A 57671-nucleotide genomic window follows, 5' to 3' on the forward strand; every position below is an offset into this window, starting at 1 on the left:
GGAAGCTAAGACCCACAGCGCCGATGGTACTGCACCCGGGAGGGTGTGGGAGAGTAGGTCACCGCCGGAACATCATTACATGGTCGAGGCCCCAACCACAGGTTGGGGCCTCCCACATTTAACACACAACGCCAACGAGTACACCACCAGCCACGGGCACCACCACCCCCGGCATCGCCCGAGCCGCTTCGCCCGGGCCCGGGGACCCTTGGCTGCTCCATCAGATATCGCCACCACCCACACCGGAAAAAGCGGCAGGAACTGATCCCGCATCCCCTGGAAACCGGCAGGAGGTGATGGGGCGTGGTTGTGAAGATGGCCACGATCCCGCTGCCAGGGCTTTCACTGTCCGGGAGATTTTGGTGGCTCCACTAGAATTGATGAAGATGTACGGACTTCGAAGCGCTTGATTTCGGGTTGCGTAGGAAACGAAACGAGCGGCTGCAGTTGCGCCAGTGGTCGGCTCACAACAGGAGGATTCCATATGGCCGAGCACAACGGTGGCAATCGCGGCAACGACCGCGGCGCGTTCCGCGGCAACAACAACTCCGGCGGTGAGCCCCGCGGCTTCCGGTCCCGTAACGACCGCGACGGCAACAACTTCTCCCGTGGCGGCGGTCCCGCCGGCGGCGGTGAACGGAAGCCTTACGGCGACCGTGACCGTAAGCCGTTTGGGGATCGTCCGCGCCGTGATGGTGAGGGTGACCGTCGCGGGTTTGGTGGCGGCGGTGATCGTGACCGGAAGCCGTTTGGTGATCGTCCGCGCCGTGATGGTGAGGGTGATCGCCGCGGGTTTGGTGGCGGCGGTGACCGTGACCGGAAGCCGTTTGGTGATCGTGACCGGAAGCCGTTTGGTGATCGTGACCGGAAGCCGTTTGGGGATCGTCCGCGCCGTGATGGTGAGGGTGACCGTCGCGGGTTTGGTGGCGGCGGCGACCGTGACCGTAAGCCGTTTGGGGATCGTCCGCGCCGTGATGGTGAGGGTGACCGTCGCGGGTTTGGTGGCGGCGGCGACCGTGACCGTAAGCCGTTTGGGGATCGTCCGCGCCGTGAGGGTGAGGGTGACCGTCGCGGGTTTGGTGGCGGCGGCGACCGTGATCGCAAGCCGTTTGGTGATCGTCCGCGCCGTGAGGGTGAGGGTGACCGCCGCGGGTTTGGTGGCGGCGGCGAGAACCGCCGGCCATTCGGGGACCGTCAGGACCGGGCACCCCGAACCTTCGACCGCAGCGAGTCCCGCAGTGACGCCGGCCGTGGCGGATCCGGCCCCAGGAGCTTCGGCCGCGACCGCCAGGAGGAACGACCGGCCAGGGTGCCCAACGCCGCGGACCTTCGCAGCGCCAACCGGCCTGACCGGGAACGCTCGCCCGAAATCGACGAGGACGTCACCGGCAAGGAACTGGACCGCGCCACGCAGCACCAGATCAAGACCCTCGAGCCCAAGAGCTCGGAGTGGGTGGCCCGCCACCTGGTGATGGCCGGCCGCCTGATTGACGACGAGCCGGAGCTGGCATTCCAGCACGCACTGGCAGCCAGCCGCCGCGGCGGACGGCTCGCCGCCGTCCGCGAGGCCGTGGGCCTGACTGCCTACGCCGCCGGCCACTACGGCGAGGCCCTGCGCGAATTCCGTACTTTCCGGCGCATCAGCGGCTCCAACGTGCACCTTCCCGTGATGGCCGACTGCGAGCGTGGCCTTGGGCGTCCCGACCGTGCCCTTGATGTGGCGCGCTCGGAGGAAGCCCAGGACCTGGATGCCCCGGGCAAGGTTGAGCTGGCGATCGTTGCTGCCGGTGCCCGTACCGACCTCGGGCAACTGGACGCGGCCGTAGCCGAGCTGGAAATCCCGCAGCTGGACATCAACCGCGCGTTCTCCTACAGCCCGCGCCTCTTCCGCGCGTACGCCGATGCGCTGGCAGCGGTGGGACGCGAAGACGAATCGCAGAAGTGGAGCCGGCAGGCCGTCGTGGCGGAAAATGCCCTGGGCCTGGGTGCCGACGAGGAACCCGACATCATCGACCTCGGCTGGGATGAAGAAGAGGAAGCCCGGGAAGAGGCAGAACGCCGCCGGATGCTGGAGCGGGCCTCCAAGGGCGCTGAGGCCGAAACGCCCGCAGCAGGTCCCTCGGAAGCGGCGGCCGGGAGCGCCCGCGCAGCCGGGGCGAAGTCGTCGCAGGACAGCAGCATCGACGACCAGGATGCCGACTACTTCGTTTCCGACGACGAAGAATCGGACCAGGACTCGGTGGAACACGACGAGCTCGATTCCGTGCCTGCCGACGACGCCGGTGCCGACGATGCCGGCGCTGACGACGCCGCTGCCCAGGACCATGCAGCCATCCAGCACGACGAAGACCGCCGGGAAGATTAAACGCCCATGACTGACGTCTCCCTGATTTCCCGCTTCGACGCGCTCCTGGCCGACCTGGACGGCGTGGTCTATGCAGGGCCCAACGCCATTCCCGGTGCCATCGACGCGTTGAAGCAGCTCTCAGGCCTTGGCATCGGCCTCGGCTACGTGACCAACAACGCGTCCCGTTCTCCGGGCGAGGTGGCTGCCCACCTCCGTGAACTTGGCGCGCCCGCCGACGACGACCAGGTAGTGAGTTCTTCCCAGGCCGCGGCCGACCTGCTGGCCTCCCTGCTGGCACCCGGATCCAAAATCCTGATCACCGGAAGCCCAGCACTCGCCCGTGAAATCGAGCTGGCAGGCCTGGTGCCCGTCGACAGCCAGGACGGGGAGCCGGTGGCCGTAGTGCAGGGATTCAACCCTGCCATCGGCTGGAAGGAGCTGGCCGAGGCCACGTACGTGGTCAACGGCGGTGCCCTCTGGGTGGCCACCAACACGGACATGACCATTCCCCAGGCACGCGGGATCGCCCCGGGCAACGGCACCTTGGTTGCGGCCGTCGCCGCTGCCACCGGCCAGCAGCCCAGGGTGGCCGGCAAACCCGAGGCGCCGCTGTTCCACTCGGCCGCCAAACGCCTCGGCGCCGAGCGGCCCCTGGTGGTCGGCGACCGGCTGGACACCGACATCCTGGGCGGCAACAACGCCGGCTTTGCCACCGTGGCTGTCCTGACCGGCGTCGACACCCGCGAAACCATCCTCGCCGCGCGCGCCGCAGAACGGCCCACCTACATCATCGAGAACCTCGGCGACCTGCACCGCCCCTACCCTGAGGTGACGCACGACGACGGCACCTACGCGTGCGGCAACGCAAGCGCCCGCGTGGCCAACGGCGCGGTGGGCATCATTGGCAACCAGGCGGACATCAACGCCTGGCGCGCCGCTTGTGCTGCCTGGTGGGCCCAGACACCGGAGGCGGCGGCCCCGCAGGCGCCCAAGCTGGTGTGGCTGGATCACTAGACTGGTCCAATGACTGAGCTGACCGAACCGGACCATCCCGCAGCCCGGCCAGCCCCGGAGTGGCCGCACGGCGACACGCATGACCCCGGGCAGGGCATCAAGGATCCGCAGGTGGCCCAAGCCATCGCCGGGCTCCGGGACCTGCCCGGACTCCCGGCAGCGGATCACGAGGCCGTCTACAACAGGCTGCACGATGACCTGCTGGCCGCGCTCAACAGCGATCCTGCCAACAGCGATCCCACCAACGGCCCGCCAACCAACAGCGCAGGAGGGGCGTCCTGATGCCGGTGCGCCTCGACCAGGCACTGGTGGCCCGCGGGCTGGCGAGGTCCCGTACCCATGCCGCCTCGCTCATCGCCGAAGGCAAGGTCAGCTCGGGCGGCCAAGTCCTCGCCAAGGCGTCCCTGCAGGTTGACGACAGCCGGGACCTGGCCGTCGAACACGATGACCAGGACACCTACGCCAGCCGTGCAGGCCACAAATTGGCCGGTGCGCTGGACGCCTTCCCCGAGGTGTCGGTGAACGGCAAAAGGTGCCTTGACGCCGGCGCCTCCACCGGCGGCTTCACCGACGTCCTGCTTCGCCGCGGCGCCGCGCACGTAGTGGCGGTCGACGTCGGGCACGGCCAGCTGGTGCCGCACCTGCGCGACGATCCCCGCGTGGATGTCCACGAGGGCATGAACGTGCGCTACATGGCGCCCGAAGACATCGGCGGCCCGGCCGCACTGACCGTCGCCGACCTGTCCTTCATCTCCCTGACCCTCGTGGTGCAGCCGCTGGCGGACTGCACGGAGCCCGGCGGCGACCTGGTCCTCATGGTCAAGCCGCAGTTCGAGATCGGCAAGGACCGGCTGGGCCGCACGGGCGTGGTGACGTCGGAACGCGAGCGGCGGCTGGCGGTGGAGAAAGTCGCCAGGGCTGCGCTCGACGCCGGACTGGACCTGTGCGGCCTGGCCGCCAGTCCGCTGCCCGGACAGGACGGAAACGTCGAATACTTCCTGTGGATAAAACGCAGGATCAGCAAAGACTTGCCTAAGATCGAAGAGCGAGAGGCAGCAGCCGCTGCGTTGCTCGGACAAATCTGGCCGAACCACTAGAGAGCGGAACCTGATGAGCAGGCGTGTACTGGTCCTTGCCCACACCGGCCGCGAGGAGTCATTGAAAGCCGCCTGGGAAGCCTGCGCCCTCCTGCACGCTTCCGGGATGGTTCCGGTGATGCAGGAGTCCGAGCTGGGGGACATGGAACGGTTCTTCGGCCACCTTGCCCAACCGGTGGAAGTGCTCCACGACCACGTTCAGCTGCCCGACGTCGAACTCGTCATGGTCCTCGGCGGTGACGGCACCATCCTGCGGGCAGCGGAACTGGTCCGCGAAGTGGACGTGCCGCTGCTGGGGGTCAACCTGGGTCACGTAGGCTTCCTGGCCGAAAGTGAGCGGGCGGACCTGGCGCAGACGGTGGAATGGATTGCCAGCCGCGAATACACGGTTGAAGAGCGCATGACCATCGACGTCCAGGTGTGGGTCCGCGGGCAAAAGATTTGGCACACCTGGGCTTTAAACGAGGCTGCCATCGAAAAGGCCAACCGCGAACGGATGCTCGAGGTCGTCACCGAAGTGGACGAGCGGCCACTGACGTCGTTCGGTTCCGACGGCATCGTGCTGGCCACCCCCACCGGATCCACGGCCTACGCGTTCTCCGCCGGCGGTCCGGTGGTCTGGCCCGAGGTGGAGGCCCTGGTGATCGTGCCCATCAGCGCCCACGCGCTCTTCGCCAAACCCCTCGTGGTGTCACCGCGGTCACGGCTCGCGGTGGAGGTGCTCGGCCGGACCGACGCCCAGGGCGTGCTGTGGTGCGACGGCAGGCGTTCGGTGGACCTGCCGCCCGGTGCCCGGGTGGAAGTCACCAAGTCCGCCACCCCGGTCCGCCTGGCCCGCACCCACCAGACGCCGTTCTCCGCCCGGCTGGTCCGCAAATTCGAACTGCCCATCCACGGCTGGCGCGGTCCGGTGCCAAAGTCGGATGCCGTGCACACCGGACCCATCCCGATAGTGCGGACGCCGCGGCCCATGCCGCCGCTGCCGGCACCGCAGGCAGAAAATCCGGGCAGCGATCCCGATCCGTCGACTGCAAAGTGAATCCATGCTTGAAGAACTGAGAATCCGCGATCTCGGCGTCATCACTGACGCAACCCTTCCTCTCGGCCCGGGACTGAGCGTGGTGACCGGCGAAACCGGTGCCGGCAAAACCATGGTGGTGACCGCCGTCGGGCTCCTGCTGGGCGCCCGCTCCGATGCTGGAGCCGTCCGCAGCGGCGCCAAGAGCGCCACCGCCGAGGCCGTGCTGAAGCTTGACGCCGGACACCCCGCAGTGGCCCGCGCCCTCGAGGCCGGTGCCGAGGCGGAAGAGTTCGACGGCGGCAGCGAGCTGATCCTGGCGCGCCGCCTGGGTGCGGACGGACGCAGCCGGGCGTTCCTTGGCGGCCGCGCTGCACCTGTGGGCGTCCTGGCCGAAATCGGCGAATCCCTGGTGGTAGTCCACGGCCAGTCGGACCAGATCCGGCTCAAGGGCGCCACGGCCCAGCGCGAAGCGCTGGACAAGTTCGCCGGGGACAGCCTGGCCGGCACGCTCGCCGCATACCAGGAGCTGTACGGCCGGTGGAAGGCCAACCAGGCGGAACTGGAAGGACTGCGCAGCGCCGCACGGGACCGGCTCCGCGAAGCCGAGTCCCTGGAGGCAGCCCTCGCCGAGATCGACGACGTCGATCCGCAGCCGGGGGAGGACGAACTGCTGAAGGCTGAGGCCGTCAAGCTGGCCAACGTTGAGGAACTGCGGATCGCGGCGAGTACGGCGCACCAGGCTCTCATCGCCGAGGACTTCGGGGAAGCGGGCGACGCCACCACGCTGGTCGATTCGGCGAAGCGGACACTGGAGCACGTGGCCGAACACGATGCCGAACTGGGATCAGCTGCCGCGCGGCTGGCCGAGGTGGGTTTCCTGCTCAACGACATCGCCACGGAGCTGGCCAGCTACCAGGCCGGCCTGGACTCCGAAGGCCCGGAACGGCTCGCCGAAATTGAGGACCGGCGTGCCGCTTTGGCCAAACTGGTCCGCAAGTACGCGCCCACCATCGACGAGGTGCTCGAGTGGGCTGACAAAGCACGCATCCGGTTCGACGAGCTGCAGGACGATTCCTCCCGCATCGAGGCGCTGGACGCTGAGGTGGTCCGCGCCGAGGCAGAGCTGAAGAAACAGTCGGCGGCCATCAGCAAGATCCGCGCCAAGGCCGCCAAGGACCTGTCCGCCCGGGTCAGCGCCGAGCTCAAGGCGCTGGCCATGGCCGACGCCACGCTCCTGATCAACCTCGAAACAGCCGGGCAGCTGGGCCCGCATGGCGCGGACGAGATCAGTTTCCTGCTGCAGCCGCACTCGGGTGCCCCGGCCCGGCCGCTGGGCAAGGGTGCCTCCGGCGGTGAACTTTCCCGCGTCATGCTGGCCATCGAAGTGGTGCTGGCCGCCGTCGATCCCGTCCCCACGTTCGTCTTCGACGAGGTGGACGCCGGGGTCGGAGGCCGAGCCGCCGTCGAAATCGGCCGCCGGCTTGCCATGCTGGCACGCCATGTCCAGGTGCTGGTGGTTACCCACCTTCCGCAGGTGGCGGCGTTCGCCGACCAGCACATCACCGTCACCAAAACTTCCGTGAGGGGGGCCGACGGCGGCACCGCCACCGGGTTCACGTCCAGTGATGTCCGCCTCCTTGACGGGCCGGAGCGGGTGCGTGAACTCGCCCGCATGCTGGCCGGCCAGGAGGACTCCGAGTCCGCGCAGGCACACGCCCAGGAGCTGCTGGACGACGCCAAGCTGCTGCCGCAGCAGGCCTGACGATCGCCGCATGGGCCCGGCCCGGTCAGCCACGGGAACGCGCAATTGATGATAGGCTCGAATTCCGTGGTGCAGCGATCAAATTCCCGTGTAAATTCCCGGTTCCCGGGTTCCTCCAAGACGACCAAGCACATCTTTGTCACCGGCGGTGTGGCGTCCTCGCTCGGCAAGGGACTGACGGCGTCCAGCCTGGGTCACCTGTTGCGGGCACGCGGCCTGTCCGTCACGATGCAGAAGCTCGATCCCTACCTGAACGTGGATCCGGGCACAATGAACCCCTTCCAGCACGGCGAGGTCTTCGTGACCGATGACGGCGCCGAGACGGACCTGGACATCGGGCACTACGAGCGCTTCCTTGACGAAAACCTCGAAGGTTCCGCCAACGTGACCACCGGCCAGGTGTACTCCACCGTGATCGCCAAGGAACGCCGCGGCGAGTACCTCGGGGACACCGTGCAGGTCATCCCGCACATCACGGACGAAATCAAGCGCCGCATGCGCCTGCCGGCCGAGGGCAAGAACGCCCCGGACGTGATCATCACCGAGATCGGCGGCACCGTTGGCGACATCGAGTCCCAGCCGTTCCTCGAATCCGCCCGCCAGGTCCGCCAGGACATCGGGCGGACCAATGTCTTCTTCCTCCACGTTTCGCTGGTGCCCTACATCGGCCCGTCCCAGGAGCTGAAGACCAAGCCCACCCAGCACTCCGTGGCGGCGCTGCGCTCCATCGGCATCCAGCCCGAGGCGATCGTGATCCGCTCGGACCGCGAAGTGCCCGAAGCCATGCGGGAAAAGATCGGCCGCATGTGCGACGTCGACATCGACGCCGTCGTGAACGCCGCGGACGCCCCCAGCATCTACGACATCCCCAAGACCCTGCACGGGCAGGGCCTGGACTCCTACATCGTCCGTGCCCTGGACCTGCCGTTCAAGGACGTTGACTGGACCAGCTGGGACCGTCTCCTCGAAGCCGTCCACAACCCCAAGCACCACGTCGAAATTGCCCTGGTGGGCAAATACATCGACCTCCCGGACGCCTACCTCTCCGTCACCGAGGCGCTGCGCGCCGGCGGCTTCGCCAATGACGCCAAGGTCAAGATCCGCTGGGTCCCGTCCGACGAGTGCGAGACCCGCGAAGGCGCCATCAAGGCGCTCGACGGCGTGGACGCCATCTGCGTCCCGGGCGGCTTCGGCATCCGCGGACTCGAAGGCAAGCTCGGCGCCCTGAAGTTCGCCCGCGAAACCAAGCTCCCCGTCCTGGGCCTGTGCCTCGGCCTGCAGTGCATGGTCATCGAGTACGCCCGCAACGTCGTGGGGCTGGAGGGTGCGTCCTCGAGCGAATTCGAACCCGACTCCAAGTACCCGGTCATCGCAACGATGGAGGAGCAGTTGGAGTTCGTCGAAGGCCGTGGGGACCTGGGCGGCACCATGCGCCTGGGCCTCTACGAAGCCAAGCTGGATGAAGGCTCGGTCATTGCCGGAACCTACGGCAAGACCACCGTCAGCGAACGCCACCGGCACCGCTACGAGGTCAACAACAAATACCGCCAGCAGATCGCGGATAAGGGCCTCGTCTTCTCCGGCACGTCCCCGGACGGCAAGCTGGTGGAATTCGTTGAGCTTCCTGCCGACGTCCACCCGTACTACGTGGCCACCCAGGCCCACCCGGAACTGAGCTCGCGTCCCACCCGCCCGCACCCGCTGTTCGCCGGGCTGGTCAAGGCCGCCCTGAACCACCAAAGCGGCAACCACCACGGCGCTGCCGGCGAGGGCGCCGCCGACACGGCCGTTCCGGCGGCCGGCGGGGCTGCAGCATCCGGTAGCGTTACGGCTAAGTAGTCAAGAGAACACCAAAGGACGGCGCGATGCCTGGTACACCTGAAGCCACCCCTGCCAAACAGGTTTCGGATGCACCAAGCCCGCGCCGTCTTTTGTCCACCGAGAAGGTCTATGAGGGCCGGATCTGGGACGTGGTCAGCGACACCTTCCAGCTGTCCGAGTCCGGGGACGCCCTGACCCGGGACTACATTGACCATCCCGGTGCCGTCGCCGTCCTGCCCATGAACGACCAAGGCCAGGTCCTGCTGCTGAAGCAGTACCGCCATCCCGTGGGCATGGACCTGTGGGAGGTGCCGGCAGGCCTGCTGGACGTCGAAGGTGAAGGCTTCCTGGCGGGGGCTGCGCGGGAACTGGCAGAGGAAGCCGACCTCGCTGCCGCCACCTGGAACGTCCTGGCCGATGTCTTCAATTCCCCGGGATCCTCCAGCGAGGCCATCCGCATCTACCTGGCCCGGGACCTTCGCGAAGTGCCGCACCACGAACGCCACGAGCGGACGGATGAGGAAGCCGAGATCGAGTTCCACTGGATCGGCCTGGATGATGCCGTGGCATCGGTCCTGGCCGGGCACCTGCACAATCCGTCCGCCGTCGTGGGTATCCTTGCCGCCGCCGCGGCCCGTGCCTCCAACTATGAAGGGCTTCGTCCCGCCGACGCCCCCTGGCCCGCGCATCCCAGCCAGCGCTGATGGGTCCCGGTCCTTCGGTTGACGCGGCACCTGAAGCGGCGCCGCCCGCGCAGCCGGCTGTGAGCGCGAAACCCGCACCGGTGGAGGTCCCGGCGGCCATCAACCGGGGAATCACCGACTACCTCCAGCACATGGGGGTGGAACGTGGCCTGGCCGCGAACACGCTGGCCGCCTACCGGCGCGACCTGGCACGCTACGCCCGTTACCTGGCCGGTGCCGGCTGCGAACGCCCGCAGGACATCACCCGCCAGCACGTCACCGGCTACGTCCGGGCATTGTCGGACGGGTCCGACGGCGGTTCCACCCTTGGCGTGCGCTCCGCCGCCAGGACGGTGGTGGCCGTCCGGGGACTGCACAAGTTCTGGGCCTTGGAAGGCTACACGCCCTCCGATCCTGCCAGCGACGTCCACCCGCCGATGGCCGGCAAACGGCTCCCCAAAGCAATCAGCGTGGATGAGGTGACCCGCATCCTCGAGGCCGCGGGAACCGATACTGCAGCGGGACTGCGGGACCGTGCCCTGCTGGAATTCCTTTACTCCACCGGTGCCCGGATCAGCGAGGCCGTGGGACTGGACGTTGACGATATCTCCCTCGCGGAGCCGGAGGCAGGGCCGGCCATCGTCCGGCTGTTCGGCAAGGGATCGAAGGAACGGCTGGTGCCGCTGGGATCCTATGGGGCCCGCGCGCTGGACGCCTACCTGGTCCGCGGCCGGCCGCTGCTCGCCGCCAAAGGCAAGGGCACGCCGGCGTTGTTCCTCAATGCCCGGGGCGGCAGGATCAGCCGGCAAAGCGCCTGGACCATCCTGAAGGCGGCCGCGGAGAAGGCCAACATTACCCGCGATGTATCGCCCCACACGCTCCGGCATTCGTTCGCCACGCACCTGCTCGAGGGCGGCGCGGACGTCCGCGTGGTGCAGGAACTGCTGGGCCACGCCTCCGTCACCACCACCCAGGTCTACACGCTGGTCACTGCCGACACCCTGCGGGAAATCTACGCCGCGGCGCACCCGCGGGCGCTCGGCTAAAACCCACGCCGGCCAGTGGTCATTCCAGCACGTTGAGCGTCAGCTCCAAGCCGCTGAGCAGCAGGGCCAGGAGGGTGGTTCCGAGGCCGGCCACCAGGAGCAGGCCCGGGTGGGCGAGGCCGACGACGAGCCGCCGAAGCTGCGGCGACCGGTGCAGGAACCCCGCCGGCACCCGGGAGGTCCCGGGCACCTGGCGCCAGCCGCGGAGACGGCGGAGGAACCAGGCACAGCGCACGATCAGTGCCATCCACAGCACGGCCACAACCACCGGTACGGCGGCCACGAGGAGATGGAGGCCCAGCGACGTGACCTCCCGCTCGGAATCCCCGGCCAGCGCCTGGACCGTTGTCGAAATCGAGGCGCTGGCCACCACGGAAATGCCCCACACCAGGAAAGCGGCCGTCAGCGCGAGGAACCGGACAACGAAGTGCGAGAGCACGGACTCCTTTGCCGGCCGAAGGTACTCGCGTGGTGTGGCGTTGAGTACTGCCACCGTGCAGGCCAAGGTGGGCAGCGCGGCCATCCCCACACAGGCGTACCAGGTCCAGCCGGCAAGGTCCAGGAGTTCGTCGGCGACAATCAGCAAAGCCCACGAGGCCGTCCACAGCCAGCCGGCATACAAGGGATTCCGCACCAGCCAGCCACGCAACCGGACGGTGCCGCGCCGGGGCGGCCAAACCTTCGGAGTGCGGGCCGGCTCTTCCCCGGCGGCCGTGTTCATGGGCCTCACTGTAGCAACGGGCCCGCCGCCGTGGGCTTCGGCCGGCCAAAGCGTGTCAACGCGGCGCACCTCGGCATCGCATCAAAGCAAGGCGGTCCGGGCGGCGGAGGCGACGGTTAGGCTGGAGCCATGACCGCAGCTGCCGTGACCCTCTGCTTCCTGCTCCGTGACGCGAAGGATGGGGCCGAAGTCCTCCTGGGGCTGAAGCAATCGGGCTTCGGCAAGGGCAAGATCGTGGGGATCGGCGGCCACGTGGAGCCGGGGGAGACCGACGCCCAGGCCGTGATCCGGGAGGTCCTGGAGGAAACCGGGGTGGTGCTCCGTCCAGAGGACCTGGCAGACGCCGGTGCCGTGCACTTCGTGTTCCCGGCACGGCCGGAATGGGACATGAAGACCAGCCTGTTCACCGCCCGCACCTGGGAGGGCGAGCCCGGGCCCAGCGACGAGATCCTGCCCGAGTGGTTCCGGGTGGACACGCTGCCGGTGGACCGCATGTGGCAGGACGCCGACCACTGGCTGCCGGTGGTTCTGGAGGGCCGCAGGGTCAACGTGGTGGTCACCATGCACACCGACAACGAGACGGTCGCGTCGTCCCAAAGCCTCCTGGCGTGATCCTCCAAGGCCCTTAACGGACGACGGCGGCCCGGGCACCGAGGTGCCGGACCGCCGTCGTCCGTTCCCGCCAAAGGCTAGGGAAGGTGCCGTTCCTCGGGACCGATGTATTCGCTCAGCGGCCGGATCAGCGAGTTGGAGTCCAGCTGCTCCATGATGTGCGCGGTCCAGCCGGTGATCCGGCTGGCCACGAACAGGGGAGTGAAGGTGGGGGTGTCGAAGCCCATCAGGTGGTAGGTGGGCCCGGCGGGGTAGTCAAGGTTTGGCTTGATCGCCTTTGCCTCGTCCATCGCCTGTTCCAGGCCGTTGTACAGGCCGAGCAGCTCGGGGCGGCCGTAGTGCGCGATCATCTTGTCCAGGGCGGCCTTCATGGTGGGGACACGCGAGTCACCGTGCTTGTAGACGCGGTGGCCAAAGCCCATGACTTTCTTCTTCTGCGCCAGGGCATTTTCCATCCAGGCCTTCGCCCGGGCCGCAGCCTCCTCGAGGGACTCCTCCTGCCGGATGCCGATCTCGTCGAAGGTGTGCATCACGGCTTCGTTCGCACCGCCATGCAGCGGGCCCTTGAGCGCCCCGATGGCGCCGGTCACGGCGGAGTGCAGGTCCGACAGCGTGGACGTGATCACCCGCGCGGTGAAGGTTGAGGCATTGAACGAGTGCTCGGCGTACAGGATCATCGACACGTTGAAGGCGTCCACCACCTCCGGGACCTGTTCCTCCCCGAAGGTCATCCACAGGAAATTCGCGGAATAGCCCAGGTCGTCCCGGGGCTCCACGGCGTCCTGCCCGTGCCGCCGGCGCTGGTCGTAGGCCACCACGCCTGGCATCGCGGCGAACAGGTCCACGGCCTTGGCCATGTTGGCCTCGCGGGAGGAATCCCCTGCCAGCGGGTGCCGCGCGCCCATCACGGACGCTGCGGTCCGGCAGACATCCATGGGGTGCGAGGTTGTGGGCAAGGCATCGATCACCTGCTTGACGACAGGATCCAGGGCACGGCCGGCGCGTTCCCGGGCCGTGAATTCGGCCAGCTGGTCCTTGGTGGGAAGTTCGCCGTTCCAGAGCAGGTAGGCCACTTCCTCGAAACTGCACCGGGCCGCCAGTTCCTGCACGGGGTATCCGCGGTAGAGCAGGGAGTTCGTGTCCGGGTTGACCTTCGAGACCGCGGTGTAGTCCACCACGACGCCGGCGAGGCCCTTTTTGATCTCATTTTCAGCCATGCTGAAACTCCTTTGTTCCTGAAGCCTGTTCCGGCCGCGGCCGGCTTTCCGTGGGTTGGTGCCGGGTGTTATGTTCCGGGGATCCGGAAGTTGAAGACTCCGGTGTCGAAGTGGTTGTAGGCCTCGTAGTCAACGAGGTCGTAGAGCCGGGCACGGGTCAACATGCCGGCAACCTGCGCCTCCTGGGTACCGTCGGATTTGATCGATTCCAGAGTACGCTCAGCAGCGCCCATGGCACTACGGAGCAGCGTGACCGGGTAGATGACCATATTGACGCCAACGCCTGCCAGCTCATCCACGGTGAACAGGTCGCTCTTCCCGAATTCGGTCATGTTGGCCAGGATCGGCACGTCCACGGCGTCGCGGATGGCCTGGAATTCGCTGAGGTCACGCATGGCTTCGGGGAAGATCGCGTCCGCGCCTGCGTCCACCAGGGCTTTCGCCCGGTCCTTCGCCGCGTCCAGGCCGTCCACGGCACGGATATCGGTCCGGGCCATGATGAGGAAGTTCGGGTCGCGGCGGGCGTCGGCGGCGGCGCGGATCCGTTTGGTGGCGGTGTCCAGGTCCACCACGTTCTTGCCGTCCAGGTGGCCGCAGCGTTTGGGGTTGAACTGGTCCTCGATGTGGAGTCCGGCCAGGCCGGCGTTTTCGAGCTCCTGCACGGTGCGGGCAACATTCATCGGTTCGCCGAAGCCGGTGTCGGCGTCCACGATGGAGGGCAGGTCCGTCATGCGGGCGATCTGCCCTGCGCGGGTGGCCACTTCGGTGAGCGTGGTCAGGCCGATGTCCGGCAGGCCCAGGTCGTTGGCCAGGACGGCGCCGGAGATGTAGACCCCGGCGAAGCCCTTTTCCTCGATCAGTCGTGCGGAGAGCGGATTGAACGCGCCGGGGAACTGCTGGATGGTCCCGGAGGCCAGCAGTTCCCGGAACCGGATCCGCTTCTGTTCCGGTGTGGTTTTCGAGTACAGCATCTAGAACAGTCCCTTCGGTGCCGCAGCGGGGTCGATAACGCCGGGGGCTGCGGTGATGTTCAGCTGGTCCAGTTCGCCCGCGGCGAGGTGGGGGAGGCGTTCGACGGCGGCCAGGAACCGTTCGATCTCGGCCTCCTCCACGAGCCCGGCGGCGAGGGTGCGGAACTTGTTGATGTACTGTTCCCGGGCGAACGGGCGGGCGCCGAGCGGGTGGGCGTCGGCGACGGCGATCTGGTCCGTAATAACGGTGCCGTCGGCGAGCGTGATCTCCACGGAGCCGCCGAAGGCTTTCTCTGCGATGTCCAGGGAGTGGTAACGGCGGGTCCACTCGGGGTCCTCCACGGTGGTGACCTTGTGCCACAGCTCTACCGTGTCCGGACGGGCAGCGCGTTCCGGGGCGTAGGAGTCCACGTGGTGCCAGGCGCCGTCCTGCAGGGCCACGGTGAAGATGTAGGGGATGGAGTGGTCCAGCGTTTCCCGGCTCGCGGTGGGGGAGTATTTCTGGGGGTCGTTGGCGCCGGAGCCGATCACGTAGTGGGTGTGGTGGCTGGTCTTGATCAGCACGGATTCGACGTTGGCCGGGTCGGTGACCTCGGGGTGTTCGCGGTGCAGCTTGCGGGCCAGGTCGATCCAGGCCTGGGCCTGGTACTCGGCGGAGTGTTCCTTGGTGTAGGTGTCCAGGATGGCGCGCTTGGCCTCGCCGGGCGTGGGGAGCGGGACCATGTAGGACGCGTCCGGGCCGTCCAGCATCCACGCGATCACTCCGTCTTCGCCCTCGTAGATCGGCACGGGGGAGGTTTGTCCGCGCATGGCCCGGTCGGCGGATTCGATGGCCATCTTGCCGGCGAAGGCCGGGGCGTGGGCCTTCCAGGTGGAGATTTCGCCCTTGCGGGACTGGCGGGTGGCGGTGGTGGTGTGCAGGGCCTGCCCGATGGACTGGAAGATGGTTTCGACGTCGAGGCCCAGCAGGGTGCCGATGCCGGCCGCGGCGGACGGGCCCAGGTGTGCCACGTGGTCGATCTTGTGCTTGTGCAGGCAGATGGCCTTGACCAGGTTGACCTGGATCTCGTAGCCGGTGGCGATGCCGCGGACCAGGTCGTGTCCGCTGGAGCCCACGTGCTGGGCGACGGCGAGGATCGGCGGGATGTTGTCTCCGGGGTGGGAGTAGTCCGCGGCGAGGAACGTGTCGTGGTAGTCCAGTTCCCGGACCGCCACCCCGTTGGCCCAGGCAGCCCATTCCGGAGCCACCCGGTCCTCAATGCCGAAGACCCTGGACCCCTTGCCGCCCGTGCTGGGACCGTGGGTCAGTGCCTGGGCGCGGGCGGCGACGATGGGGGCCCGGTTCAGCGAGGCGATGGCCACGGACGCGTTGTCGATGATCCGGTTGATCACCATCTCCGTGACCTCGTCGGTGACCTCCACCGGATCGGCAGCGACCTGGGCGATCTTGTAGGCGAGCTGGTCCTCCCGGGCCAGGTTCTCCTCGCTTTTGTAGACGCGGACGTGGTGTTCCTTAACCATGGTGCTCCTTCGGGTGGGATGAGTGGGTTGCTTTAACGTGGGAGAGGCTTCGGTGCAGGTGGATGACCGTGGCTGCCTCGGCGAGCTTCGGGTTCCCTGCCGCGATCGCTTCGGCGATTGCTGCATGCTCGGCGGCCGCAGCGGTGAGGCGGCCGGCATCGTCCGCCGCCAGCCGGCGGATGCGCACCAGGTGCACGCGAAGGCTCCGCATGGCCTGGGCCAGGTATGAGTTGGAGATGGCGGCGTCGATGGCCGCATCGAGGCGACCCACCAGTTCGTAGTAGTCATGCAGTGCCGGTGTGTCACCGCTGATCAATTCCGGAGCCCGGAGCAGTTCGCGCCGCAGCTGATCGAACAAAGCGGCGTCACCACGGCTGGCGGCCAGGGCCGCAGCCCTGGCCTCGAGGGTTTCACGCAGTTCGAACAGTTCGTCGATATCGTCGAGGGAGATGTCCGTGACCACCACGCCCCGGCCGCCCGCCGTCGTCAGCCCTTCAGCCGTGAGGCGGCCCAGAGCCTCCCTCAGCGGGGTCCGCGACACTCCAAGGCGTTCGGACTGCTCCACCTCAGCCAGGACCGTCCCGGGTGCCAGTCGCCATTCGATGATGTCGTCCCGCAGGGCGGCATAGGCTCTTTCGCTGGCGCGCATCGGTCTCCTTCCCTTGGCTGACTCCGACCAGTGTATACACAGACGAGGCTAGAGAACAGGATAGAAATAGAAAGGCGGGATTCGGGGGTTTTTTGTATACAAAGCTCTTGTGATCACCACTCGCCCGCAGCTACCATGAGCTGCATCACAACGTCGTGGACGGGAACACCTCATGGGCATCAGCGGCTACCGGGACAGCTACCAGCGCAGCATTGAACAGCCCGAAGACTTTTGGCTGGAGGCGGCGGAGAAGATCTCCTGGAGCTCTCCGCCTGCCCGGGCCCTTGATGCCTCCCGGGCACCGCTGTACGGCTGGTTTCCCGACGGCGTGCTCAATACCTGCTACAACGCCCTGGACCGCCATGTGGCCGAGGGCCGCGGCGGCCAGGACGCCCTCATCCACGACTCCGCCATGCTGGGAACCCGGCAGCGGTACACGTACGCCGAGCTCACCGACCTGGTAGCGCGTTTTGCCGGCGTACTGCGGACCCACGGCGTGGGCAAGGGGGACCGGGTGGTGATCTACATGCCCATGATTCCGGAGGCCGCCATCGCCATGCTGGCAGCTGCCCGGCTCGGAGCGGTCCACTCGGTAGTCTTCGGCGGTTTTGCCCCCAAAGAACTTGCTGCCAGGATCCGCGACGCCGCCCCGGCTGCAGTGGTCACTGCCTCAGGCGGAATCGAACCTTCGCGCCGCATCGAGTACCTTCCCGCCGTCGCAGCGGCGCTGGAACTGTCCGGTTCGCCCGGGCTGCCCGTCCTGGTCAAGGCACGTGAGGGCTTTGCGTCCACGGTCGCGGACCACCCCGGGTGGCTCGACTGGGACACGGCCATGGCGTCCGCCGCCCCCGTGGATCCTGTCGACGTGCGGGCCAGGGACCCGCTCTACATCCTCTACACGTCGGGAACCACAGGAACGCCTAAGGGCGTGGTGCGGGACAACGGGGGCCACGCTGTCGCGCTCCGCTGGACGCTGGAGAACATCTACGGCGTCGGCCCCGGTGACGTCATGTGGACCGCGTCGGACGTCGGCTGGGTGGTGGGGCACTCGTATATCGTCTACGGCCCGCTGCTGGCCGGGGCCACCACGGTGATGTACGAAGGCAAGCCGGTGGGCACCCCGGATGCCGGCGCCTTCTGGCGCGTCGTGCAGGACCACAAGGTAAATGTCCTGTTCACCGCGCCGACCGCGCTGCGGGCCATCCGCAAGGCGGACCCGGAGGCGTTGCTGCTGCAGCGGTATGGTGTCTCCAGCCTCCGGACGCTGTTCACTGCCGGCGAGCGGCTGGATACCGACACGTTCCATTGGGCCTCCCGGATCCTTGGCGTGCCCGTGGTGGACCACTGGTGGCAGACCGAAACCGGCTGGGCCATCTGCGCCAATCCGCGCGGCCTGGAGCCGCTGCCCATCAAGGCCGGCTCACCCAGCGTTCCGATGCCCGGATTCCGGCTGGCAATCCTGGACGGCGCGGGCGGGGAGGTGGCATCGGGCACCGAGGGCAACATTGTGCTCGGACTGCCGCTGCCGCCGGGCACCCTGACCACGCTGTGGGGGAACGATGAGCGCTACGTATCCTCCTATCTGCAGGCCTTCGAGGGCTTCTACGCCACGGGTGACTCGGGGTACCGGGACGAGGACGGCTACCTGTTCGTCATGGGACGCACGGACGACATCATCAACGTCGCCGGCCACCGGCTCTCCACCGGTGCCATGGAACAGGTCATCGGCCAGCACCCCGCCGTCGCCGAGTGCGCCGTCGTCGGACTCGCAGACCCGCTGAAAGGCCAGCGGCCCAGTGGCTACGTGGTGCTGAAATCAGGGGTCGACATTCCCCGGGACATCCTGGCCAGGGACTTGGTGGCGCTGGTCCGGCGGGATATCGGTGCAGTGGCGGACTTCAAGGAGGTGACCGTGGTGGACACCCTGCCCAAGACGCGGTCCGGCAAGATCCTCCGCAAGACGATGCGCCAGATAGCCGACGGCGGGGAATACACCGTTCCCTCCACAATCGAAGACCCGGCGGTCATCGACCAGTTGCTGGGAGTCCTCCGGGCAGGCGAAGCAGACGCCCGCTGAAGGCCGCCTCAGCGAGGGTTCCAGCGGTATTCGTTTTCCGGCCGCCCGGGCGTGCCGTAGCGGGCCGTCCTGGACACTGTTCCCGCGTCGGCAAGGTACTCAAGGTAGCGCCGCGCCGTGACGCGGGACATGCCCAGGGCGTCCATGACCTCCGTGGCGGACACGGCGTCGGCGCGGCCCCGGAGGAATTCCTGGACCGAACCCAGGGTGGAGGCGGAGAGGCCCTTGGGAAGCGGAAGTTCCGAAGGTGTCCGGAGGCTGGCGAACGCGCGGTCAACCTCACTCTGGGACGCGCCCGCCTTGCCGGACCCACCGCTCGCTCCGGCAAGCTGTTGCCGGAACTGCCGGTAGTTCTCCAACTTGTCGGAAAAGGTGGCGAACGTGAACGGCTTGATCAGGTACTGGACAACGCCAATGGCCACGGCGCTCCGGACGATGGCCAGCTCGCGGACTGCCGTAATGGCAATGATGTCGGCCAGGATCCCGGCCGAACGCATCCGGCGGGCAATATCCAGGCCGTGCAGATCGGGCAGGTTCATATCCAGCAGGACAAGCTCCACCGGTTCTCCCGCCGCAACGAACTCATTCAGCAGCCGCAGGGCGGACTGGCCATCGGGGGCGGTGCCCGCCAGTTCGAATCCCTCCAGGCGCCCTATGTAGGCGGCATGGGCAGCCGATGCTATGGCCTCGTCCTCAACAACGAGGACCCGGATGCTGCTCACTGTCTGTGCTCCTTTTCCGGCGGCAACGCTGCGGGCAGGAAAACTTCGAACTTGGCGCCGCGCCGGCCGTTGATGGCCAGCGTACCGCCCAGCCGCTGCACGGCCTGCCGGACCAGGGCCAGGCCAATGCCGCGGCCCCCGGTCCCGGCAGGCTTGGTGCTGAATCCATGCCGGAATATTTTCTCCGCATCGGCGGCCTCGATGGGTGTCCCGGAATCGTCGACGGCGATGTCCAGGCCTTCCTCGTCGGCCTCCAGTGTCAGGACTACCCGCCGGGGCGGCGGTGCTTCCGCGGCTGCGTCGATGGCATTGTCCAGGAGGTTGCCCAGGATCGTCACCAGGTCCTGGACGGCAACGCCGGGGGCGGCGCCGGAGCCAAGGGTGGAGACATCCAGCTGTACACCGCGTTCGTGGGCCTCGGCCACCTTGCCCATGACCAGCGCACCCACCACGGGTTCATCGATCGAGCCCACCATGTCATCTGTCAGCTGCTGGCTCAGGGCCAGGTCCTTGGTCGCAAAGTCGAGGGCTTCCCCGGTCCGGCCCAGTTCCAGGAGCGACACCATCGTATGCAGCCGGTTGGCGTGTTCGTGGGTCTGGGCCCGGAGGGCGTCGGACAGGGTCCGCATGGTCTGCAGCTCGCTGCCGAGCGCTTCGATCTCCGTCCGGTCCCGGAGGGTGGCGACGGTTCCGTACACGGGCACCTTCCCGCGCATGCCGGGGGACTCGGGCGCCCTGGCCGGTCCTTGGTTGACCACCAGGACCCGGGAGCCCGTCAGGACAATCTCGTCCTTGGTGGTCCGTCCGGACTCAAACAGGTTGCGAAGGTCCTCGTCGAGGGGAAGCTCTGCCAGTGAAGGAGGCCTTGTGGGGTCGGTGCTGCCGGTCTCAGCCAGGCCGAGCAGTTCCGCAGCCTGGTCGTTGTACATCACCACCCGCTTCCGGGAGTCGACGAGGATCAGCCCTTCACGGACCGAGTGCAGGACGGACTCGTAGTAGGCGAACAGCTGCGCGAGCTGCTCGGGACCCCAGCCGCGGGTGACGCGCCGCAGGTACCTGCCGAGCAGCCATGAGGCCAGGGAACCACCCACCAGCAGGGCGGCGCCGACGGCCAGCAGGACCGGCAGGCGCCCGGCGAACGCAATATCAACGCTGCGGACGGTGACTCCCACCGCCACCAGCGCCTTGACCGTGCCCGCCGGATCCTTGACGGGAACAATGGTGCGCACCGACGGTCCCAGCGTCCCTGCCGTGACTTCGGTGAAGGCATGTCCACGCAGTGCCTCGTCGATGGAGCCGATGTAGGGGCGGCCCAGTTCCTCGTCCCGCGGATGCGTCCAGCGGGTCCGGTCCGGGGCCATGATGGTGATGAAGTCCACGTGCGCGGCCGACGTGACATCCTTGGCATAAGGCTGCAGGACGGCGGACGGATCGGGCGTGGCGGCAGCCTGCAGCACCAGGGGATTGGCGGCGATGGAGGCCGCCACCCCCTCCATCCGGCGGCCGGCCTCGTCGTACGTCCGGTCCCGGGCGTCCACGTAGGCGGCGGTGCCGACGATGGCGATAAACGACACGACGATCAGCAGGTTTGCCAGGAAGAGCCGGCGGGCGATACTCCAGCGGTGGATCATGCCTGCCTTCCTTCGACCCTGCGGGTGCCGCGACCAATATGAACGCAACGGTGAGCTGGATCACGGGGTGCCCAATGATGGATATCACATCCCACGGACGTGGTGGGCCCAGAGATTGCGCCGCAGCGTCTATCAGAATATCCACAAGGAGACACATCATGGCTTCTCAACGAGGAGAGTCGCTCGAGACCGCCGCACCGCGGCGCAAGGGGCTGGACAAGTCCCACTACCTCTACATCGCCGTCATCGTCGCCGTGGTCCTTGGCGCGGTGGTGGGCCTGCTGTTCCCGGAAGTGGGCAAGTCCCTCAAGCCCCTGGGTGACGGCTTCATCAAGCTCATCAAGATGATGATCGCACCGGTCATCTTCTGCACCATCGTCCTGGGCATCGGCTCCATCGCCAAGGCAGCCACCGTGGGCAAGGTGGGCGGCCTGGCACTGGGCTACTTCGTCATCATGTCCACCTTCGCCCTGGCCATCGGCCTGGTGGTAGGCAACCTCATCCACCCGGGCGAGGGCCTGAAGCTGGCGCCCTACGACCCCAACAAGAAGGCGGCAACCGACAGCACGGTGGACTTCCTGTTGGGCATCATCCCGGGTGACATCCCCGTCCTGCCCACCCTCCTGGCCGCCATCCTGGTCGGCTTCGCGCTGCAGAAGATGGGAGCCCAGGGTGCCCCGATCCTCAAGGCCATCGGACACGGCCAGGCGCTGGTGTTCCGCATCCTCATCATGATCATGTGGCTCGCCCCGGTGGGTGCCTTCGGTGCCATCGCCGCCGTCGTCGGTGCCACCGGCGTCCAGGCGATCGTGAGCATGTTCACCCTGATGATCGCCTTCTACATCACCTGCGCACTGTTCATCGTGGTTATCCTGGGCGGTCTCCTGCAGGTGGTTGCCGGCGTCAACATCTTCAAGCTGATGAAGTACCTGGCCCGCGAGTACCTCCTCATCTTCTCCACCTCTTCCTCCGAAGCCGCGCTGCCGAGGCTGATCGCCAAGATGGAACACCTGGGTGTCTCCAAGCCCGTCGTCGGCGTCACCGTTCCCACCGGCTACTCCTTCAACCTGGACGGAACGGCCATCTACCTGACCATGGCCTCGCTGTTCGTGGCCAACGCGATGGGAACCCCGCTGGACCTTGGCGCCCAGATCTCCCTGCTGGTCTTCATGATCATCGCTTCCAAGGGCGCCGCCGGTGTAACCGGCGCCGGCCTGGCAACCCTGGCGGCAGGCCTGCAGGCACACCGTCCCGAGCTGCTCGGCGGCGTGGGCATGATCGTCGGCATCGACCGCTTCATGTCAGAGGCCCGCGCCCTGACCAACTTCACCGGCAACGCCGTCGCCACCGTCCTGGTGGGCACCTGGGTCAAGGAGATCGACGGCGGCCAGGTCACCCGCGTCCTCTCCGGCGAACTGCCCTTCGATGAGCAGACCATGATGGCCGGACACGGTGAAATGGCGCCAAAGGAAGAAGGCGCACGCGAGGCTGCGAAGGCCTAGCCACTGCCGCCGGAACCGCCGGAAACCGCCCCCGCAGCAACGCTGTGGGGGCGGTTTTACGTCCATCGGCAGCTCAACCTTCGACCTCAGCTAGAGGGTAAAGGCTCAACATCCGCGGAAAGTCAAGTTCCGTCGAATACCGTGTCGGGCGCTGTAACCTAGGGAGCAGAACGAACGGCGCTGGCGAGCCAGCGGCAGGAAATCACCGTCATCGAAAGTGTGGACAGATACGTGAGCAGCGAACAGGGTTCAGCAACTCTGGAGGGCACGGAATTCGACCTGGAAAACGCGGTGATGGGCCCCACCGGGCGCCCATACCGGGAGTTCCCGGAACCCGCGCCGCTGTCCTCCCACGGTCCGGCGCGCGTCATCGCCATGGTCAACCAGAAAGGCGGGGTGGGAAAGACCACCTCCACCATCAACCTCGCGGCAGCCCTGGCCGAATACGGCCGCCGGGTCCTGCTGGTGGACTTCGACCCCCAGGGTGCGCTGTCCGCCGGCCTGGGAGTCAACCCGCACGAGCTGGACCTCACCGTGTATAACGTGCTGATGGACCGGAAGGTGGATATCCGCGAGGCCATCCACCAGACGGGCGTCGAGAACGTCCACCTCCTGCCGGCAAACATCGACCTCTCGGCAGCGGAGGTGCAGCTCGTCAACGAGGTCGCACGTGAGCAGGTCCTGGACCGTGCGCTGAAGAAGGTCGAGGACGACTACGACGTCGTCCTCATCGACTGCCAGCCTTCCCTGGGCCTCCTGACGGTCAACGCCCTCACCGCGGCGCACGGCGTCATCATCCCGCTCATTTGCGAGTTCTTCGCCCTCCGCGCTGTGGCGCTCCTGGTCGAAACCATCGACAAGGTCCAGGACCGGTTGAATCCCCGGCTGCAGGTGGACGGCGTGCTGGCCACCATGTACGACGCCCGGACACTGCACAGCCGCGAGGTGATCACCCGGCTGGTGGAGGCCTTCGGGGACAAAGTCTTCGAAACCGTCATCAAGCGCTCCATCAAGTTCGCGGATGCCACCGTCGCTGCGGAACCCATCACCAGCTACGCCGGAAACCACGTGGGTGCCGACGCCTACCGCCGGCTGGCCAAGGAGCTGATCTCCCGCGGCGGCGCACCCTAGCCACGCCGTGGCCGACTCCAAACCCGGCTTCGAGGTTCGGCTGGCCAACTTCACGGGTCCGTTCGACCTCCTCCTGGGCCTGATTGCCAAGCACCAGCTGGACATCACCGAGGTCGCGCTTGCCACGGTCACGGATGAGTTCATCAAGTACATCCGCAAACTGCAGCAGCTCGGTGAGGAATGGGCCCTGGACGAGGCCAGTGAATTCCTGGTGGTTGCCGCCACCCTGCTGGACCTCAAGGCTGCCCGGCTCCTTCCGGCCGGGGAAGTCGAGGACGACGAGGATATCGCGCTGCTGGAGGCCCGGGACCTTCTCTTTGCCCGCCTGCTCCAGTACAAGGCCTTCAAACACGTGGCAGGCATCCTCGGGGAAACCCTGCACCAGGAAGCGCGGCGGTTTCCACGCCAGGTCGCGCTTGAGGAGCACTTTGCGGCCATGCTTCCGGAACTGGTGTGGAGGCACACGCCCGAACAGTTCGCCGCCCTCGCCGAAGCAGCGCTCCGGCCGAAGATCCAGGCACAGCCGCCCCAGGTGGCCCTTGGCCATCTGCATGGCAGTAACGTCAGCGTCAAGGAACAGGCCGAGGTCCTTGGCCGCCGGCTCCAACAGGAGTCTCCGTTGACGTTCCGCACCCTGACAGCCGACGCCGGGTCAACCCTGGTGGTGGTGGCCCGGTTCCTGGCCCTGCTGGAGCTGTTCCGGGACAGGGCGGTCGCGTTCGACCAGCTGTCCCCGCTGGCAGAACTCGCCATCCACTGGACGGCCGACGGCCGCGACTGGTCGGCCGACAACCTGAGCGAAGAGTACGAGGAGCAACCGTGAACCCCCAGCAGCAGGACACGCAGCCGCAGGAGGACCAGGACGGGGGCCAGGAATTCGCGGATCTTCCCGGCGGTGCAAAGGCCGCCCTGGAGGCAGTGCTCATGGTCCTGGACCAGCCCGCCACCGAGGAGGAGCTGGCCTCGGGAATCGGCCTCACGGTGGACACCGTCCGCTCCCTGCTCGCAGAACTGCAGCGCGAGTATAACGGCTATACTGTTAAAGCCCCGGAGATGGAAAGTGCCAGCCACGCTGGCCTCGGTTCCAGCCCCCGGGGTTTTGAATTGCGGAACATCGCCGGTGGCTGGCGGATCTACTCGCGGGCGGATTTTGCCGACGTCGTTGGCAAATACGTGCTGGAGGGCCAGACGGCCAGGCTCACGCAGGCGGCTCTGGAGACACTGGCGGTCATCGCGTACCGCCAGCCCGTGTCCCGGGCCCGGGTGTCCGCAATTCGTGGGGTCAACGTCGATTCCGTCGTCCGGACACTGGCCCAGCGCGGCCTGATCGAGGACGCCGGAACGGATCCCGAATCCGGTGCACTCCTTTACCGGACCACCTCGTACTTCCTGGAACGGATGGGTATCACATCGGTGGGCGACCTGCCCCGGCTGTCGCCCCACCTTCCGGGGCTCGAGGGGATCGCGGAGTTCTACGACGCCGACACCATGTAGGCGCCAGCACCCTGCCGGCGCCGGTTTGTTTACAGGTTTATTCATCAGGGCAGACGAAGTCTGCACGGCTGGATAGGGTTGTCCTTGGACATCTCTGCCGGCCAACACATCTCGAAGGACGGGTCATGACACAGGCGGGACGCCAGGGTTCACCACGTAACGGATCAGGACGCAGCGGCAACGAACGCGGCGGCCAGCGGGGCAATGCCCAGCAGCGCAACGCGCAGGGCGGAAGCTTCGGCGGCGGCTCGCGCGGAGGAACCGGCAAGCGCGCCGCCGGATTCGGCGCCGATAGGCCGCACCGCGCGCCGAAGCCGCGCGAAGAACGCTTCATCGACCCCGACCTCGCAGGGGACCAGCAGAGCCGTGGGCCCGAAGGCACCAAGGGTGCCAAGCCGTCGTCGCGCAAGCCTGCCGCCCGCAAGCCCGGCGCCAAAAAGGCCCCGGGAACTCCCGGTGCGCCCAAGCCCAAGCCGCGCACCGGTGCTCCCGGGGCGGCAGCTTCGCGCGCCTTCGGCAGCGAACGCTTCGGCCAGAACCTGGGCCCGGTCCGCAAACCCGCGCGGAAGAAGGGGCCGCGCGGCAGCGTTCCCCAGTCGGACCTCCACGATGCCGACGGCGTGCGCCTGCAAAAAGTGATGGCGTCCGCAGGAGTTGCCTCCCGCCGCGTCTGCGAGGAGATGATCGCGGAAGGCCGCGTCGAGGTGGACGGCAAGGTAGTCACCGAACTCGGCGTCCGTGTCGACCCCAAGACGGCCGTAATCCACGTGGACGGCCTGCGGATCCAGCTGGACGAGAACCTGGTCTACATGGTGTTCAACAAGCCCAAGGGCGTGGTGTCGACCATGGAGGACCCCGAAGGCCGGCCGTGCATCAGCGACTTCCTGAAGAGCAACAAGAACACCACCGAACGCCTCTTCCACGTCGGCCGGCTCGACGTCGCCACCGAAGGCCTGCTCCTGCTGACCAACGACGGCGAACTTGCCAACCGGTTGACCCACCCGTCCTACGAGGTCCCCAAGACCTACCTCGTGCAGGTGCGCGGGCCGTTCCCGCAGGGCGTCGGAGCGCAACTGAAGTCCGGCGTCGAACTGGAGGACGGCTTCGCGAACGTTGACTCCTTCCGGCTGGTGGACTCCACCCCGGGCCACGTCCTGATCGAAGTTGTGCTGCACTCCGGCAAGAACCGGATTGTCCGCCGCCTCTTCGACGCCGTCGGCTTCCCGGTCCAGCGCCTGGTCCGCGTCAAGGTGGGCCCCATTGGCTTGGGCGACCAGCGCCAGGGCAGCATCCGCAACCTGGGCAAGCAGGAAGTCGGCCACCTGCTGGCATCCGTAGGGCTCTAGGGCATGTCCGCGTTCAAAAGCCAGGGCCGCGGCCATCTGGACGGCCCGGTGGTGGTCATCGGCACCGGGCTGCTTGGCGCCAGCATCGGGCTCGGGCTGCGGGGGCGGGGCGTGCCGGTGTTCCTTTCCGACCCCTCGCCCACCAATCAGGCCGTGGCGGTGGACATCGGCGCCGGACGTCCTTTGGCGGACCTTGGCGGGGCCGGCCCGCAGCTCGTGGTGGTCGCCGCACCGCCGGACGTTACTGCGGATGTGGTGTCCAAGGCGCTCGCTGACTATCCCGACGCCGTCGTGGTGGACATTGCCAGCGTCAAGGCCGACATCCTGTCGCGGCTCCGCAGCCTCGGCGCCGACCTGTCACGCTACGTGGGAACCCACCCCATGGCGGGCCGGGAAAAGTCCGGCCCGGTAGCTGCGCGCGGCGAACTGTTCACCTCCATGCCGTGGGTGCTCTGCCCCTCGGAGGAGACGTCCGGTGCTGCCCTGCAGGTGGCCCGTTCGCTCGCTTCGGACCTCGGAGCGGTGGTGTCGCAGTTCAGCGCCGATGAGCATGATGAAGCCGTGGCCCTGGTGTCGCACCTGCCGCAGGTCATGTCGTCGCTGCTGGCCAGCCGCCTGCAGGGTACTCCGCTGCATGCGCTGTCCCTGGCCGGCAACGGCCTGCGCGATGTCACCAGGATCGCTGCCAGCGATCCCACCCTGTGGGTGCAGATCCTGGGCGGCAATGCAGCCAAGGTGGTGGAGATCCTGTACGGCGTCCGTGAGGACCTGAACCGCCTCATCGGGACGCTCGAACAGCCCACCGCCCCGGGTGCACGGCTGGACCTCGCCCAGCTCATCAGCGAAGGCAACGCCGGCCAGGCCCGGATTCCCGGGAAGCACGGCGGGCCGCCGCAGGCCTACTCCTGGCTCACCGTCCTGGTGGACGACAAACCCGGCCAGATCGCGCAGCTGCTCACCGAAATCGGTGAAATCGGCGTGAACGTCGAAGACCTGCGCCTGGACCATTCCTCCGGTCAGAACGTTGGCATGGTGGAATTGTCTGTGTTGCCGAACAAGCACGACCACCTGATCGAAGCTCTCAACGACCGCGGATGGCGGGTACTTCAGTAATGACACAGGAACTCCTCGAAACCATGCGCGCGCTGCGCATCGGCCGGCCGCTGGTGGTTGCCATCGACGGGCCGTCAGGCTCAGGTAAATCGAGCGTGAGCAAGGAAGTCGCCCGCAGGCTCCGGCTGGCCTACCTGGACACCGGGGCGATGTACCGTGCCTTGACCTGGTACTGCCTGGCCGAAGGCATCGACCTTGCCGATACTCCTGCCGTGGAGCAGGCATCCCGGGACTTCGCCCTGGAATTGAGCACCAGCCCGCTGGAGGAATACGTGCGGGTGGGCGGGGTGGACGTTACCGACGCCATCCGCGAGCCGGCCATCTCCTCCGCCGTCAGCGCAGTGGCCACTACCCTCGGTGCCCGGACCGAACTGATCCGGCGGCAGCGGGACCTGATTGAAAAGCACCACCGCCGCATGGTGGTGGAAGGCAGGGACATCACCACCGTCGTCGCTCCCGGCGCCGAGGTGCGCATGCTCCTCACCGCCAGTGAAGAAGCCAGGCTGCGGCGGCGCGGGATCCAGCTGGGCGGCACGCAGAACGCCGAGCAGCTGGCTGCCCAGGTGACGCACCGGGATGCCAAGGACTCCACCGTGGTCAACTTCACCCAGGCGGCAGACGGTGTGGTCACGCTGGACTCCTCGGACCTGGACTTCGAACAGACTGTGGACGCAGCCCTCGTGATCGTCACCAAGGTCCTCAACCGTGACTGACGCCGGGGCAAGCCTGCCTTCCACGCTCACCACGGCGTGGAGCAGGCCGGTTGGCTGGATCCTGGACCACCTGGTCTACCGGACCACCGTGACCGGCAGGAGCAACGTTCCCACGGGCGGGCCGGTGATTTTCGCCGCGAACCACATCAGTTTCCTGGACGGGCCGGTGATGTTCGGCGCTGCTCCGCGGCCAATGCACATCCTGGTGAAACAGGAAATGTTCAAGGGCTTCCTGGGCCGGGTGCTCACAGCATCCGGACAGCTGCCGCTGGACCGGCGGGGGGACCGGGCTGCGCTGCAGCGCTGCAAGGACGTGCTCGACGCCGGCCGCTGCGTTGGGATCCTTCCAGAAGGAACACGGGGGAGCGGGGCAGCCGCTGACATCAATGGCGGCGTGGCCTGGCTGGCGCTGAACTCAGGGGCACCGGTGGTTCCGGTTGCCGTCCTGGGCACCCGGCAGGGCGATGAGCACCTGGACTTCGTGCCACGGCCCGGCCGGCGCTTCCACGTCAGCTTCGGATCAGCCCTCACGCTGGCCCGCCGGGCCGGCGAAACCGGGCGTGCTTCAATGGACAGGGCGGCGCAGGACATCCGTGCCGCGCTGGCAGGGCACGTCCAGGACACCATAGAACTCAGCGGGCAGCCCTTGCCCCACGCTGACCACAAAGACTTTTCAGCAGTAGCCGGGGACGCCGGCAGATGACCACTAAGGACAGTGCAATGAGCGACACCACCCAGACTTCCGGGCCTTCCGGCGCCGAGGACGAATACACGCCCACCGGCACCGACCAGGTTGCCGAACGGCTGGCAGCAATCGACGACGACGAAGCGGAACTGCGTGCCGCGTCCCTTCGGGCCGGCCTTGAGGACTACGACCTTGACGAGGATGACGCTGCCCTCCTGAGCGGGGAATACGGCGACGAGGAATTTGACGGTCCGGTCAAGCTCGATCCCGTCCTGGCGATCATCGGCCGGCCCAATGTGGGGAAATCCACGCTGGTAAACCGCATCCTGGGCCGGCGTGAAGCAGTGGTGGAGGACACCCCGGGCGTCACCCGTGACCGCGTCATGTATTCAGCCAACTGGAATGGCCGCAACTTCACCCTGGTGGACACCGGCGGGTGGGAACACGACGCCCGCGGCATCCATGCCCGGGTTGCCGAACAGGCCGAGATGGCCGTTGAACTCGCCGACGCCGTGCTCTTCGTGGTGGACTCGGCCGTCGGCGCCACCGCCACGGATGAAGGCGTCATGAAGATGCTGCGCCGCAGCAAGAAACCGGTCATCATGGTCGCCAACAAAGTGGACGACTTCGCCCAGGAAGCGGACAGCGCCGCACTGTGGGGCCTCGGCTTCGGTGAACCGTACCCGGTCTCGGCCCTGCACGGCCGCGGTGTGGCCGACCTCCTCGATCACGTCATGGACGTACTGCCGGAGTTCTCCACCATTGAGGGAACGGACCGCTCCGGCGGCCCGCGCCGCATTGCCCTCATCGGCCGGCCCAACGTGGGCAAGTCCTCGCTGCTGAACAAGCTGGCCGGATCAGAACGCGTGGTGGTGGACAACACCGCCGGCACCACCCGTGACCCGGTGGATGAATTCATCGAACTCGGCGGCCGCACCTGGCGGTTCGTCGACACCGCGGGAATCCGGCGCCGCCAGCACATGGCCCAGGGCGCGGACTACTATGCCTCGCTCCGGACGCAGGCCGCGCTGGAGAAGGCGGAGGTCGCCGTCGTCCTCCTTGCGGTGGACGAGGTCCTCAGCGAGCAGGACGTGCGCATCCTGCAGCTGGCCATCGAATCGGGCCGCGCGCTGGTGCTGGCCTTCAACAAGTGGGACCTGCTCGACGACGAACGCCGCCGCTACCTGGAACGCGAAATCGAGCAGGACCTGGCCCACGTCGACTGGGCGCCGCGCGTCAACATCTCCGCCAAGACGGGATGGCACAAGGACCGCCTGGTCCCGGCCCTTGACCTGGCGCTGGAGAACTGGGACAAGCGCATCCCCACCGGGCGGCTCAACGCCTTCCTGGGCGAGCTCGTTGCCGCGCACCCGCACCCGGTCCGCGGCGGCAAGCAGCCCCGCATCCTCTTCGGCACCCAGGCCTCCAGCCGGCCGCCGAAGTTCGTGCTGTTCACCACCGGATTCCTGGACCCGGGATACCGCCGCTTCATCACCCGCCGCCTGCGCGAGACGTTTGGATTCCAGGGGACCCCCATCGAGGTCAGCATGCGCGTGCGCGAGAAGCGCGGCCGGAAGCGTTAATTGCGACACACCTTTGGGCTGAACACCGGAAAGTGTCACTGGCACCCCTTCGGATCGTGTAAGCTCTTCTAGGTGGTTCGGCCGGACTGCTGATGAGAATCCTTGGATTCGAATGCAGCGGAGAACGGCGGGACCAGCGGGCTGTAGCGCAGCTTGGTAGCGCACTTGACTGGGGGTCAAGGGGTCGCAGGTTCAAATCCTGTCAGCCCGACCAAAAAGCGGAAAGCGCCGGAGAATTTCTCCGGCGCTTTCCGCTTTTTTGGGTTCGTAGTGGTTCGGTGTCCCGGGCGGTACCGGGCACAGCGGCCAGTCAGCCGAGGGCGGCGTCGAGGGTAACGAAGCCGTAGCCTGCCGCACGGAGTTGGGATATCACCTGGGGGAGGGCCGCGGCGTCGAGCGTTGAGCCGTCGTCGGGGTTCGAGCCGAGGTGCATCAGGACGATCTCCCCGGGCTGTGCGGAGGCCATGACGCGTTGGACGACGAAGCCCGGTCCGCGGGTTCCGTTCATGGTGCCTTGCCAGCCCAGGGTGTCAACGGTCCACCGGACGGCCGCGTAGCCGGCACCGTTGACGTCAGCGATCGTGCGCGAATCACGGGCGCCGAACGGGAAGCGGAAGAACGGGAGGGGGTCTCCTCCCGCTGCCTCGATGGTCCTCTGTGCGCCGCTGATCTCGGCCGCGATCTGGGCGTCCGTCAGGGTGGTGAAGTCCGGATGGGTCATCGAGTGGTTGCCGATCCGATACCCCGCGTTGTAGATCAGCGCCGGGTCGGACGGGAACTGGTTCACCCAGTCTCCGGTAAGGAAGAACGTGCCCGGGACCCCGTTGGCTGCGAGGGTGCCGAGGATCGAACGGAGGGCGGCGTCGTTGGCGCCTGCGTCGAACGTCAGCGCTACGACCTTCTGCGTGGTCGGTATGCGTTCAAGGTCCACCCCCAGGAGCGACGACGGGACACTGGTGTAGATAACCTCCGTCCTGCCGCTGGCCGCGTGCCACAGGATCGAACCATGCTGGAAGTCGCTGCGGCGCCCACCGGTGATGCCGTATTCGCCGCTGATCGGGTAGCCGAGCCGGCTGCGCTCCCAGCCGAGGGCCACCCACTGGGCCCGGATGCCTCCATATACCTCGTGGGCTCCCGTGGCGGGCGACCAGTAGATCGAGGAGCCACCGTTGGTTCCGCTGAAGTGGTTGTACCGGCCGATACCGTCGGGGGTGCCGGTTTCGTCCGTCAAGGGGAAACCGAGTACCCCGGCCGGTCCGCCGAGTGTGAGATATTGTCCGCGGATGGCGCCGTGGACTTCGTGGGCTCCGGTGCCGGGGCTCCAGTAGATCGATCCTCCGGCGAAGTCGTTGTACCGGCCGCCGGCGCCTGGGGTGGTGGCCTCGTCGGTGAGCGGGAAGCCAAACAGGCCTGCGGGTCCACCGAATGCGAGGTAGTGCCCGCGGATGGCGCCGTGGACTTCGTGGGCTCCGGTGCCGGGGCTCCAGTAGATCGATCCTCCGGCGAAGTCGTTGTACCGGCCGCCGGCGCCTGGGGTGGCGGTTTCGTCGGTGAGCGGGAAGCCAAACAGGCCTGCGGGTCCACCGAATGCGAGGTAGTGCCCGCGGATGGCGCCGTGGACTTCGTGGGCTCCGGTGCCGGGGCTCCAGTAGATCGATCCTCCGGCGAAGTCGTTGTACCGGCCGCCGGCGCCTGGGGTGGCCGTTTCGTCGGTGAGCGGGAAGCCAAACAGGCCTGCGGGTCCACCGAATGCGAGGTAGTGCCCGCGGATGGCGCCGTGGACCTCGTGCGCTCCCGTGCCCGGGCTCCAGTAGATCGTTCCGCCCGTGTAGTCCTGGGCACGGCCCCCGGCGATGTCGTACGCGCTGCCGACAGGCGTGCCGAGGAACGATGCGCCGCCGAGCTGCTCATAGTGCTGGACGATTGCATCGTCGCCGGTTTGCCCGGCCATCGCCGCGGGGACGCCCCGCTGCCCAGCCACCGCTGATGCGGCAGCCACGGATGGTGCCGGCGGTGTTCCCCCAAGGCCACCGCCAAGCGCGAGGGCCAAGGCTATTCCGAGGACGGCGGGTCGGTAGCGGCGCATTGTGACCCCTTCGTGCTGATCGAGACATGCGAGCCTTGCTCACGACGCTACGCCCGGGCCGCATGCCCGGATAGGACCGGAAGTCCCGAACCGCAACCCCATCCGGCGTGGGGCCTGCCTGCGGCGCTGCTCCACTGCCGGGCCCGATCTTCCTACTTCAGGAACCTGGACGTCCTGCGGTCCGCCAGGATCTTGCCCTTCGTCTGGCAGGTGGGGCAGTACTGCAGGGCCGTATCCGCGAACGAAACTTCCCGCACCGTGTCACCACAAACAGGGCAGGGCTGGCCCGTGCGGGCATGCACCCGCATGTGGCTGCGTTTGACGTCCTTAAGGTCCTTGGGCGGCTTGCCCCGCGCCTCCGCCAGCGCTTCGCCGAGCACGCTGTGGATGGAGTCGTACAGCACCTGCACGGTCTGCCGGTCCAGGGACTTCGCAATGGCGAAGGGCGAAATCCGCGCGGCGTGCAGGATCTCGTCACTGTAGGCGTTGCCGATGCCGGCAATGACGCTCTGGCTGCGCAGGAGTCCCTTGATCTGCTGCGGGCTGCCGGCAAGGATCTCCGCCAGCATGTCGGCGTCGAACGCTTCGGTAAAGGGATCCGGGCCGAGGGCGGCGATGCCGGGCACCTCCTGTGGATCCCGCACCACGTAGACCGCCAGGCTCTTCTTGGTACCCGCTTCCGTCAGGTCCAGGCCACGGGGACCGTTCGGGCCCGAGAAGGTACAGCGGACTGCGATGAGGCCCTTGCCCATCCGCAACTGGCTGTCTGCGGGGGAGTCCGTGAAGCGGACCCAGCCGGCGCGCGCCAAGTGGAACACCAGGGAGATGCCGTCCGTGTCGATGCTGATGAACTTTCCAAACCGGCGGACGCCGGACACAGTGCGCCCCTCGATGGCGTTGAAGGGCGGATCCGCCGTCTTGAGCACCGCGAAGGAGACAACCTGCAGTTTGGAGACCACGCAGCCGCGCAGCTGTTCATCAAGGAAGGTGGCCAGGCCAGCCACCTCAGGCAGTTCCGGCATGGCTAACGGTCCTCTCCCAACAATGTTGCACCGGTGCTTGCACTCATGCATCCCATCCTGTCAGAAAGGCCGGTGCCGGCCCCGGCAGATATGCCTATACTTTCAGCGGCGGCCCGATTGACGGGCCCCTTTTGACCTTGGCGTGCACCCCGATGAAAGGCCTCCCATGAGCAACATTCCCGAAGACCTGTCCTACACCGCCGAACATGAGTGGGTCAGCGCCCCGAATGCCGACGGCGTGGTCCGCGTGGGAATCACCGACTTTGCCCAGGACGCCCTCGGGGATGTCGTTTACGCCCAGATGCCCGAGGTCGGCACAAAGATTACGGCAAACGAAGTGGTGGGTGAGGTGGAGTCCACCAAGAGCGTGAGCGACATCTACGCGCCCGTTTCCGGCGAAGTGGTGGCCCGGAACGAGTCCCTGGACAGCGATTCGGCCCTCATCAACTCCGACCCGTACGGCGACGGCTGGCTCATCGAGGTCAAACTGGCCGAGCCCGACGCGGTTGAGTCCCTGCTCAGTGCATCCGAGTACGAACAACAGGTAGGCTAAAGCTAACCGGTAATTCCGGTCCGGCCCCGCGTCGCAGGCACCGCGTCTTCGCACGTCAGGGCCGGATCGCGGGAGCCGGTGCCGGACCTGCCGGGCAGGGTCGGAGAGTACACGTTGGTTGTGGGCCTGATGCCCGCAACGTCTAAGAGGAGGAATCCATGGCTGGCCACAGACACAACCCTGCCGAGGGGGAGTACGGCACGGGTGCGGCTAAGGCGTCGGAGACCACCTCGATCCACCTCACCCCCGTCACCGACGAACCCACCATCGCCCCCCGATTGTCCTCGGATGAGCGCAACTCCGTGGAGGCCCTGCCCGCCGGTTCGGCGCTGCTGGTGGCCCACAGCGGCCCGAATGCCGGCGCCCGGTTCCTGCTGGATTCCGACGTCACCACTGCCGGCCGCCACCCGGACGCGGACATTTTCCTCGACGATGTCACGGTGTCCCGCCGGCACGTCGAATTCCGGCGCACCGCACGCAGCTTCGAAGTCGTGGACAAGAACAGCCTGAACGGCACCTACGTTAACCATGACCGCGTGGACCGCGTGGAGCTGAAGTCGGGCAGCGAGGTCCAGATCGGCAAGTTCCGCCTCACCTTCTACCTGAGCCCTGCCACGGCCGCAGGCCGCAGCTGACCCGGGGACCGCTGCCTGTGGCAATGGCACAACCGGAACGCCGGGGTCCCCAGGTCCTGAACATCGGCGAGGTCCTCGCCCAGCTGAGCGCCGACTTCCCGGGTATGACCGCGTCGAAGATCCGGTTCCTTGAGGAAAAAGGGCTGATCAACCCCCGGCGGACCCCTGCCGGCTACCGGCAGTATTCCGACGGCGACGTTGAGCGGCTGCGCTTCGTGCTGGCCCTGCAGCGGGACCAGTACCTGCCGCTGAAAGTCATCAAGGACTACCTTGACGCCATCGACAGGGGCGAGCGCCCGGAGAACCTGCCGCCCGGCGTCGTGGTTTCGCCGCGCATCGTCTCTGACGAGCTGGCGGCGGAACTGCAGAGCCGCGGCCGCAAGCTGAGTGAGGAACAGCTCCGCACCGAATCAGGTGCCAGTGTTCCCCTGCTGCAGTCACTCCTGGACTTCGGCCTCATCAGCCACAGCAACGGCCAGTTCGACGAGCATGCCCTCCAGGTTGCCCGAGCCTGCGTCCAGCTGGAAAGCCACGGCCTGGAACCCCGGCACCTTCGGCCGTTCCAGGCAGCAGCCGAACGGGAATTCGGCCTGGTGGAACGCGCGGTCGCACCCCTTGCCTCGCGCAGGGACCCGGCATCGCAGGCGCGTGCAGCCGAGGCCGCCCGCGAGATCAGCGACCTCTGCCTCACCCTGCACCGGGCCCTGGTGCAGGACCACATCTCACGCATGGACATCTGATGATCGAAGTCGAGATTGTAGGCGTTCGGATCGAACTGCCTTCCAACCAGCCGCTGGTCCTGCTTAAGGAGATGCACGGCGAACGCCATGTTCCCATCTGGATCGGCACCCCGGAGGCCAGCGCCATCGCCCTGGCCCAGCAGGGGGTGGTTCCGCCCCGGCCTATGACCCACGACCTCCTGGTGGACGTGGTGGAGTCCCTGGGCCACTCGGTGGTCAGCGTGAACATTGTCGCCGTGGAGGACAACATCTTCTACGGGCAGCTGCAGTTCGAGAACGGCACCACGGTGAGCTCAAGGGCCTCGGATGCCCTGGCGATCGCCCTGCGGGCGAAGTGCCGGATCTGGTGCGCCGACTCCGTCATGGATGAAGCCGGAGTCCGCATTACGGAGCACGACGAGGGGGAGGACGCCGAGCCCGGCCCCACGGTGGATGAGGAACGCGAACTGCGCCGTTTCCGCGAATTCCTGGACGACGTGGAACCAGAGGATTTCGACGGCTAAGGTCACGTTAAGGTTAAAGTTAAGCCTGAAACTTTCGACACGCCTCTTCCAAGCCCCCAGGGTCTTTGACCTCGGGACCCGCCGGGCCTAACGTCGAAGTATCAAGTTCCCTTGCTTACGGCACCCGCGCAAGTCACACTGGAAAGTGCGCCCCGCGGAAAAATTACACGCATGGTCTTCATGCCAAGGCAGCCGTGTCAGTTCCGGGGGAGCGTACGACAAGGAGGATCCAGGTGAGTCCCAAAGGCGAAGCAGGCGGGCTGAAACAGCCCACGGCTGGTGTTGCTGTGCCCGTGAGCGGTGCCCAAGGCCTCCTGTTCACCGAGGATCTCCCCGTCCTGGACGAAGACGCGGGCTACCGCGGACCCACCGCCTGCAAGGCTGCAGGCATCACCTACCGCCAGCTGGATTACTGGGCCCGCACCGGCCTGGTTGAGCCCGCCGTCCGCGGTGCTGCCGGATCCGGCTCGCAGCGGTTGTACGGCTTCCGCGACATCCTGGTGCTCAAGGTGGTTAAGCGCCTCCTCGATACGGGAGTTTCCCTCCAGCAGATCCGGACCGCCGTCGAGCACCTGCGGGAGCGGGGTGTCGAGGACCTGGCCCAGATCACGCTGATGAGCGACGGCGCCAGCGTCTACGAGTGCACCTCCGCCGACGAAGTCATCGACCTGGTCCAGGGCGGCCAGGGCGTCTTCGGCATCGCGGTGGGTCGCGTCTGGCGCGAAGTTGAAGGCAGCCTTGCCTCGCTGCCCAGCGAGCACGCCGCCGAGCAGTCCTTTCCCGACGACGAGCTGAGCAAGCGCCGCGCCGCACGGAAGATCAGCTGACGTCCAAAACCTCACGACAGACCAAGGGCCGCCCTCCAGCTGGAGGGCGGCCCTTGCTTTTCAATCAGTGTCTGTGGGGTTGGTCAGCGCGCGCGGCTGCGCAGGCCGCTGCCGGCCGCCATCAGGTTGGACAGGAGGTCATCAAACAGACCTGCCGCCGACTTGGCGGAGTCTCCCGGCCAATGGTGCACCGGGTGGGCGGCGCCTTGGATTTGCTGCCAGTTTGCCTGCTCCGGGATGCGCGGGCTCAGCAGCAGCTCGCCGAACATGGACTCCATCTCCGCGAGCCGGTACGTGTGCTCGGAGGAGCCGCTCCGCACCCTGTTGGCTACGATGCCAGCCGGTGTCAGGCCGGGCGCAAACTCCTGCTTGAACAGCTGGATGGCGCGCATGGTCCGTTCCGTTCCGGCCACCGAAAACAGTCCCGGCTCGGCAACCAGGGCAACCTTGTCGCTGGCCGCCCAGGCCATGCGGGTCAGGCCGTTCAGCGACGGAGGGCAGTCGACCAGGACCAGCTGGTAGCCATCGGCGCCGGCCAGGACCGCTGAAAGCCGGCGAAGGTCGCGGCGGCCCAGGTCCGGCCGGTCGTAGATGCCGGTGTAGGCGGAGCCGACGGCGACATCCAGGACAGCGGGCCCGGAACCATTGGAGGGGGTGCGGTCCGCCCAAGTACTGCGCACCACATTCTCAGCCAGCTTTGCCCGGCGGGGACTCTTCAGCATCCTGCCGATATCCAGCTGGTCACCGGGGTGGACTCCGAGGGCGGTGGTGGCGTCGGCATGCGGATCGAGGTCCACCACGAGCGTGCTGACTCCCGCGGCCAGCGCCGCAGACGCCAATCCTGTGGTGACGGAAGTCTTGCCGACTCCACCCTTGAGGCTGCTGATGCTGACTACTTGCACTTGAGAGACCAAAACCTAACGCCGGATGCCGTGTTGGGGGTAATGTTTGCCACGGCAGAGCCGAAGCCGGACGGTCCTGCCGCCCTACTCATCATATGTTGATGCGTCGGCGAATCCTGCTTTATCGGGCGTCGGCATGGCACCGACTGTGCTGCCGGGGTGGTTTCCGCCAGCAAGGCTGAAAGCGTTCGGGACATGACGGGGAATTCTGTGACCGTGGCCACAAAGATTTGTGTTTGTCCTTGTAGGTCCTAGACACTGTGACCACTCATTCGATCCACCCCGCAATGATGCAGGAGAAGCATGTTTTCCAAAATTCTGGTGGCCAACCGCGGCGAAATCGCGATCAGGGCCTTCCGCGCCGGCTACGAGCTGGGCGCCAAGACCGTTGCCGTTTTTCCCCAAGAGGACCGAAACTCCATCCACCGCCAGAAAGCGGATGAGGCGTACCTGATTGGTGAGGAAGGCCATCCCGTCCGGGCGTACCTGGACGTGGCGGAGGTGGTCCGGGTGGCCAAGGAGTCGGGCGCGGACGCCATTTACCCCGGTTACGGCTTCCTGTCCGAAAACCCGGACCTTGCCCGCGCTGCAACGGAGGCCGGCATCACCTTTGTCGGCCCGCCCGCCGAGGTGCTGGAGCTTGCCGGTAACAAGGTGGCTGCCCTTAAGGCTGCCCGTGAAGCAGGCGTCCCGGTCCTGAAGTCCAGCGAGCCGTCAAAGGACCTGGATGAGCTTTTGGCCGCGGCCGACGAGATCGGCTTCCCGATCTTCGCGAAGGCCGTGGCAGGCGGTGGTGGCCGTGGCATGCGCCGGGTGGACACCCGCGAGGCCCTGCCCGAAGCCCTGAAGTCGGCCATGCGTGAAGCGGATGCCGCGTTCGGCGATCCCACCATGTTCCTGGAGCAGGCGGTCCTGCGCCCCCGGCACATCGAGGTGCAGATCCTCGCGGACGCCGAGGGCAACGTGATGCACCTCTTCGAACGCGACTGCTCGATCCAGCGGCGGCACCAGAAGGTCATCGAGATTGCGCCGGCCCCGAACCTGGACGACAGCATCCGCCAGGCCCTCTACCGGGATGCGGTGAAGTTCGCCAAGGCACTCAAATACGTCAACGCCGGCACCGTGGAATTCCTGGTGGACACCGAAGGCGAGCGGGCCGGCCAGCACGTCTTCATTGAAATGAACCCCCGCATCCAGGTGGAGCACACCGTCACCGAGGAAGTCACGGACGTGGACCTGGTGCAGGCCCAGATGCGGATCGCCTCCGGTGAGACGCTCGCCGACCTTGGACTCTCCCAGGACACGGTCAGGCTTCGCGGCGCCGCCCTGCAGAGCCGCATCACCACCGAGGACCCCGCCAATGGCTTCCGGCCCGACGTCGGAAAAATCACCGGGTACCGCTCGGCAGGCGGCGCAGGCGTACGGCTGGACGGCGGCACGGTGTACTCCGGCGCCGAGATCAGCCCGCACTTCGACTCCATGCTGGTCAAGCTCACCTGCCGCGGCCGGGACTACCCCGCCGCCGTGGCACGTGCCCGCCGCGCCCTCGCCGAGTTCCGCATCCGCGGCGTCTCCACGAACATCCCCTTCCTGCAGGCAGTGCTGGATGACCCGGACTTCATCGCCGGTGACGTCGCCACCAACTTCATCGACCAGCGCCCGGAACTGCTCAAGGCCCGCGTCTCCGCCGACCGCGGCACCAAGCTCCTGACCTGGCTGGCCGATGTCACCGTCAACAAGCCCAACGGCGAACTCACGGTCCACTCGAACCCGGCCCACAAGCTGCCGGACGTCAAGGGCCGGCAGGCGGCACCCGGTTCCCGCCAGAAACTCCTGGAACTGGGGCCGGAAGGCTTCGCCAGGGCACTGCGTGAACAGACCGCCGTTGCTGTCACGGACACCACCTTCCGCGATGCGCACCAGTCCCTGCTGGCCACCCGCGTGCGCACCCGCGACCTCGTGGCCGCCGGACCTGCGGTCACCCACCTGCTGCCGGAACTGCTCTCCGTGGAAGCCTGGGGGGGTGCCACGTACGACGTCGCCCTGCGGTTCCTTGGCGAGGACCCCTGGGACCGCCTGGCCGCCCTCCGCGAGGCTATGCCGAACGTCTGCCTCCAGATGCTGCTCCGAGGCCGCAACACCGTGGGATACACCCCGTACCCGGAGGAAGTCACCGAGGCCTTCGTCAACGAGGCAGCCGCCACCGGCATCGATATCTTCCGGATCTTCGACGCCCTGAACGATGTCAGCCAGATGGCCCCCGCCATCCGCGCGGTCCGGGCCACCGGAACCGCCGTCGCCGAGGTGGCGCTGTGCTACACCGGCGACCTGCTGGACCCGGCCGAGAAGCTCTACACGCTGGACTACTACCTCGAGCTGGCGCAGAAGATCGTCGACGCCGGCGCCCACATCCTGGCCATCAAGGACATGGCCGGCCTGCTGCGGCCGGCCGCTGCCGCGAAGCTGGTCGCTGCCCTCCGGGAGCGCTTCGACCTGCCGGTGCACCTGCACACGCACGACACTGCGGGCGGCCAGCTGGCCACGCTGCTGGCTGCCGTTGACGCCGGTGTGGACGCCGTCGATGTTGCCTCCGCGTCGCTGGCCGGCACCACCAGCCAGCCCTCGGCGTCTGCCCTTGTCGCAGCCCTGGCCCACACCCCCCGGGACACCGGCCTGAGCCTGGACGCCGTCAGTTCCCTCGAGCCGTACTGGGAAGCCGTGCGCCGTGTCTACGCCCCGTTCGAGTCCGGCCTTCCGGGCCCCACCGGCCGGGTCTACAAGCACGAGATTCCCGGCGGCCAGCTCTCCAACCTCCGGCAGCAGGCCATGGCTCTCGGCCTGGGCGAGCGGTTTGAAGCCATCGAGGACATGTACACCGCTGCCGACCGCATCCTTGGCCACCTGGTGAAGGTCACGCCATCCTCCAAGGTGGTGGGTGACCTCGCCCTGCACCTGGTGGGCCTCAACGCCGACCCCGCGGACTTCGAAGCGAACCCGCAGAACTACGACATCCCGGATTCGGTGATCGGCTTCCTGTCCGGCGAGCTCGGCGATCCTCCCGGAGGCTGGCCGGAGCCGTTCCGCACCAAGGCCCTGCAGGGCCGCAGCGTGAAGGTCCGTGACGCTGAACTCAGCGCCGAGGACAGCGCGGCGCTGAAGTCCGACTCGAAGACCCGCCAGCACACGCTCAACCGGCTGCTCTTCGATGGTCCCACCAAGGACTACCTGAAGAGTGTGGAGACGTACGGCAACATCTCGGTCCTCGACACCCGCGACTACCTGTACGGCCTCCAGCGCGGCACCGAGCATGAGATCCAGCTGGAGCGCGGCGTCCGCCTCATCGCTTCCCTGGAAGCCGTCTCGGAGCCGGACGAAAAGGGCATGCGCACGGTCATGTGCACCCTCAACGGCCAGTCCCGGCCGGTGGTGGTGCGTGACCGCTCCGTGGTCAGCAATGTCAAGGCTGCCGAAAAGGCCGATCCCGCCCAGCCCGGCCAGGTGGCGGCACCGTTTGCCGGCGCTGTTACCGTCACGGTCAAACCGGGCGACACCGTCAAGGCAGGCGACACGGTGGCAACGATCGAGGCCATGAAGATGGAAGCATCGATTACGACGCCGGTCGGCGGCAAGGTGTCCCGCCTCGCCATCTCCGCGGTGGAGCAGGTCCAGGGCGGAGACCTGCTGCTGGTCATCGAGCAGTAACAACCCCCACACCAACGAAAAGGCCGCTCCCACGGGGGAGCGGCCTTTTCGTTGTTCCTGGTGGGGGTGGCGGCCGGCTAGGAACGCGGCGCCGCGTACATTTCCTCGATGACGGTTTCGAAGTCCTTCATCACCTGGGCCCGCTTCACTTTCATGGAGGGGGTCAGGTGCCCGGAGGCTTCGGTGAAGTCGGCCGGGACAATGCGGAAGGACTTGATGGCCTCGGCCTGGGAGACCGAGGTGTTGGCGGCGGTAATCAGGTCCTGTACGGCTGCCTTCACCACGGGATTCGCGGCGGCCTGCTCCAGGGTGGTGTCTGCGGGGAGGCCGTGGCGCTGGAGCCAGCCCGGCAGGGCCTCCTGGTCGAGGGTGACCAGGGCGCCAATGAACGGCCGGTTGTCGCCCACCACCAGCACCTGGGACACCAGGGCGTCGGCGCGGATCTGGTCCTCGAGCAGGGCGGGGATAACGTTCTTGCCGCCGGCGGTGACGATGATTTCCTTCTTGCGGCCGGTGATCCAGACGAAGCCTTCATCGTCCAGCCGCCCGATGTCACCGGTGTGGAACCAGCCGTCCGTGAAGGCATCGGCGGTCAAGTCTTCCCGGCGGTAGTAGCCCCGCATGACGCAGACGCCCTTGGCAAGGATCTCGCCGTCGTCGGCAATTTTCACCGCGTTGCCCGGCAGGGGTTTACCGACCGAGCCGATCTTGATCCGCGACGGCGTGTTCACCGTGATGGGGGCCGTGGTTTCGGTGAGGCCGTAGCCTTCCAGCACCTGCAGCCCGATGCCCTGGAAGAAGTGGCCCAGCCGTTCGCCCAGCGGACCGCCGCCGGACACTGCGTGGGCAACGTGGCCGCCCATGGCGGCGCGTAGTTTGCCGTACACCAGCTTGTCGAACAGCGCGTGTTTCACCTTCAGGCCCAACCCAACCCGGCCGTCCTGGCGGGCTTTGGAGAACGCGATGGCGGTTTCGGCTGCCCGGTGGAAGATGGCGCCCTTGCCGCCGTCCTCGGCCTTGGTAAGGGCGGAGTTGTAGACCTTTTCGAAGACCCGGGGCACCGCGAGGATGAAGGTCGGCTCATAGCTTTGCAGATCCGCGAGGAGGTTCTTGATGTCGGGTGTATGCGCCACGGTGGTCCCGGCGGCCATGGCCAGCACCGAGATGAAGCGGGCGAAGACGTGCGCCAGCGGCAGGAACATGATGGTCTTGGCGTTCTCGTGGACGATCTCGCCGATGATGGCCAGGGCGTTGTCCGAAAGTTCCACGAAGTTGCCGTGCGTGAGTTCGCACCCCTTGGGCCGTCCCGTGGTTCCGGAGGTATAGATAATGGTGGCAACATCGCGGAGGCCCGCTGCGGCCCGCCGGGATTCAAGTTCCTCATCGCTGACGCCGCGGCCTGCCTCGCGGAGGCTGTCCAGTCCCTGGCCCTCGAGCTGCCACACGTGCTGCACGGCCGTGAGGCCCTCGGCCGTAACCGCCTGGCGGATGACGTTTTCGTGGTGGGCCGATTCGCTGAACGCAGCCACGGCGCCGGAGTCCCCCAAATTCCAGGCAACCTGGGACGGGGACGAGGTCTCGTAGATGGGAACGGAAACCGCCCCTGCGAACCAGATGGAGAAGTCCACCAGCGCCCACTCGTATCGGGTCCGGGACATGATTCCCACGCGGTCGCCGGCGCCGACTCCACTGGCGATCAGTCCCTTCGCCAGGGCCTGTACGTCAGCCAGGAACTCGGTGGCGCGCACGTCGCGCCATACGCCCGCGGCGTCCAGCCGGGAAAACAGTGCCGGATTGCCGGGCTTGGCCGCCTGCCGCAACACCAGGTCGGTGATGTTGGTTTCCGGTGGGACAACAACCAGGGGCGGAACACTGAATTCGCGCACTATAGCTCCTTTGATATCTGAAGTCCCGCGCAGGGGGTTTGCCTAAAGACTAGTACCCCGGGTGGAACAGTGCAGTACATAAACCTACTGGCGAGTAACTTAGCCGTCAATGCGCCGGGCACGGCGGCGTATGTTAGGACAATCCTGCCCGAGGCCTAGAATGGTGGACTATGTACGGACCGTTGCCCGGCGATCAGGCCGGCCCCCTCAGAAGGCAGGCTCCCTGGCGGCGCCGTCGTCCCGCCACCTACCGTCCGGGGCAGCTGCACGGCGGTGTGGGCGGACATCTTCGCCTCGGCCGCAAGGGACTGGCCATCGGCATCGACATCGGGGGCACCAAAGTTGCCGCCGGCGTTGTGGACGCCGAAGGGCGGATCCTCAGTGAGGCGCGCCGCTCCACACCAGGCACCGATCCGAGGGCCGTGGAACAGGTCATCGTGGAACTGGTGGAGGAGTTGGGCCGCGGCCACCGCATCTGGTCCGTGGGCATCGGCGCGGCTGGCTGGATGGACCTGGCCGGTGGCACCGTCCTTTTCAGTCCGCATCTTGCCTGGCGCAACGAGCCGCTGCGCGGGAACCTCCAGCGGCTCCTCCGCCGTCCGGTACTCCTGACCAACGACGCCGACGCCGCCGCCTGGGCCGAGTGGCGGTTCGGTGCCGGCCGTGGAGAAGACCGGCTGGTCTGCATCACTTTGGGGACCGGCATCGGCGGAGCCATGGTGATGGACGGCAGGGTGGAACGCGGGCGGTTCGGCGTTGCGGGGGAGTTCGGCCACCAGATCATCATGCCGGGCGGCCACCGGTGCGAGTGCGGCAACCGCGGCTGCTGGGAGCAGTATGCGTCCGGGAACGCCCTGGGCAGGGAAGCGCGGCTCCTTGCCAGGTCCAACTCGCCCGTGGCCCAGGACCTGCTGGCAGCCGTGGGCGGACATCCCGAAGCAATCACCGGCGCCATCGTGACGGAACTGGCCCTTGCCGGTGACCCCGCATCACGGGAGCTGATCGAGGAGGTCGGCGAATGGCTCGGCCTCGGGCTCGCCAACCTTGCCGCAGCCCTGGACCCCGGCCTCTTCGTTATCGGCGGCGGACTGTGCTCCGCCGGAGACCTTCTCCTGGAACCTGCCCGCAAAGCCTTTGCGCGGAACCTGACGGGCCGCGGTTTCCGGCCTGCAGCAGGGATAGAACTGGCTGCGCTTGGCCCCAACGCGGGCCTTATTGGGGCCGCGGACCTTTCCCGCGTCAGCAGCCGCGTCCGCCGATGACCACGGCGGTGCGGCCGGGGACCTAGACCCTGGCGCCGTCGTCGTCGCCGTTCTTTTCCTGCGGCAGCTTCATGATCAGGTACACCGTCCCAAGCACGAACACCGCAACGATCCCGACGATGGCCAGCAGGGGTGCCGACCGCCAGAACATCGCGGAAAGCAGCAGCGCCACGGGTCCACCCACAGCCCCGAGCCACGCCAGCATGGTCAGGGGGTCGGTGCCGGCCAGGCTGGGTGGTTCCTCCGGCACGAACTCCCCGTCGTCGTCGTCCACCTCATAGTCCCGGGGACCTTCGGCGGCTCCGTCCATGCGGGGCGCTTCCTGGCTGCCGCCCGCCTCCGCCCGGCGTTCGTCCGCCGATCGTTCCGCCGGCGGTGTACCGGCCAGCCCAAGCGGATCGAAGTCGCGGAAGCTGGGCGGCTCCGGCCTTTCCTCGCCCGGGGCACGCGTTCCCGCCGGCGGCTGCCCTCCGGGTGCGGGGGAATCGGGGCGGATCGCCACCGTGTCGGACTCGAGCCGTGCCACCAGATCCAGCCACACGGCATCATCCTGGTTGGCGCCCTGGTCCGGCTGCCCGGAGTCAGGCCTGTTCACTGGGGACCTCCTCTGCCGGTCCCGCCGCCGCGGCCTGGACGCGCCGGATGAAGTCGACGGACCCCTCGAAGATACGGTCGGCGTCGTTGTCCAGGGTGGCCACGTGGTAGCTGTTATCCAGCCGGATGACCTCCAGCGGGGCATGCGTCAGCCCGCGGCGCAGGACGTCCATGCTGGCATCGGACACCACGTGGTCCACGGCAGAGCGGTAGGCCTGGACGGGCGCGGTGACGCGGGGGAGGAGCCGGACCGTATCCCGGAACATCTTGTGCAGTTCATGGGCCGCGGCCACAGGCGTGCGGGCATACGCACCTTCGTCGACACCTGCCTTGAGGATGTCGTTGCCGATGGACGGGGTGCTTTTCAGCACCAGCTTGAGGATGCCGGCCAGCGACGCCCGCGGATCGTCGATGACCAGGCCCGGGTTCACCAGGACCACTCCGGCCACCGGGCGGGTGGCGGCGATGCGCAGGGCCAGCGCACCGCCCATGCTCAGTCCCGCCGCGAACACGTGGTCGCACTCGGCGTCCAGCTCCAGGAAGGCGTCATCGAGGGCACCATGCCACTGCTGCCAGCGGGTCCTGGCCAGGTCCTGCCACGTTGTCCCATGGCCAGGCAGCAACGGCATCCGGACGGCGAAACCGGCAGCGGCAAGAGCAGCAGCCCACGCCCGCAGTCCATGCGGGCTACCGGTGAAGCCATGGGACAGGACCACCCCGGTGCGCGCGCCTTCGCCGCGAAAGGCGCTGCTGAACGGGCTGTGGTCCGGGCCGGTGGTCATGGCGTCTCCAAGGTACTGGTGCGGCGGGCATGGGTGGCGACGAATTCCGCCGACCTGGCGAACACAGCGGGCGCGTCAACGTCCAGAGTAGCCACATGTCCGCTGCTGGCAAGCTCCACCACGTCAGCGAGGTTCCCGCCCAGCCCTTTCCGCAGCAGGGCCAGGGACGTCGGCGGGACCACGGCGTCCGTGCGCGACTTGAACACCTGGACCGGCGCGTCCACCCTGGGCAGGCTGCGCACCGCGGCAGCGAACAGCTTCTTCAATTCGTGGACTGCAGCCAGCGGAGTCAGGGAGTAGTCGCCGTCGTCGGTCGCCGGCGCCCCGGTCTGGTCCTCCTGGATCGGGACCGTGGTCCGCTGGAAATACTTGAGGAGGCCGATCACCCGCACCCGCCGGTCATAGAAGCTCAGGCCAGGGTTGACCACGCTCACCCCGGCCACGGGATGCCGGGACGCTGCAAGCAGCGCTATGGCACCGCCCATGGACAGGCCGGCCGTGAAGCAGGTTTCCGTCCTGCCGGCCAGCTCAAGGAAAGACTCCTCATAGCTGCGGTACCAGTCCTTCCAGCCGGTCCTGGCCAGCTGCCGCCAGTCTGTGCCATGGCCGGGAAGCAGGGGAACGGAGACGGCGTAGCCGAGGTCGGCAAGATGCTGCGCCCAGGGAAGGATACTGATGGGACTGCCGGTGAATCCGTGGCAAATGGCGATCCCGACGGCGGCATTGGCACCGTGGCCCGGATAGCTGAAAGCGGCTGGACGGGACGGGACACTGCTTTCAGTCATGACTCCATCGTGTCACTGTTCCCGCCAATTCTCACTAGAGTAGGGTTGCATTGAATCGCTGGCCAGGCCCGATGCAGGGCCTGGAGGCTGCCTTCCGGAGAGGTTCACCACGTGTTCTATTGGGTCATGAAAAGGATCTTCCTCGGTCCGGTGATCAAGCTGCTGTTCCGGCCCTGGGTCAAGGGCCTGGACAACATCCCGGCGCAGGGGGCCGCAATCATCGCCTCCAACCACCTGTCGTTTTCCGATTCAATTTTCATGCCGCTCATGGTGCGCCGGCCCGTGGTGTTCCTGGCCAAATCGGAATACTTCACCGGCACGGGCATCAAAGGCAGGCTGACTGCCGCGTTCTTCCGCCTGACCAACCAGCTGCCCATGGACCGGTCCGGCGGCGCTGCCTCTGCCGCCTCCCTGAACGCCGGCATGGAGGTCCTCAACGCCGGCGGCCTCCTGGGCATCTATCCCGAGGGCACGCGAAGCCCTGACGGCCGGCTCTACCGGGGCAAGGTGGGGGTGGCCCGGTTGGCGCTGCAGGCCGGCGTCCCCGTGATTCCGGTTGCCATGATCGGCACTGACAAGGTCCAGCCCATCGGCAAGCGGCTGCCCAACATCCGCAGGATCGGGATGATCTTCGGCGAACCGCTGGACTTCAGTGAGTACCGGGACCAGGCCGACGACAGGACGGTCCAGCGCAAGGTCACCGACGACATCATGGCCCGGCTGATGCGCCTCTCCGGACAGGAATACGTCGACGAATACGCGGCGGTGGTCAAGCTTCGGCTCGCGGGCAAGCCGGAGGAACCGCAGGCCGCCGCTGAACCCCTTGCTGCTCCGGTGGCTGCCCAGGGTGAATTCGTGCAGGGCGGGGCCGCCGCCCCCGGCAGCCCGGCATCCGCCGGCCCCGTTGAAGAGGACGACGCCGGGCGACCGGCCGCGGGGTAGCGGAATCTTACCGGGCCCGGCAGCGCGGTTGTGACGGGCCGGGCGGTCACCGTGACGGCGCGGTGCCCGCCGGCGCTGCCCTGCCGGTAGTCTTGGAGGGTGACTGAGCTATCTGCAAAACCTGCCTTTTCGCCGTCCAGCACCGCCCAGAGCGGAGCGGCCAACTATCCCGGACTGGACAACTGGCGGGACCTTCCCATTTCCCAGCAGCCCAGCTGGCAGGACCCGGAAGTCTTTGAAGCGTCGGTGAAGGAACTGTCGGTCCTTCCACCCCTGGTGTTCGCCGGTGAAGTGGACGTGCTCCGTGAGCGGTTGGCCGCCGCTGCCCAGGGCAAGGCGTTCCTGCTGCAGGGCGGCGACTGCGCGGAAACCTTTGAGGCCGCCACGGCAGACAAGATCAGCGCCCGCGTCAAGACGATCCTCCAGATGGCCGTGGTCCTTACCTACGGCGCCGCCATGCCCGTCATCAAGATGGGCCGGATGGCCGGCCAGTTCGCCAAGCCCCGCTCGTCCAACGACGAAACCCGGAACGGTGTCACCCTGCCGGCCTACCGCGGCGACATCGTCAACGGATACGAGTTCACGCCCGAATCCCGTGGCCACGACGCGTCCCGTATGCTCCGGGCGTACCACACCTCGGCATCCACGCTGAACCTGATCCGCGCCTTCACGCAGGGCGGTTTCGCCGACCTCCGGTCGGTACACCAGTGGAACAAGGGCTTCACTGAGAATCCCGCCCACGCCCGGTACGAATCGCTGGCCCGGGACATCGACCGTGCCATCAAGTTCATGGACTCATGCGGTGCTGACTTCGAAGCCCTCAAGCGGGTGGAGTTCTTTGCCAGCCACGAAGCCCTGCTGCTGGATTACGAACGCGCCCTGACCCGCATCGACTCCCGGACCGGATTCCCCTACGACACCTCCGCCCATTTCCTCTGGATCGGCGAGCGGACCCGGGAACTGGACCACGCCCACGTGGACTTCCTCTCCCGCGTCCGGAACCCTATCGGCGTCAAGCTCGGCCCCTCCACCACCGGGGACGACGCCCTGCGCCTGATCGACAAGCTTGACCCGGAGCGCGAACCCGGCCGCCTTACCTTCATCACGCGCATGGGCGCCGGCAACATCCGTGAAAAGCTGCCCGCCGTCGTCGAAAAAGTCACCGCCTCCGGGGCCCAGGTCCTGTGGGTCACCGATCCGATGCACGGCAACACGGTCACCTCGCCGAACGGGTACAAGACGCGCAATTTCGACGACGTCATTGACGAAGTGCGTGGCTTCTTCGAGGTGCACCACGGCCTGGGCACGATCCCGGGCGGGCTGCACGTGGAAATGACCGGCGACGACGTGGCCGAGTGCCTGGGCGGCGCCGACCCGATCGACCAGGACGCCTTCCTGGACCGCTACGAATCGGTCTGCGATCCCCGCCTGAACCACATGCAATCCCTGGAGATGGCGTTCCTGGTGGCCGGAGCCCTCGCCAAGCACTAGGAGAATCATGGATGAAGGCGGGCCGGTGCTGCCTGCCCGCCTTCGCTACACAACGGTGATCGTGATGACAGATCCCTCCGGGACCTCCCGGTTCACCGGCGATTGATCCCGCACGGTCCCGAAGAAGCCGCCCAGGATGTTGTTGACGCGGACCTCGAACCCCAGTGCTTCCAGTGCCTTGCGTGCATCTGACGCCTGCTTGCCGATATAGCTGGGGACCTGGACCATTTTGGGCCCCTTGGAGACCGTCAGGGTGACGGTCCCTCCCCGGGTCAGCGTCCCGTTAGCAGGGGACTGGCTGACGACGGCGCCCTTGGGCACGTTCCTGTCGAACACTTCGTCCGGGGCCACCGCAGCGGTAAGGCCTGCTGCCTTGACCGCGGCCACCGCATCATCCTTGGCTTTGCCCACGACCACGGGAACAGGAATCGGCTGCGGCCCCTTGGAAACCGCAATCTGGACGGGCGTACCATGGCGGGAGGGCGTGCCGGCGGCGGGATCCTGCGACAGCACGGTCCCTGCCGCTGCCTGGTCATCGAACTGCTCGGTGACGGTCCCCAGCGCCATGCCGGCCGCATTGAGGGCGTTCTTCGCATCCGTCAGCGTCCCGCCCGCGAGTTTCGGCAGGGGGAACAGCTGGGGGCCTTTCGACACCAGAAGGGAGACCGGCTGGAACTTCCGGATTTCCGTCCCGGCGGCAGGGTCGGTGCCCACGACCAGTCCGCTGGGCACCTGGTCGTCGAAGACATCACTGGTGGTGGACCGGAAGCCAACTCCGCCCAGCAGCTGCTGGGCCTGGGCCACCGTCTTGTTGCTGACGGCTGGAACGGCAGCGGCGGCGCCGGGGCCCATGCCGAAAAACCATCCAGCCCCCGTGGCCAGCAGGGCAGCGATGATGAGGACCACGATCCACAGAACGCCACGACGGCGGGCGTTTCCCTCTCGCAGCGTCCTTACCGGGGTGGCGGCTGCGAGGGCGAGGCGCTTCCCGTTCTCCTTGTCGGCCCTGCGCTGGGCCCGCTTGCCCAGCCGCGGAGGCGGGGGAGACCAGCCGCTGTCCGTGTCGTCGTCGTCCGGCAGTGCAAGTCCAGGGTGCGCGGGGTGAGCCGTATGCGTCAGGGCATCTGATGCCTGGCCTTGTGCGTCGTGGTCTTGCCCGTGCTGCTGCCGGCCCGGCGGGTACGCGGGCGCGGCCGGCCTGGCGCCGGCCATCAGGGTGGTCGGATGGCTGGACCGCGCCAGGACTTCGGTCTGGTGCTGGGAGCCGGCGGCCGCAGCTGCGGGCGGCTGCAGGTCCAGTTCCGCGTCGGTAAGGTGGGTCCGGATGTGGCGCAGTTCCTGAAGGAGCGCGCTGGCATCCACCGGCCGGTTCTCCGGATCATTGGCCGTGCACCACTGCACCAGTTCGTCCACTTCCCCGGCCAGTCCGGGCACCAGGTCTGAGGGCGGCCCCACGGTGCCATTGACATGCTGGTACGCCACCTGGATGGGGACCTCGCCCTCAAACGGCTGCCGGCCGGTCAGCATCTCGTACAGCATGATGCCCACAGAGTAGACGTCACTGCGTGCGTCCGCTGGCTTGCCCAGCACAAGCTCCGGCGAGATATAGGCCACCGTGCCAATCAGGGCGCCGGTGCTGGTTGAGCTGGTGACGGCGCGGGCCAGCCCGAAATCGCCGATCTTGATCCTGCCGTCGTCGGCGATCAGGACGTTCTCGGGCTTCACATCGCGATGGATGAAACCGGCAGCGTGGGCGGCGGCAAGCCCCTCCACCACGGGATCGATCAATGCCAGGGCCAGCCGCGGTGGCAGGGCACCCCTGTCCTTGAGGACATCCCTGAGCGTGTGTCCCTTGATGTACTCCATCACCAGGTAGGCAGTGTTGCCGTCATTGCCCTGGTCCAGGACACCCACCACGTGCGGATGGGACAGCCGGGCAGCAGCCTTGGCTTCGCGGCCCAGCCGTCCGAGGAAATTTTCGTCAGCCGCGAGGTGCGGATGCAGCACTTTCAGCGCCACCTCGCGGTCCAGCCTCTGGTCCACCGCCAGGTAGACGGTGGACATGCCGCCACGGGCAAGCCTGGAGGTGACGGCATAGCGGTTGTCCACCAGCGTCCCTGCTACGGGGTCTGACACGTGTTCCTGCACCTTATGATCCTAGTCCCGCAGCAAAACGCGCCTGAAATGGAAACGGGCCCGAACCGGTAACGGTTCGGACCCGCCCTCGTGCACAGCCCGGGGCCGGTGCCTTAGCTGAAGTTCTTCTGGTGTGCCTTGATGGCCGCCACGTACGCCTTGGTGTCGTCGTACATGCCGTACTTGCTCACCGAATACTGGCCCTGGTAGTAGCCGGCGATGGCGGTGTCCTGGTCCTTGCTGGTAGCCAGGAGCTGGCGGATGATGGCCACCCCTGCCGCGGCGTTGTCATATGGGTCCAGGAGGTTCAGCTTCCGGCCCACGAGGTCGGACGCCCACTGACCGGAGCTGGGGATGACCTGCATGGTCCCGATCGCGTTGGCAGGGGAAACAGAGCGCTGGTTGAAGCCGGATTCCTGGAACGCGAAGGCCAGGGCCAGCGAGGTGTCCACACCCATGCGGCGTGCCGTGTCCGCGACGATGTTCTTCATTTCCTCGCGCGAAGGGACTGGAGACGCGTTGAGCAGGGCCTTGTTTTCGTTGGCGGAGCTCACCACGGCAGCGGGGTAGCTGAAGCCGAGGAACGAACTGGGCACCAGTGGAGCGGGCGCCGGCTGCGGTGCTGCAGCGGGCTGCGGATCAGGCTGGCCGGAACCGCCGGGAATCACGAGTTTGCTGCCCGGGTAGATGATCGAGTTCATGCCCAGTTTGTTGGCCGAAAGCAGGTCCGACAGCTTGACGCCATGGCGGGAAGCGATGGCGGACAGCGTGTCGCCGGCCTTGATGGTGTAGGAGCCGCTGGCCGGGGCCGACGTGGTTGCCAGGACGGGAGCCGGTGCCGCCGGTGCCGGCGCCGGGGCCGCCGGTGCAGGTGCGGCGTCCCCGGCGCCCACCTTGATCTTCTGTCCCGGGTAAATGATGGAGCGCATGGAGAGGTTGTTCCAGCTGAACACGTCGGAGAGGGCAACGTTGTGCTTTGCCGCGATGGCCCCGAGCGTATCGCCGGCCTTCACGGTGTAGGTTGCGCCGCCAGAGGGAGCAGGTGCCGCCGGCGCAGCAGCTGCGGGGGCAGGTGCCGCCGGCGCCGGCGCGGGCGAACCGGACAGCTTGAGCTTCTGCCCCGGGTAAATGATGGTGTTGGCCTGCAGGTTGTTCAGTTTGAGGATTTCACCCGTGTCCAGTCCGAACCGGCCTGCGATCGCGCTGACGGTATCGCCCCGGACAATCGTGTACTCGGCCGGGGCCGCGGGCTGCGCAGGCTGGAACGCCGCCGGAATGGTGGTGGAGACAACGGCGGCGGGGATGACCGTCCCGGCTGCCTTCGCAGCAGCCTGTGCCTTCATCGCTGCCGCCAGGCTGCTGGGAATGGTCCGCGCCGGCTGCTGGGCGGCCGCGGCGGGCTGGGCCAGGGCCAGGGATGACATTACGACCGCTGGCAGTGCCGCAGTGGTGGCGGCGATCATCGGCAGGCTCGGCTTGGGGGGCTGCTTAGGCGAGCGGGACATCGTCATCGGAAAGAATCCTCTTCTCAACTGCGGGTGCGGACGCGGACTGGGATGCCGCTATCAATCTTGATACTACTGTGACTCAAGTTATTAGTGATACAACTGTGATGCATGTGAATCTCTCATGAATTCGCGAATAGCACAAGAATTTTGGGATTTGCGGGATTGGGCTCTTTTTCGGAGTGTCCGCAGGCCAAGGGCAGAATCAATTGGCCCGACTAGGCGCCGGGGCAGCCAGCGTGGCAACCTTGATCCGTGAGTAATGTAGAAAACCTGGTGGGCGAATGGTTGCCGCTGCCCGACGTCGCCCGTTTATTGGATGTTTCCGTAACTAAGGTCCATAGCCTGATTGATGAACACGCGCTGGCTGCGGTGCGCGTCGGGGAACGGAAGATCCGGTCTGTCCCGGCGGACTTCATCCAGGACGGCCAGGTGGTGGACAGCCTCAAGGGAACCATCGTGGTGCTGGCGGATGCCGGTTATTCGGACGAGGACCTCATCGGGTGGCTCTTTACGGCTGATGAGTCGCTGCGCGGACGTCCCATTGACGCGCTGCGCGAAGGCCGCAAAACGGAAATCAGGCGCAGGGCGCAAACGCTCGCCTGGTAATTGCTTCCTGTTTAAGAGGCGCGGCTGACGGCGGCCTCCGCCAGTTTCCGCAGCGCTGTCTTGGACAGGTCCTCCAACTCAAGGCCGTCCAGGGCGGCGAATGCCGCCGCGCTGAATTCGCTGATCAAAACTTCCGTCGCCTGCAGGGCCCCCGAATCCTCGATGATCGCCCGAATATCCGTGATGTCAGCCTCCGACAGGTCGGGGCTGCCGAGGCTGGCATCAATGAATGCAGATTCTTCCGGTGATGCCTGGTCCAGGGCGAGGGCTATCAGGACGGTACGCTTTCCTTCGCGCAGGTCGTCTCCTGCCGGCTTGCCGGTGGTGAGGGGATCGCCGAACACCCCCAGGACATCGTCGCGGAGCTGGAAGGCCTCGCCCAGCGGGAGGGCAAAGGCGGAATAGCCGCGGAGCAACTCATCGGACGCCCCCGCCAAGGCGCCGCCCAGGGCCAGCGGATGCTCCGTGGAGTATTTGGCGCTCTTGAACCGGATGATGGATTGCGCCCTGCCAACTGCACCGGCCCTGTCCCGGACCGGGCCGGCCACTTCCTCCAGGATGTCCAGGTACTGGCCCGCCATCACCTCTGCGCGCATCAAGTTGAATATCAGCCGGGCGGTGCTGCCGGACGCGGCCCGTTCGCCGATATCGGTAAACGCCTCCTCGCTGAAGGAGAGGCACAGGTCGCCGGCGAGGATCGCTGCGGCCTGGCCAAACCGTTCACTGTCCAGGGCCCATCCCTGGGCGGTGTGCAGTTGGCTGAAGCGGCGGTGGACGCTGGGGCCGCCACGCCGGGTGTCCGAGCGGTCAATGATGTCGTCGTGGATCAGGGCGGCAGCCTGGAACAGCTCAAGCGCGGCGCCGGCCGTGACCACCTGGCCGGCTCCCGCCTCGCCGCCGGCACCCCGCCAGCCCCAGTAGCACATCAGGGCACGGAGGCGCTTGCCGCCGGTGACCAGGTTGGAGATGGAACCCATGATGGGTTCGATGTCCGGTGAGATGCCGGCCATCACTGCCTGCCGGGCCGACAGGAACGCGGTCAGCTCTCCGGCCACACCTGCGACAAAATCAGCCTGTTCATTCCTCAGCTGCTCGGCGACCGTCACTTGGCTGACTCAGCTGCAACGTTGGCACCGATCGTGAAGGTGGAAACACCCGCTGCTTCGACCACGGAGAGATTGACGGTCTCATTGTCGCCGCGCACAAAGTCCTTCGAGGCCACTCCGCCAACGCTGTCACCGGGCACTGCCTTGAAGCCTTGCCCTTCCAAGGCCTTCGTGTAGAAATCGATGACGGCGGCCGGAGCCGCCTTGGCTGTCCCCACAAGCGCGGCGGTCGCAGGTGCGGAGGCCTTGTCAAAGCTGCTGGAGACAACGGTTGCCCCGGGCATCAGTGGGAGGAGCTGCTGCGGGAAGCCCGCCACCAGGGCACCTACGGTCGCGGATGTATTGGGCGACGGCGACGGGCTGGGTGCGGCGGTAAGCGCAGGTTGTGAGGCAGCAACGGAAGCGGACTCTGACGGCTGTCCGGACGCCGTCTGGCTGCACGCGGCCAGCGACAGCGCGGCAACGGCGGCAAGCGCGGCCAGGCCGGCGGACTTCAAGTTTCCAATAGCCGTCACAGAGACTTTCCTCCTGGAGTTGTTGGCGGAACCAGCCTCCAGTTTAGCCAGCCTCCGTATGTGGCCCGGACAAGCTGTCCACGCCCGGCAAGCCGATAGGATTGCAGGCGTGGGGCCCGCAGGAACACATCAGCCATCCGCCGCGCGCCTTCCCGGCGGCCGGCGGACGTGCATCATGCACGTGGACATGGACGCGTTCTTTGTCTCGGTGGAGCTCCGTACCCGCCCCGAGCTGCGCGGTAAGCCCGTGATTGTCGGCTTCCCGGGGGAGCGGTCAGTTGTCCTCTCGGGATCTTACGAGGCCCGGGCATTCGGCGTTAAGTCAGCCATGCCCATGGCCGTAGCCATGCGAATGTGTCCGCAGGCGGTGATTATCGAACCGCGGCACAAGCTGTATTACGAGGTGTCGGGGCAGCTGATGGCCATTTTCGAATCGATCACCGGCCTCGTGGAGCCGCTCAGCGTCGACGAGGCCTTCCTGGACGTCACCGGGGCGCTGCGGCGGCTTGGTCCGCCCAGGGGAATCGGTGAATTGATCCGTCGCCGGGTGGCAGCGGAACTCGGCATCACTGCTTCCGTCGGCATCGCCGAAACCAAGTTCGTTGCCAAGATCGCTTCCACCCGGTGCAAGCCCGACGGGCTCCTGCTGATCACCCCGGACGAAACCGTGCCGTATCTTCACAGCCTCCCCGTAGGTGCGCTGTGGGGTGTTGGTGCCAAGACCGGGGAAGTTTTGGCCAAGATGGGCATCAGGACAGTGGCGGACGTCGCCGCCACTCCCGTGTCCGCACTCAAGAAGGTCCTCGGTGCCACGGGGGAGCATGTTCACCGGCTGGCCTGGGGCATCGATCCCCGTCCCGTCACTCCAGTCCGGCTGGAGAAAAGCATCGGGGCGGAGGAGACGTTCGCCACGGACACAGCCGACGAGGACCTCCTTCGCCGGGAACTGCTGCGGCTTTCGCACCGGACCGCCGGCCGCCTGCGGAGTTCCGGAATGGTGGCCCGGACGGTGGCACTGAAACTGCGCTTCGCCGACTTCTCCACTGTCACTCGCAGCAGGACCGTCCAGACCCCGGTGGACAGTGCCCAGCTGATCTACGCCGTGGCAGTGCAGCTCCTCGAGTCCCTGGGGACAAGGACCATGGCCGTGCGCCTGGTGGGCGTGCGGGCCGAGCAGCTCGAGGAGGCGGCCCGGACGTCCCTGCAGCTGAGCATCGACCGCAGGGATGAGAACTGGCGGGCGGCCGAGCAGGCCCTGGATGAAGTGGCCCGCAAGTTCGGCAACAAGTCCGTCCTGCCGGCCCGCCTGATGGAGCCCGAAAACCGGCCCGGCGACGGGGCAGGGCGCCCTTCCTGACGGGGCCGCCGAAGTCATTGCCGTCTTTCAGATCAGCCCTCAACAATCTATCCTTAGAGATACATAGTTTTTGAGTGAATGGACTTACTGCCGGACCCTCTTGGACATGCTCCCGCTCCCGCGGACGCGTGCTGGGTTTCCGTTTTTGCCATCGACGGCGGAGCGGGAACTTTCCAGCAACAGCAGGCGTTTTACGGAGCAGTAGTAGTGGCTGGGATCAGCCCGGACGTTGGCCTACAAAAGGAGGTCGTGATGCCGCTGTCGGAGCACGAACAGAAGTTGCTTGAGCAGCTTGAAAAGCAGCTTCACGAGGACGACCCGAAGTTCGCGAACTCAATGGGTTCGGACCCCGGTCGTTCATGGTCCACAAGGCATGTGGTTATTGGGGTCCTGTGTGCACTCGCCGGCGTCTTCCTGCTGCTGGTCGGGGTCACCCTCCAAAACATCTTTGTTGGCGTGTTGGGCTTCGTGGTGATGGGCGGCGGAGTGTACTTCGCCACCATGCGAAGTTCCCGCGGAAAGACAGGAGTCAAGGCGGCCGGCGGAAAGCCGGGTAAGCCGCGCAGTTCGTTCATGAGCAGTCTCGAAGAGCGCTGGGACGAACGCCGCAGAGGCGAGCCCTAGCCACTTCCCCTTCGGCACCTGCCTCCTCCACTCCACTCCCCGTGGGCAGGGGACGTGACGAAAAGACCCGCTTCGGCGGGTCTTTTCGCGTTTAAGGGCCTCCGTCGGCGCGCCTGCCAATTCCTTCGGCTGCCGCCAGGGCCGATAGGGGCTGCGCAGGCGAAAAGTCCTCCACTTCCCACCACGGCCGCAAAAGGGCGCCATTTCACGGAAGTTTTCCCACAACAACCCTGCCCACAGGGCCGTTTTGCGTTGACTGTGGTGGAAAGTGGAGTAATGTGGAGGGCATAAGAGGGTGGTTGCAACATAGGGGATGTGCAGTTCCTGACGGCGGACAGGCGGTGGGCCAGTGTTTCTGGGCACTCACTCGCCGCGTCTGGATGAAAAGGGACGGATCATTCTCCCCGCTAAGTTCCGGGAGGAGCTTGCCAGCGGTCTGGTGCTCACAAGGGGCCAGGAACGTTGCATCTACGTCTTCAGCGAGAAGGAATTTGCACGGGTCCACGAGCAGATGCGGGAGGCACCAATCTCCTCCAAGCAGGCGCGTGACTATATCCGCGTATTTCTCTCTGGAGCCTCGGACGAGGTACCTGACAAGCAGGGGCGCGTGACCATTCCACCGGCGCTC

Annotated in this window: 51 protein-coding genes, 1 tRNA gene and 1 pseudogene (1 of these 53 running past the window's edge); 34 read left to right on the forward strand and 19 right to left on the reverse strand. The window is 66.9% G+C overall.

The features are described 5' to 3' along the window. Positions 1–220: 220 nt before the first annotated feature. Entirely contained in the window at positions 221–1417 is a 1197-nt protein-coding gene (locus tag PUN71_RS16710; RefSeq protein ID WP_277799331.1) for a hypothetical protein, read from the reverse strand. Between PUN71_RS16710 and PUN71_RS16715 the strand changes: the two genes are divergently transcribed. The 9 genes from PUN71_RS16715 to xerD are packed head-to-tail and all read left to right on the forward strand — an operon-like array spanning position 1310 to position 10791. Continuing rightward, complete coding sequence (locus tag PUN71_RS16715; protein ID WP_240471986.1) at positions 1310–2365, forward strand: hypothetical protein; 1056 nt, start codon at positions 1310–1312, stop codon at positions 2363–2365. The genes PUN71_RS16710 and PUN71_RS16715 overlap by 108 nt on opposite strands. Positions 2366–2371: 6 nt before the next feature. Next, positions 2372–3361 (forward strand): HAD-IIA family hydrolase, encoded by a 990-nt coding sequence (locus PUN71_RS16720; protein ID WP_277799332.1) that lies wholly within the window; start codon positions 2372–2374, stop codon positions 3359–3361. Positions 3362–3370: 9 nt separating this feature from the next. Then, entirely contained in the window at positions 3371–3643 is a 273-nt protein-coding gene (locus PUN71_RS16725) for a hypothetical protein (protein WP_043455119.1), read from the forward strand. Then, a complete protein-coding gene (locus PUN71_RS16730; RefSeq protein WP_043455121.1) occupies positions 3643–4458 on the forward strand; it encodes a TlyA family RNA methyltransferase in 816 nt (271 codons plus the stop codon). The genes PUN71_RS16725 and PUN71_RS16730 overlap by 1 nt, the downstream gene beginning before the upstream one ends. 13 nt (positions 4459–4471) lie before the next feature. Next, complete coding sequence (locus PUN71_RS16735) at positions 4472–5497, forward strand: NAD kinase (protein WP_277799333.1); 1026 nt, start codon at positions 4472–4474, stop codon at positions 5495–5497. A gap of 4 nt (positions 5498–5501) precedes the next feature. Then, positions 5502–7241 carry a DNA repair protein RecN gene (recN, locus tag PUN71_RS16740; RefSeq protein ID WP_277799334.1) on the forward strand — a complete coding sequence of 580 codons (1740 nt, stop codon included), beginning with the start codon at positions 5502–5504 and terminating at the stop codon, positions 7239–7241. Positions 7242–7289: 48 nt separating this feature from the next. After that, positions 7290–9080, forward strand: a complete 1791-nt coding sequence (gene pyrG, locus PUN71_RS16745; RefSeq protein ID WP_277799335.1) for a CTP synthase — start codon at positions 7290–7292, stop codon at positions 9078–9080. 26 nt (positions 9081–9106) lie between these two features. Continuing rightward, positions 9107–9766, forward strand: coding sequence for an NUDIX domain-containing protein (locus PUN71_RS16750; protein ID WP_277799336.1), 660 nt, complete (start codon positions 9107–9109; stop codon positions 9764–9766). Next, the gene (gene xerD / locus PUN71_RS16755) at positions 9766–10791 is read left to right on the forward strand and encodes a site-specific tyrosine recombinase XerD (RefSeq protein ID WP_277799337.1); all 1026 of its coding nucleotides are present in this window, start codon (positions 9766–9768) and stop codon (positions 10789–10791) included. The genes PUN71_RS16750 and xerD overlap by 1 nt, the downstream gene beginning before the upstream one ends. A 19-nt stretch (positions 10792–10810) precedes the next feature. Here xerD and PUN71_RS16760 read toward each other — a convergent pair whose 3' ends face one another. After that, complete coding sequence (locus PUN71_RS16760) at positions 10811–11512, reverse strand: hypothetical protein (RefSeq protein WP_277799338.1); 702 nt, start codon at positions 11510–11512, stop codon at positions 10811–10813. 129 nt (positions 11513–11641) lie between these two features. Between PUN71_RS16760 and PUN71_RS16765 the strand changes: the two genes are divergently transcribed. Then, complete coding sequence (locus PUN71_RS16765) at positions 11642–12124, forward strand: 8-oxo-dGTP diphosphatase (RefSeq protein WP_277799339.1); 483 nt, start codon at positions 11642–11644, stop codon at positions 12122–12124. A 77-nt stretch (positions 12125–12201) separates the two neighbouring features. Here PUN71_RS16765 and PUN71_RS16770 read toward each other — a convergent pair whose 3' ends face one another. From PUN71_RS16770 to PUN71_RS16785, 4 genes are all read right to left on the reverse strand, one after another. Beyond that, on the reverse strand, positions 12202–13341 hold the full coding sequence (locus tag PUN71_RS16770; RefSeq protein ID WP_043455136.1) for a bifunctional 2-methylcitrate synthase/citrate synthase: 1140 nt from the start codon (positions 13339–13341) through the stop codon (positions 12202–12204). Positions 13342–13409: 68 nt separating this feature from the next. Further along, a complete protein-coding gene (prpB, locus tag PUN71_RS16775) occupies positions 13410–14312 on the reverse strand; it encodes a methylisocitrate lyase (RefSeq protein ID WP_043455139.1) in 903 nt (300 codons plus the stop codon). After that, complete coding sequence (locus PUN71_RS16780) at positions 14313–15833, reverse strand: MmgE/PrpD family protein (RefSeq protein ID WP_277799340.1); 1521 nt, start codon at positions 15831–15833, stop codon at positions 14313–14315. Continuing rightward, entirely contained in the window at positions 15826–16482 is a 657-nt protein-coding gene (locus PUN71_RS16785; RefSeq protein ID WP_043455143.1) for a GntR family transcriptional regulator, read from the reverse strand. The genes PUN71_RS16780 and PUN71_RS16785 overlap by 8 nt, the downstream gene beginning before the upstream one ends. Positions 16483–16654: 172 nt before the next feature. Between PUN71_RS16785 and PUN71_RS16790 the strand changes: the two genes are divergently transcribed. Then, the gene (locus PUN71_RS16790) at positions 16655–18559 is read left to right on the forward strand and encodes an AMP-binding protein (RefSeq protein WP_277799341.1); all 1905 of its coding nucleotides are present in this window, start codon (positions 16655–16657) and stop codon (positions 18557–18559) included. An 8-nt stretch (positions 18560–18567) separates the two neighbouring features. Here the strand turns inward: PUN71_RS16790 and PUN71_RS16795 are convergent, their stop codons facing one another. Together PUN71_RS16795 and PUN71_RS16800 are read right to left on the reverse strand one after the other, a co-directional pair. Then, on the reverse strand, positions 18568–19281 hold the full coding sequence (locus PUN71_RS16795) for a response regulator (RefSeq protein ID WP_043455148.1): 714 nt from the start codon (positions 19279–19281) through the stop codon (positions 18568–18570). Further along, entirely contained in the window at positions 19278–20912 is a 1635-nt protein-coding gene (locus PUN71_RS16800) for a sensor histidine kinase (RefSeq protein WP_277799342.1), read from the reverse strand. Before PUN71_RS16800 ends, PUN71_RS16795 begins: the two co-directional genes overlap by 4 nt. 158 nt (positions 20913–21070) lie before the next feature. Here PUN71_RS16800 and PUN71_RS16805 point away from each other — a divergent pair, with 158 nt between their 5' ends. From PUN71_RS16805 to PUN71_RS16850, 10 genes and pseudogenes are all read left to right on the forward strand, one after another. Further along, on the forward strand, positions 21071–22414 hold the full coding sequence (locus tag PUN71_RS16805) for a cation:dicarboxylate symporter family transporter (protein ID WP_043455154.1): 1344 nt from the start codon (positions 21071–21073) through the stop codon (positions 22412–22414). A gap of 231 nt (positions 22415–22645) precedes the next feature. Continuing rightward, the gene (locus PUN71_RS16810; RefSeq protein ID WP_110545595.1) at positions 22646–23545 is read left to right on the forward strand and encodes a ParA family protein; all 900 of its coding nucleotides are present in this window, start codon (positions 22646–22648) and stop codon (positions 23543–23545) included. 7 nt (positions 23546–23552) lie between these two features. Then, positions 23553–24368: a segregation and condensation protein A gene (locus tag PUN71_RS16815; protein ID WP_277799343.1), complete on the forward strand. Its 816-nt coding sequence runs from the start codon at positions 23553–23555 to the stop codon at positions 24366–24368. Continuing rightward, positions 24365–25039: an SMC-Scp complex subunit ScpB gene (gene scpB / locus PUN71_RS16820; RefSeq protein WP_277799344.1), complete on the forward strand. Its 675-nt coding sequence runs from the start codon at positions 24365–24367 to the stop codon at positions 25037–25039. Before PUN71_RS16815 ends, scpB begins: the two co-directional genes overlap by 4 nt. A gap of 125 nt (positions 25040–25164) precedes the next feature. After that, positions 25165–26385: a pseudouridine synthase gene (locus PUN71_RS16825; RefSeq protein WP_277799345.1), complete on the forward strand. Its 1221-nt coding sequence runs from the start codon at positions 25165–25167 to the stop codon at positions 26383–26385. Positions 26386–26388: 3 nt separating this feature from the next. Further along, complete coding sequence (locus PUN71_RS16830; protein WP_277799346.1) at positions 26389–27498, forward strand: prephenate dehydrogenase; 1110 nt, start codon at positions 26389–26391, stop codon at positions 27496–27498. Then, positions 27498–28211, forward strand: coding sequence for a (d)CMP kinase (gene cmk, locus PUN71_RS16835; protein WP_277799347.1), 714 nt, complete (start codon positions 27498–27500; stop codon positions 28209–28211). The genes PUN71_RS16830 and cmk overlap by 1 nt, the downstream gene beginning before the upstream one ends. Beyond that, a pseudogene (locus tag PUN71_RS16840) lies at positions 28204–28921 on the forward strand (lysophospholipid acyltransferase family protein). Before cmk ends, PUN71_RS16840 begins: the two are co-directional and overlap by 8 nt. A gap of 10 nt (positions 28922–28931) precedes the next feature. Beyond that, positions 28932–30479 carry a ribosome biogenesis GTPase Der gene (der, locus tag PUN71_RS16845; protein ID WP_277799349.1) on the forward strand — a complete coding sequence of 516 codons (1548 nt, stop codon included), beginning with the start codon at positions 28932–28934 and terminating at the stop codon, positions 30477–30479. Between the two features lie 137 nt (positions 30480–30616). Next, positions 30617–30693, forward strand: a tRNA-Pro gene (locus tag PUN71_RS16850). Positions 30694–30789: 96 nt separating this feature from the next. Here the strand turns inward: PUN71_RS16850 and PUN71_RS16855 are convergent. Further along, on the reverse strand, positions 30790–32565 hold the full coding sequence (locus tag PUN71_RS16855; protein WP_277799350.1) for a polysaccharide deacetylase family protein: 1776 nt from the start codon (positions 32563–32565) through the stop codon (positions 30790–30792). A 152-nt stretch (positions 32566–32717) separates the two neighbouring features. Next, positions 32718–33587 (reverse strand): Fpg/Nei family DNA glycosylase, encoded by an 870-nt coding sequence (locus PUN71_RS16860; protein ID WP_277799351.1) that lies wholly within the window; start codon positions 33585–33587, stop codon positions 32718–32720. Positions 33588–33753: 166 nt separating this feature from the next. On the opposite strand from PUN71_RS16860, the gene gcvH reads away from it, so the two are divergent. The 5 genes from gcvH (at position 33754) to PUN71_RS16885 (ending at position 36845) form a co-directional block, all read left to right on the forward strand. Beyond that, entirely contained in the window at positions 33754–34140 is a 387-nt protein-coding gene (gene gcvH, locus PUN71_RS16865; RefSeq protein ID WP_043453131.1) for a glycine cleavage system protein GcvH, read from the forward strand. A 158-nt stretch (positions 34141–34298) separates the two neighbouring features. Further along, complete coding sequence (locus PUN71_RS16870) at positions 34299–34775, forward strand: FHA domain-containing protein (protein ID WP_043453128.1); 477 nt, start codon at positions 34299–34301, stop codon at positions 34773–34775. A 23-nt stretch (positions 34776–34798) separates the two neighbouring features. Further along, positions 34799–35515 carry a transcriptional regulator FtsR gene (gene ftsR, locus PUN71_RS16875; protein ID WP_277799352.1) on the forward strand — a complete coding sequence of 239 codons (717 nt, stop codon included), beginning with the start codon at positions 34799–34801 and terminating at the stop codon, positions 35513–35515. After that, the gene (locus PUN71_RS16880) at positions 35515–36018 is read left to right on the forward strand and encodes a bifunctional nuclease family protein (RefSeq protein ID WP_043453120.1); all 504 of its coding nucleotides are present in this window, start codon (positions 35515–35517) and stop codon (positions 36016–36018) included. The genes ftsR and PUN71_RS16880 overlap by 1 nt, the downstream gene beginning before the upstream one ends. 233 nt (positions 36019–36251) lie before the next feature. After that, on the forward strand, positions 36252–36845 hold the full coding sequence (locus PUN71_RS16885; RefSeq protein WP_018763528.1) for a MerR family transcriptional regulator: 594 nt from the start codon (positions 36252–36254) through the stop codon (positions 36843–36845). An 83-nt stretch (positions 36846–36928) separates the two neighbouring features. Here PUN71_RS16885 and PUN71_RS16890 read toward each other — a convergent pair whose 3' ends face one another. Continuing rightward, the gene (locus PUN71_RS16890; protein WP_110545615.1) at positions 36929–37747 is read right to left on the reverse strand and encodes a ParA family protein; all 819 of its coding nucleotides are present in this window, start codon (positions 37745–37747) and stop codon (positions 36929–36931) included. Between the two features lie 303 nt (positions 37748–38050). Here PUN71_RS16890 and PUN71_RS16895 point away from each other — a divergent pair, with 303 nt between their 5' ends. Continuing rightward, positions 38051–41449: a pyruvate carboxylase gene (locus tag PUN71_RS16895; protein WP_277799353.1), complete on the forward strand. Its 3399-nt coding sequence runs from the start codon at positions 38051–38053 to the stop codon at positions 41447–41449. A 77-nt stretch (positions 41450–41526) separates the two neighbouring features. Here the strand turns inward: PUN71_RS16895 and PUN71_RS16900 are convergent, their stop codons facing one another. Beyond that, positions 41527–43335 (reverse strand): AMP-dependent synthetase/ligase, encoded by a 1809-nt coding sequence (locus PUN71_RS16900; protein ID WP_277799354.1) that lies wholly within the window; start codon positions 43333–43335, stop codon positions 41527–41529. Positions 43336–43505: 170 nt separating this feature from the next. On the opposite strand from PUN71_RS16900, the gene PUN71_RS16905 reads away from it, so the two are divergent. Continuing rightward, on the forward strand, positions 43506–44597 hold the full coding sequence (locus tag PUN71_RS16905; protein WP_277799355.1) for an ROK family glucokinase: 1092 nt from the start codon (positions 43506–43508) through the stop codon (positions 44595–44597). A 22-nt stretch (positions 44598–44619) separates the two neighbouring features. Here the strand turns inward: PUN71_RS16905 and PUN71_RS16910 are convergent, their stop codons facing one another. Genes PUN71_RS16910 through PUN71_RS16920 form a run of 3 tightly spaced genes read right to left on the reverse strand, consistent with a single transcriptional unit; the run spans position 44620 to position 46758 of the window. Further along, complete coding sequence (locus PUN71_RS16910) at positions 44620–45192, reverse strand: hypothetical protein (protein ID WP_277799356.1); 573 nt, start codon at positions 45190–45192, stop codon at positions 44620–44622. After that, positions 45179–45973, reverse strand: coding sequence for an alpha/beta hydrolase (locus tag PUN71_RS16915; protein ID WP_277799357.1), 795 nt, complete (start codon positions 45971–45973; stop codon positions 45179–45181). Before PUN71_RS16915 ends, PUN71_RS16910 begins: the two co-directional genes overlap by 14 nt. After that, positions 45970–46758, reverse strand: coding sequence for an alpha/beta hydrolase (locus PUN71_RS16920; RefSeq protein WP_277799358.1), 789 nt, complete (start codon positions 46756–46758; stop codon positions 45970–45972). Before PUN71_RS16920 ends, PUN71_RS16915 begins: the two co-directional genes overlap by 4 nt. Before the next feature lie 111 nt (positions 46759–46869). Here PUN71_RS16920 and PUN71_RS16925 point away from each other — a divergent pair, with 111 nt between their 5' ends. Together PUN71_RS16925 and PUN71_RS16930 are read left to right on the forward strand one after the other, a co-directional pair. Then, the gene (locus PUN71_RS16925) at positions 46870–47700 is read left to right on the forward strand and encodes a lysophospholipid acyltransferase family protein (protein WP_277799359.1); all 831 of its coding nucleotides are present in this window, start codon (positions 46870–46872) and stop codon (positions 47698–47700) included. A gap of 99 nt (positions 47701–47799) precedes the next feature. After that, positions 47800–49191: a class II 3-deoxy-7-phosphoheptulonate synthase gene (locus tag PUN71_RS16930; protein WP_277799360.1), complete on the forward strand. Its 1392-nt coding sequence runs from the start codon at positions 47800–47802 to the stop codon at positions 49189–49191. Positions 49192–49236: 45 nt separating this feature from the next. Here PUN71_RS16930 and pknB read toward each other — a convergent pair whose 3' ends face one another. Both pknB and PUN71_RS16940 read right to left on the reverse strand, forming a co-directional pair. Beyond that, a complete protein-coding gene (gene pknB, locus PUN71_RS16935) occupies positions 49237–51339 on the reverse strand; it encodes a Stk1 family PASTA domain-containing Ser/Thr kinase (protein WP_277799361.1) in 2103 nt (700 codons plus the stop codon). Between the two features lie 101 nt (positions 51340–51440). Further along, the gene (locus tag PUN71_RS16940; RefSeq protein ID WP_277799362.1) at positions 51441–52838 is read right to left on the reverse strand and encodes a LysM peptidoglycan-binding domain-containing protein; all 1398 of its coding nucleotides are present in this window, start codon (positions 52836–52838) and stop codon (positions 51441–51443) included. A gap of 249 nt (positions 52839–53087) precedes the next feature. Between PUN71_RS16940 and PUN71_RS16945 the strand changes: the two genes are divergently transcribed. Further along, positions 53088–53441, forward strand: coding sequence for an Rv2175c family DNA-binding protein (locus PUN71_RS16945; RefSeq protein WP_277799363.1), 354 nt, complete (start codon positions 53088–53090; stop codon positions 53439–53441). A gap of 11 nt (positions 53442–53452) precedes the next feature. Here PUN71_RS16945 and PUN71_RS16950 read toward each other — a convergent pair whose 3' ends face one another. After that, positions 53453–54547 (reverse strand): polyprenyl synthetase family protein, encoded by a 1095-nt coding sequence (locus PUN71_RS16950; RefSeq protein ID WP_277799364.1) that lies wholly within the window; start codon positions 54545–54547, stop codon positions 53453–53455. Next, on the reverse strand, positions 54544–55062 hold the full coding sequence (locus PUN71_RS16955) for a hypothetical protein (protein ID WP_277799365.1): 519 nt from the start codon (positions 55060–55062) through the stop codon (positions 54544–54546). Before PUN71_RS16955 ends, PUN71_RS16950 begins: the two co-directional genes overlap by 4 nt. Before the next feature lie 175 nt (positions 55063–55237). Here PUN71_RS16955 and dinB point away from each other — a divergent pair, with 175 nt between their 5' ends. The 3 genes from dinB to mraZ form a co-directional block, all read left to right on the forward strand. Next, positions 55238–56419, forward strand: a complete 1182-nt coding sequence (dinB, locus tag PUN71_RS16960) for a DNA polymerase IV (RefSeq protein ID WP_156133881.1) — start codon at positions 55238–55240, stop codon at positions 56417–56419. A 252-nt stretch (positions 56420–56671) separates the two neighbouring features. After that, positions 56672–57043 carry an SCO2097 family morphological protein gene (locus PUN71_RS16965; RefSeq protein WP_043453082.1) on the forward strand — a complete coding sequence of 124 codons (372 nt, stop codon included), beginning with the start codon at positions 56672–56674 and terminating at the stop codon, positions 57041–57043. A gap of 349 nt (positions 57044–57392) precedes the next feature. Continuing rightward, a protein-coding gene (gene mraZ, locus PUN71_RS16970) for a division/cell wall cluster transcriptional repressor MraZ (RefSeq protein WP_018763545.1) crosses the window boundary here: on the forward strand, positions 57393–57671 show its 5' portion. Its footprint extends 150 nt past the window's final position; 279 of the gene's 429 nt are visible here — the first part of the coding sequence; it begins with the start codon at positions 57393–57395; its stop codon lies beyond the right edge, outside the window.

The organism is Arthrobacter sp. NQ7, from assembly GCF_029581595.2.
Taxonomy (GTDB): Bacteria; Actinomycetota; Actinomycetes; order Actinomycetales; family Micrococcaceae; genus Arthrobacter; species Arthrobacter phenanthrenivorans_B.

Coding starts and splice junctions, on each gene's coding strand:
- PUN71_RS16965 (WP_043453082.1), top strand. CDS start 56,672: ATGCCGCTGTCGGAGCACGAACAGAAGTTGCTTGAGCAGCTTGAAAAG.
- PUN71_RS16860 (WP_277799351.1), bottom strand. CDS start 33,587: ATGCCGGAACTGCCTGAGGTGGCTGGCCTGGCCACCTTCCTTGATGAA.
- dinB (WP_156133881.1), top strand. CDS start 55,238: ATGCACGTGGACATGGACGCGTTCTTTGTCTCGGTGGAGCTCCGTACC.
- PUN71_RS16825 (WP_277799345.1), top strand. CDS start 25,165: ATGACACAGGCGGGACGCCAGGGTTCACCACGTAACGGATCAGGACGC.
- PUN71_RS16735 (WP_277799333.1), top strand. CDS start 4,472: ATGAGCAGGCGTGTACTGGTCCTTGCCCACACCGGCCGCGAGGAGTCA.
- PUN71_RS16855 (WP_277799350.1), bottom strand. CDS start 32,565: ATGCGCCGCTACCGACCCGCCGTCCTCGGAATAGCCTTGGCCCTCGCG.
- PUN71_RS16790 (WP_277799341.1), top strand. CDS start 16,655: ATGGGCATCAGCGGCTACCGGGACAGCTACCAGCGCAGCATTGAACAG.
- PUN71_RS16785 (WP_043455143.1), bottom strand. CDS start 16,482: ATGCGCGCCAGCGAAAGAGCCTATGCCGCCCTGCGGGACGACATCATC.
- ftsR (WP_277799352.1), top strand. CDS start 34,799: ATGGCACAACCGGAACGCCGGGGTCCCCAGGTCCTGAACATCGGCGAG.
- PUN71_RS16730 (WP_043455121.1), top strand. CDS start 3,643: ATGCCGGTGCGCCTCGACCAGGCACTGGTGGCCCGCGGGCTGGCGAGG.
- PUN71_RS16765 (WP_277799339.1), top strand. CDS start 11,642: ATGACCGCAGCTGCCGTGACCCTCTGCTTCCTGCTCCGTGACGCGAAG.
- PUN71_RS16725 (WP_043455119.1), top strand. CDS start 3,371: ATGACTGAGCTGACCGAACCGGACCATCCCGCAGCCCGGCCAGCCCCG.
- xerD (WP_277799337.1), top strand. CDS start 9,766: ATGGGTCCCGGTCCTTCGGTTGACGCGGCACCTGAAGCGGCGCCGCCC.
- PUN71_RS16915 (WP_277799357.1), bottom strand. CDS start 45,973: ATGACCACCGGCCCGGACCACAGCCCGTTCAGCAGCGCCTTTCGCGGC.
- PUN71_RS16880 (WP_043453120.1), top strand. CDS start 35,515: ATGATCGAAGTCGAGATTGTAGGCGTTCGGATCGAACTGCCTTCCAAC.
- PUN71_RS16940 (WP_277799362.1), bottom strand. CDS start 52,838: ATGACGATGTCCCGCTCGCCTAAGCAGCCCCCCAAGCCGAGCCTGCCG.
- PUN71_RS16920 (WP_277799358.1), bottom strand. CDS start 46,758: ATGACTGAAAGCAGTGTCCCGTCCCGTCCAGCCGCTTTCAGCTATCCG.
- gcvH (WP_043453131.1), top strand. CDS start 33,754: ATGAGCAACATTCCCGAAGACCTGTCCTACACCGCCGAACATGAGTGG.
- pyrG (WP_277799335.1), top strand. CDS start 7,290: ATGATAGGCTCGAATTCCGTGGTGCAGCGATCAAATTCCCGTGTAAAT.
- PUN71_RS16750 (WP_277799336.1), top strand. CDS start 9,107: ATGCCTGGTACACCTGAAGCCACCCCTGCCAAACAGGTTTCGGATGCA.
- cmk (WP_277799347.1), top strand. CDS start 27,498: ATGACACAGGAACTCCTCGAAACCATGCGCGCGCTGCGCATCGGCCGG.
- PUN71_RS16870 (WP_043453128.1), top strand. CDS start 34,299: ATGGCTGGCCACAGACACAACCCTGCCGAGGGGGAGTACGGCACGGGT.
- PUN71_RS16800 (WP_277799342.1), bottom strand. CDS start 20,912: ATGATCCACCGCTGGAGTATCGCCCGCCGGCTCTTCCTGGCAAACCTG.
- PUN71_RS16895 (WP_277799353.1), top strand. CDS start 38,051: ATGTTTTCCAAAATTCTGGTGGCCAACCGCGGCGAAATCGCGATCAGG.
- PUN71_RS16780 (WP_277799340.1), bottom strand. CDS start 15,833: ATGGTTAAGGAACACCACGTCCGCGTCTACAAAAGCGAGGAGAACCTG.
- PUN71_RS16805 (WP_043455154.1), top strand. CDS start 21,071: ATGGCTTCTCAACGAGGAGAGTCGCTCGAGACCGCCGCACCGCGGCGC.
- PUN71_RS16720 (WP_277799332.1), top strand. CDS start 2,372: ATGACTGACGTCTCCCTGATTTCCCGCTTCGACGCGCTCCTGGCCGAC.
- PUN71_RS16770 (WP_043455136.1), bottom strand. CDS start 13,341: ATGGCTGAAAATGAGATCAAAAAGGGCCTCGCCGGCGTCGTGGTGGAC.
- PUN71_RS16760 (WP_277799338.1), bottom strand. CDS start 11,512: ATGAACACGGCCGCCGGGGAAGAGCCGGCCCGCACTCCGAAGGTTTGG.
- der (WP_277799349.1), top strand. CDS start 28,932: ATGAGCGACACCACCCAGACTTCCGGGCCTTCCGGCGCCGAGGACGAA.
- prpB (WP_043455139.1), bottom strand. CDS start 14,312: ATGCTGTACTCGAAAACCACACCGGAACAGAAGCGGATCCGGTTCCGG.
- PUN71_RS16830 (WP_277799346.1), top strand. CDS start 26,389: ATGTCCGCGTTCAAAAGCCAGGGCCGCGGCCATCTGGACGGCCCGGTG.
- recN (WP_277799334.1), top strand. CDS start 5,502: ATGCTTGAAGAACTGAGAATCCGCGATCTCGGCGTCATCACTGACGCA.
- PUN71_RS16905 (WP_277799355.1), top strand. CDS start 43,506: ATGTACGGACCGTTGCCCGGCGATCAGGCCGGCCCCCTCAGAAGGCAG.